The sequence below is a fragment of the Pseudomonas silensiensis genome, from assembly GCF_050434865.1.
GTDB lineage: Bacteria > Pseudomonadota > Gammaproteobacteria > Pseudomonadales > Pseudomonadaceae > Aquipseudomonas > Aquipseudomonas fluorescens_W.
In genome coordinates this window covers 1-54,375 of the sequence record NZ_JBNDJH010000025.1, presented here as the reverse complement: position 1 = coordinate 54,375, position 54,375 = coordinate 1, and the positions used below count along the sequence as shown (strand labels likewise).

Sequence of the window (54,375 nt, the reverse complement as noted above, 5' to 3'; positions counted from 1 at the left end):
GAACGACGACCCGGCGATTGATGGTGTTCTGCTTCAGCTTCCTTTACCTGAACACCTGGACGCCTCCAAATTGCTGGAGCGCATTCGTCCAGACAAGGACGTCGACGGTTTCCACCCTTATAACGTCGGTCGCCTCGCCCAGCGTATTCCGCTGCTGCGTCCGTGCACGCCTAAAGGCATCATGACGTTGCTGGAAAGCACCGGCGTCGATCTCTACGGGATGGACGCAGTGGTTGTCGGGGCCTCCAACATTGTTGGCCGCCCGATGGCCATGGAATTGCTGCTGGCCGGCTGCACCGTGACCGTCACCCACCGCTTCACCAAGGATCTGGCAGGCCACGTCGGCCGTGCCGATCTGGTGGTGGTCGCCGCCGGCAAGCCGGGGCTGGTAAAGGGTGAGTGGATCAAGGAAGGCGCGATCGTGATCGACGTCGGCATCAACCGCCAGGAAGACGGCAAACTGGTCGGTGACGTGACCTACGACACCGCCCTGCCCCGCGCCGGCTGGATCACTCCAGTCCCGGGCGGCGTTGGCCCGATGACCCGCGCTTGCCTGCTGGAAAACACGCTGTACGCAGCCGAAACACTGCACGGCTGAGTTCGCATTTTCATGGCTGCGACGTTCAAAGGAACCCCGCCATTGGCGGGGTTCTTTTTGCCCGAGTCAAAAACGTTACCGCTCGCCGGAAACCTACTGTTTGTAGGGGTTTTCAAGGACTTTGACCTGTTCATTGATCAACCATCGACAGTTCTTCAGCCATACTCCTAAAATGCGTCGTTTTTTAAGAAACAACCCGTTACAGAACGGCTTATCCACACCTATCGAGTCTGCCAGCGTGAAAATCCGTCTTTCCATCCTGAGCCTATTTTTTGCATTTACAGGGACTTTCACCACGCCAATGGTCAACGCTGCCGACACCACTTCGGCGCCGCGAGATACGTCATCACTGAAGATCGCCTCCGGCAGCGCATTGCTGATGGATCTGCAGACCAACAAAGTCATCTATGCCAGCAATCCCGACGTGGTTGTGCCGATCGCTTCCGTCAGCAAACTGATGACCGGCCTGGTCGTGGTTGAAGCCAGGCAGAACATGGACGAATACATCAACATCAACATCAGCGACACCCCGGAAATGAAAGGCGTGTTTTCCCGGGTCAAACTCAACAGCGAAATGCCGCGCAAGGAAATGCTGCTGATTGCCCTGATGTCCTCGGAAAACCGCGCTGCCGCGAGCCTGGCCCATCATTATCCGGGTGGCTACGTCGCGTTCATTGCCGCAATGAATGCCAAAGCGAAAGCATTGGGCATGACCAACACGCACTTCGTCGAACCCACCGGCCTCTCCCCTCGCAACGTGTCCACGGCCCGCGACCTGAGCAAACTGCTGATCGCTGCGCACAAGTACCCGCTGCTGACTGAGCTGAGTACCACCAAGGAAAAAACCGTCTCGTTCCGTAAACCCAACTACAGCCTGGGTTTCCGTAATACCGACCATTTGGTCAACAAGCCGAACTGGGACATCAAGCTGACCAAAACCGGCTTCACCAACGAGGCTGGTCACTGCCTGGTGCTGGTCACCAGCATGGGCAATCGCCCGGTTGCGCTGGTCATCCTCGACGCCTTTGGCAAGTACACGCACTTTGCCGATGCCACTCGCATTCGCAGTTGGGTGGAAACCGGCAGGGGCACGAACGTGCCGACTGCAGCCTTGCAGTACAAATCCGACAAGAACCTCAAGCATCGTCAGAGCGGCGTGGTTGAAGCGTCGAAATAACTAAACGACAGGTAAAAGAAAGCCCCGACTATTCGGGGCTTTTTTTCGTCCGGCGTTAATCGTTGGGAAGCGGCATCTGGTCGTCATCCGGAATGCCGTCCCCGGCACTCGGGTCTCTCGTGCCGCGCGGATGTTCCGTTGGCACTACCATCGGGCGCGCCAAGGGATCCCTTAACGGATCGTTCGGATCCATCACGGGGTCAACACCCTCTTCCGGCGTGGTTGGAACGCTATCCGGACGTTTGTCGTCGAAACTCGAATCGGTAGACATATGTACCTCACTCAGGCTCAGGGCTTCAGATCGGCGAGTGGATCGTAAGGCTTCGCAGGCGCCTTGGGGTTGTCGCCCGGCTTCACATCCCTGGGCGCTTTGGCAGGTCCGATGGGGTCGACCTGAGGATCGGCGAGATCCGGCGAATCGGGATCGAAGCCCAACTCATTACCTGAAGAATGCTCAGATGAGTGCGGGCCGACAGGGGTAGTGGAAGTTGCCATGGGCGCCTCCTTGGAGTCTGACCCGGAGAAATCCGGGCCCTACTATTTTAGAGGTCGGCAACGTGCAGGGGTGCCCGACAGATGACGAACGGACTTATTGCGCGTTCAGCGCTTTCTTCGCCCTGGCGGCCGCCTGCTCCTGACCTGCCTGGGCAAGGTCGCTCGCTGCCTTGAGCCAACGCTGTTGATCGACATTGGCTGGCAGTTGATTCGGCTTCTGGATCAGCACGGCCCAGCCACCGGCATCCTTGAGCGCCGATTCAAACGAACCGAAGCCCATCAACTCCCGACGATTCATGCCCGAGCGCAGCAGCACTGTCTGCTTCTGACGGTTGTACCCGGCAAGAATGGCGTAACGCGGTTCAGCCCAGAACGCCGCCCCTTCCGTGAAACGCACCATGACCGGATAACCGGCCGCCACCTGGGTCAACAGTGCAGGAAGATTGCTGTCGAGGGGATAGACGACCATGCCGTACTCGCGAGCGAGGTTCTGCATGTTCTGCTGCAACTGGGCTTCGGCACCCGGCAAATGCAACGGTTTTTCGAGCAAACCTGGCGTAATCACAATGCCTTGCTGGGACAACATGCTGGCCAGCACTTGCGGCCCACTCTGATTCGCCACGCCACGGTAGAACGTGCCACTGAGCTCGACACGCTCCGGCAGGCGCTTGATTTCAGGCGCCACACCCGCGCAGCCAGCCAGTCCTGCAACGCAGCCAACGACCAGCACTAAAGATCGAATTCGAGAAAATACCCGCACCATCATCACTCTCTTGATTTAGACGCCAGGCATTCGCGCTCCCGGCTTGGCCGTCGATCATAGGACGCCGCGCGGCAGCGGTATAGCCTTAACCGGCAGATGATGGCATTCGATAGAGCGAACTGATTGGTCACCGCCGACCTTTGGTCAATAGCCTGAAACACAGCAGCGACTAGACTGTCATGTGCAAAGAGTGTGCGCCCGCAGCAGGGCGAAGAGGAGGCACTGATGAGCCTGACAATGACCATTGTGATGTTGATTTCTGGCTGGCTGGCCGTTGCCACCGCCATGTTATGGGGAGTCCTGCGCATTACCCGCCGGCACCATCATCCAGCTCAATCGACACCGGTGGCGAAACCCGATAAACCCGCTGAACAGCACGCTACCGCGCACTGATCGACACACTTGTGTATCCAGACAAAAACGGCCGCCCGGCTCTTTCGAGCACAGGCGGCCGTTTCGTTTAACGCAGGTTATGCTTCAGCGGCGATACGCTTCTGCTTTGCCCGTCGCGACATCATGTTCAAACCCTCGATCGTCGCCGAGAACGCCATGGCCGCATACACGTAACCTTTCGGTACATGGGCGCCAAAGCCTTCGGCGATCAGTGTCATGCCGATCATGATCAGGAAGCCCAGCGCCAGCATCACCACCGTCGGGTTGTCGTTGATGAACTTGGCCAGAGGATCAGCCGCCAGCAACATCACCAGCACCGACACCACCACCGCGATGATCATGATCGGCAAATGCTCGGTCATGCCGACAGCGGTAATGATGCTGTCGATGGAGAACACCATGTCCAGCAGCAGGATCTGACCGATCGCGGCGGCAAAGCCCAAGGTCACGGTCGAGGTGGCCGACGTCGGATCATCCGGCGCAGGGTCCATGCTGTGATGGATCTCGGTGGTCGCCTTCCACAACAGGAACAGGCCGCCGGCGATCAAAATCATGTCCTTCCAGGAGAACGTCTGGCCGAAGATATCGATCACAGGCTCAGTCAACTGGACGATGAACGCGATGGTGCTCAACAGCGCCAGTCGCAGGATCAGCGCCATGCCGATACCAATGCGCCGCGCCTTCTGCCGGTGCTGCGCGGGCAGTTTGTTGGTCAGGATCGAAATGAAGATCAGGTTATCGATGCCGAGCACGATTTCCATGACGATCAACGTAGCCAGGGCGACCCAGGCGGTGGGGCTTGCAGCAAGTTCTAAAAGGTATTCCATGGGTCAGTCCTGACTCTTTTAAGACGGTTTAGATTTCCTGGGACGACGATTCGGTTTTAGCTTTCTCTTCGCCCGAATGTTCTTTCTTGCTGATCAGCCCGCCAGTGGCTTCACTGATCGCCTGCTCTGCGGCTTTGTGGGTGTCGTCGATCGCTTGTTTGGCGGTTTCGGCAGCCTTGCCCATCAGTTGCTGAGCGCTTTTTTCGGCCTGTTCACAACCGGCCAGGACCAGTAAAGACGTGATCAGCAGTGCCGTGGTTTTAAGCTTCATGATGCTTTCCTCGATAGAACAGACAGGGCCGAAAAGGCCACCCGTCGATAGCGGAGCATTCTAAGGAGGCAAACACTTCAGGAAAATTCGTATTTTTAGCGGCTATACTTCGGTTTTAACGAACTGTAGGTCGTCATGCTCAACTATCGGCAATTGCATTATTTCTGGGTGGTGGCCAAGACCGGCAGCATCGTGCGCGCCTGCGAGCAGCTGAATCTGACGCCGCAGACCATCAGCGGGCAGATTTCCCTGCTCGAACAAACCTATGGCATCGAGCTGTTTCGCCGGGTCGGCCGGCAGCTTGAGCTTACGGAGGCCGGCCGTCAGACCCTGCCCTACGCCGAGCAAATGTTTCAGCTGGGCGGCGAACTGGAGCTGATGCTGCGAGCGCAGCCCAACGAACAGCAGATTCTGTTTCGGGTTGGCGTGGCCGATGTGGTGCCCAAATCCATCGTCTATCGACTGATCGCGCCGACCATGGAATTGAGCGAGCCGCTGCGCATCACCTGTCGCGAAGACAAACTGGAACGCCTGCTTGCCGACCTGGCGATCCAGCGTCTCGACCTGGTGATTTCCGACAGCCCGATGCCCTCGCACCTGGACATCAAGGGCTACAGCCAGAAACTCGGGGAATGCGGGATCAGCTTCTTCGCCACCGCTGAACTGGCGGCGCAATACGGTCAGGATTTCCCCCGCAGCCTGCACGGCGCACCGTTGCTGATCCCAGGACCGGAGACCGTGGTGCGCAGTCGCTTGCAGCGATGGTTTGCCGAGCAGCAGATTCAGCCGCGCATCGTCGGCGAGTTCGACGACAGCGCCTTGATGCAGGCTTTCGGCCAATCCGGCAGCGGGATCTTCATCGGCCCGAGCGTGATTGCCGATGAAGTGAAACGCCAATACGGCGTGGAGTTGATTGGCCAGACCGACGCGGTGACCGAATCGTTCTACGCCATTTCGGTGGAACGCAAGGTCAAGCACCCCGGCATTGTCGCCATTACCGAAGGTGCCCGACGCGAGCTGTTCACCGAGATGTGAGGTGTCAGGCGCAGACTTCGCGGGGTTTGAAGGTCATCAGCGCGATGGCCAAGAGGATCGAGGCGAGGATAAAAGCGGCCGCCGCGAAACCAAGACCTTGCAGGCCGACACCGTCGATGACCCGACCGCCGATCATGGCGCCCAGGCCGATCCCGAGGTTAGCCCCGGCAATGTTCAGCGATGCCGCGAACGCCGGCGCTTCGGGTGCAGCCATCATCAATCGCACATGGCTGACCAGGAACAACGCCGCCTGAGTCACGCCCCAAATCCCCATCGCCGCCGCCAGACCCAGCGGCGAATGAATGTTCGGCACCAGCGCCACCAGGCCGGCGATCATGAACGCGCAGAACATCATCGAGGCGATCAGCGGATGACGATCCACCGCGCGACCGCCTAGTGAGTTGCCGATCAAGCCGACCGCGCCGAAGCCCATCAGGCACCAGCCGACCACCGTGCCGTTGAAACCGGCCAGGCGCTCAAGAATGTCCGCCAAGTAGGTATAAGCGGTGAACATGCCGCTGAACACCAGGATCGACAGCAGCACATGCCCCACCATCAGAGGGCTGCGCAGGATCCTGAATTGCGAGCGAAAGCTCACCTGATGCTGATGCAGATTGGTTTTCGGCAGGTAGATAAACAGCAGCAACGCCTTGGCAAACGCGATCACCGCCAGAATGCCGAAGGCACTGCGCCAGCCGAATGCATCGGAGATCAGTGTGCCCACCGGAATGCCGAACACCGTGGCGCAGACAATCCCGAAACCAATCTTGGCGATGGCGCGACCGGCGTAGTCCGGGCCGACAATGTCCACCGCGGTTTCACTGGCCAGCGCCCAGAACACTGGCAGCCCCAACGCGGGGATCAACCGAGCGGCGGCCATCACCCAGATATTCGGCGCAAACGCCGCGAGGGTGTTGGCCAGGCCGAACATGATCAGCACCGAGATGAACAATTTGCGGCGCTCGAACCTCGCGAAATAGGCCGTCAGGAACGGCCCGAATGCGGCGACCGTGAAGGCGAACAAGGTCACCAGCAAACCCGCCTGGGGGATGCTGACTTCAAGGTCTCGAGCGATCGCCGGCAACAGGCCGACGATGACGAATTCCGTGGTCAGCACCGTGAAACCGGCGGCAGACAACAGAAGGATGGGCAACAGCATGCAGAACTCCAGAAAACGACAACACCAGCGATAACCCGAAGGCCCACTGGCATGACTTGAAAATGAGGATGGCGAATCTTAACAGAGTGTTTCCGATCAGGGTTGCACGAACCTGCCGATCTCATTGGCCCCGCGGGCGGCAGATCGTCACAGGTCTGAAGGATGAAGACCACGCTGTGATAAAGTCCGCGCCCTGCGATACGTACACCTTGTTCATCGGCCATTGATTGGCATTGATGTCGCGATACCCCCGCACCTAAAAAAAATCAGAGATGCCGTTTTATGACCGCTCCAACCCCTTCGCTATGGTTACGCCTGCAACGCTTAAGCCTGGTCACACAAATCATCATCGGCCTGATCGCCGGGATTGCCCTGGCCCTGTTCGCGCCGGAGGTGGCGAAGTCCACCGCATTTATCGGCAAAGTCTTCGTATCGGCACTGAAAGCCGTCGCGCCGATTCTGGTGTTCGTGCTGGTCATGGCTTCGATTGCCAACCATAAGCACGGCCAGGAAACCCACATCCGACCGATTCTGTTCCTGTATCTGCTGGGAACGTTTGCGGCGGCGGTGGTGGCCGTTGTCGCCAGTACGTTGTTCCCTTCGAGCCTGGTACTGGCCACTCACGACGTTGCGGTGACCGCGCCGGGCGGAATCAGTGAAGTGCTGCAAAGTCTGCTGCTGAGCGTGGTCGACAACCCGGTCAGTGCGCTGATGAATGCCAACTTCATCGGCATTCTGGCGTGGGCGATTGGCATGGGCATTGCCATTCGCCATGCCGGTGACACCACTCGCGAAGTGCTCGGCGACTTGTCCAATGGCGTGACCCTGATCGTGCGTTTGGTGATTCGTTTTGCGCCGCTGGGCATTTTCGGCCTGGTGGCTTCGACCCTCGCCACCTCCGGTTTCGGAGCCTTGATCGGCTATGTGCATCTGTTGGCGGTGTTGCTGGGTTGCATGCTGTTTGTGGCGCTGGTGATGAACCCGGCCATCGTGTTCTGGAAGCTGCGTCGCAACCCGTATCCGCTGGTAATCACGTGCTTGCGTGAAAGCGGCATCACCGCATTTTTCACCCGCAGCTCGGCGGCGAACATTCCGGTCAATCTGGAATTGAGCAAGCGCCTGGGCCTGCACGAAGACACCTACTCGGTCTCTATTCCGCTCGGTGCGACCATCAACATGGCGGGTGCGGCGATCACCATTACCGTGCTGACCCTGGCCGCCGTGCATACGCTGGGCATCGCCGTGGACATTCCGACCGCCATCCTGCTGAGCATCGTCGCCGCGATCTGTGCCTGTGGCGCTTCGGGCGTGGCGGGCGGTTCGTTGCTGTTGATTCCACTGGCGTGCAGCCTGTTTGGCATCCCCAGTGAAATCGCCATGCAGGTGGTGGCCGTCGGGTTCATCATCGGTGTGCTGCAGGACTCGGCGGAAACCGCGCTGAACTCCTCCACCGACGTACTGTTCACCGCCGCGGCGTGCCTGGGTGAAGACGAGAAAGCACAACGCCTGGCTTAAATCCGGCGCATTAAAAAGCCCGCCAAGGTTCACACCTTGGCGGGCTTTTTTACGTCAGGAGGTTTAGAACGCGCCCATGTAATCGCGCTTGCCCACTTCCACACCGTTGTGACGCAGCAGTGCGTAGGTGGTGGTGACGTGGAAGAAGAATTGCGGCAGACCGTAGGTCAGCAGGTAAGCCTGGCCAGTGAAGCGCTTCTCTTTCGGCGTGCCCTGACGGGTGATGATTTCGATACCTTCCTTGCCATCGATCTGTTCCGGTTTGATCTCGCCGATGAAGGCCAGCACTTTGGCGATCAGCGCTTGCAGCTCGGCGAAGGTGGTTTCGGTGTCGTCGTATTTCGGCAGTTCAACTTCAGCCAGACGCGCGGAAACGCCCTTGGCGAAATCAACGGCGATCTGCACCTGACGGACCAGCGGGAACATGTCCGGGTACAGACGGGCTTGCAGGAAAGCATTTGGGTCGATGTTCTTGGCAGTGGCGTGGGCTTCGGCCTTGTTCAAAACATCGCTCAGGGCGTTGAGCATTTGTTTGAAAACCGGAACGGAAGCGGCGTACAGAGAAATAGTCATGGCAGTCTCGTGTTGTGACAGGAGGGAAACGTGGGAGCGATTATAGCCATGAGCGGTCCCAGGTGAAGCGATAGATATTGGCTGGCTGTCCGGGATGACAACGTCCGTTATCAGCATCGGCACCAACAATCGACCACTGCGCACGCGAAGTTTCGCCCAGTTCACGGGCGGCCTGAGGATTGAAACACTGGCTCAGCAGCTCATCCGGCACCAAGGCGTACGCCTGAGGGTGTTCGCGCAGCCATTGAGCGGCCTGCTCGACCGTGGAGCCGATCATCCCGAAATGCACGATCGGCTGTCGGGCGAACAACCAATGGCCTTCGCGCCAGTTGACCAGCACCAGATCTGCGCCTTGAGTCATTGTCGCTGCTTGCGCCATCAGCGCCTCGTGGGGATTGGGTCCGTCCTTGACCGGGTCGATGAAACCGCGAGCGAACCACAGCGTGAACCACGTGACGGCCAACACCTGGAATACCCGCCGACCGCGCGGGCGCGTGCCGAACCAGCGCTTGAGCAGCCACGGAATCAGCGGCGCGGCAACCAGCACCAGCCCTGGCAACGCCGGATAAATGTACAACTTGCGTTTGCCGCTGCTCAGGCAAAAGAACAGTACGACCAGTACAACCCAACCCAGCAGCACCAGCACTCGACCGTCGCGCTTGCGCAACTGCCTGCGCCAGGCGGGCACGAGCCACGGCAAGGCCAGTACCAACGGCAACCAGTATTGCGGGATGACATTGACGAAGAAGTACCAGAACGGTTCTCGGTGATCCCACGCGGCGGCATAGCGCCCCGCTGTCTGGCGCAGAAGAATTTCCCGTGCGTAGGCGATTTCGTCAGCGGCGCCATTGAATGCGATGGACACCGCCAAAGGCAGCAGCCAGATCGCGACGGCGCCAAGAACCACCAAAAGCCCCAGGCACCACTTGCGCGCCTCGCCCGGCATGGCCACCACCCCAGGCCAGCCTTTGCGCACCGCGTAGGCATACGGAATCAGCATCAACGCCGGGAGAAAGCCAACCCCTTTGGTGATCACGCCAATGCCCATGGCCGCGCAACCCGCGTAGAACCAACGCCAGGCGGGCCCGAGCAGCAGGTGACGGGCCAGGCCGTACATACCCAGAGAAGTGAACAGAATCAGAAAACTGTCGATCTGACCGGTCCGCAGAATGCTGTAGGTCTGATACGTGGCCAAGTACAACAGCGCGGCTGTTCGTCCGGCCTGCTGATTCCACAACCGGCGACCCAGGTCGTAAAGCATGGCCGTGACCGAAGTGGCAGACAAAAGCCCCGGAATATAAAGGGCAAGCGCGGGCATCCCGGTGATCCAGGTGAAAAACGCCACCGTCCACATGAAAATCGGTGGTTTATCGCCGTAGATCTCGGCGGCTCGGTGCGGAATCAGCCAAGAACCGTTGTGCAGCATCTCCAGCGCAACGCCGAGAAAACGCTCCTCGTCGACATTCTGCGGCTGACGCAGCCCGAATCCGGCGCCGACCAATAAAAGAGCAAGCAACATCAGCCCCAGGCATTCGACGCTGGGTGACAGGGTTCGGCGCACGGTTCAATCCTTCACGGTTGTGCTGCGGGCAATCAATTGCAGGTTGCGCAAATACACGATGGAGCCGAACGCCTGACCGGCGATGAAAACCGGGTCCTGTCGGTAAATGGCATAGGCGAACAGCAGCGTACTGCCGACGATGCTCAGGTGCCAGAAGCTCACCGGAATCACGCTGCGTTTCTTGTATTCGCTGTACAGCCACTGCAGGACAAAGCGACCGGTGAAGGCGATCTGGCCAGTGAAACCGACCACCAACCACAGGGTTTCGCGGGACAGGTTCATCCTTCGATCTCCTGCGCATGGGCATGCAGGCGCGTGCGCCTGATCAGCCACCAGACGCCGATCAGATCGAGAATGCCCACCAGGGCGCGGTCGATGTTTCCGTATTTGGAGACCCCGGCCGTGCGAGGGCGATGGTTGACCGGATGGGTGATCATGCGGCCGTTATGACGCTGGATCAGCGCAGGAATGAACCGGTGCATGTGGTCGAAGTACGGCAAGCGCAGAAACGCCGCGCGCTGTATCAGTTTCAGCCCGCAGCCGGTGTCCGGCGTCTGGTCCTTGAGCATGCGGCTGCGCAGTCCGTTGGCAAAACGCGAGGCCCAGCGCTTGCTCGCGGTATCGCGACGATTGACCCGGTGCCCGGCCACCAACTGAAGGTCGACGCGGCCCTGCTCACTGCGCACTAATGCCAGCATGCCGGGGATGTCCGCCGGGTCATTCTGACCATCGCCATCGAGCGTGGCCAGCCATTGGCCCCGGGCGGCGAGCGCCGCATGATAGAGCGAAGTGCTCTGCCCCAGCGAACGCTCATGGCGCAGGATACGCAACGTGTCCAGGCCGCTGTGCCGGGTCTGCCGCAGTTCCTGCAAGGACGCGTCAGTACTGCCATCGTCCACAACGATGATTTCATACGCCTCATCGGCCAGTGCGATACGGATTTCTTCGAGCAGCGATTTGAGATTGCTCGCCTCGTTCTTTGCCGGAATCAGCACGGATACAAATATGTCTTGGCTCATAGAGGCCCCTATTACCCTGGATTTTTTATTATCAAGGGCCAACGTTTTATCTCTGGTAAAAGTGGCGATACCACTTCACAAATTCCGCGACGCCAGCCTCAACCGTCACTTGTGGACGGAAATCGACCCACTGCGCCAATGCCGACACATCCGCCCAGGTCTTGACCACGTCGCCAGCCTGCAGCGGCAGGAAGTTGCGCCGGGCCTCCCTGTCCAATGCCGACTCCAGACATTCGACGAAATCCAGCAACGCCACCGGTGTGCCGCGCCCGATGTTGAAGATCCGGTTGGCGCCATCGCCAGGTCCGTCCGATAACGGCGGTCTTGGGCGCAGCCGCGCAATGCTTTCGACGATGTCGTCGATGTAGGTGAAGTCGCGCGACATCTGGCCTTGGTTGTAGAGGTCAATTGGTCTGTCGTTAAGGATCGCTTCGGTAAATTTGAACAGCGCCATGTCGGGGCGCCCCCAAGGTCCGTAAACGGTAAAAAAACGCAGGCCGCTGGCCTTCAGTCCATACAGATGGCAATAGCTGTGGGCCATCAGTTCGTTGGCACGCTTACTGGCGGCATACAACGAAATCGGATGATCGACGGGGTCTTCGACGCTGAACGGCATTTTGCTGTTGGTGCCGTACACCGAACTGCTCGATGCATAAATCAGATGCTCGGGGCGATGGTGCCGGCAGGCTTCCAGCACATTCAGAAAACCCGTCAGGTTCGATTGCGCATACACGTCCGGGTTGTCCAGCGAATAGCGAACGCCCGCCTGGGCAGCCAGATGGATAACCTCGGTGAAGCCGTGATCCTTGAACAATGCCATCAAGGCCGGTTTGTCGACGATATCCAGCGCCTGGAAACGAAAGCCCGCCAAGGGCTTCAGCTCCTTGAGCCGTGCGTGTTTGAGTTCCACGCTGTAGTAGTCGTTGAGATTATCGATACCGACCACCTCAAGACCTTCCTGACACAGGCGCTTGACCGTGTGATACCCGATGAAACCGGCGGCGCCGGTGACCAGTACGGTCATAGCGGGCGCGCGCCGATCAGCGCATTATTGCGGGTCGATGCCCACGTCAACTTCATGCCTTGCTCCACTGCACAATTAATAAGGCCGGTGACGTCGTCGATAGGAATTTTCGCCGTACCCGTGATGAGCCGCAGTCCGCTGCAGCCCTGCATACGGTGCACGTCTGATTGTTAAGATTACGTAACAGATTGATTTAGCTTTTGTGACCATTGCCAATCGTACGGCGACGAATTCAGTTGCCATTGGCACACGTCAATCTAAAGTGCATGCCAGCAGGAGAAAATCATGAACCCGGGAAGGAATGCAGAATCATGAGCACCGAGCAAGAAACGACCTTCGACGAGCCGCGACTCAACAGCACGGAAATCCGCATTCTGGGGTCGTTGATCGAAAAACAGGCCACCAGCCCGGAAACCTATCCGCTGACCCTCAATGCGCTGGTGATTGCCTGCAATCAGAAAACCAGCCGCGAGCCGGTGATGAACCTGACCCAGGGTCAGGTCGGCCAAAGCCTGCGCGCCCTCGAAGGACGCGGCTTTACCAAACTGGTGATGGGCAGTCGTGCGGATCGCTGGGAACACAAAGTCGACAAGGCACTGGAACTGGTGCCGGCTCAGGTCATTCTTGCGGGGCTGCTGTTCCTGCGCGGTCCGCAAACGGTCAATGAACTGCTGACCCGCAGCGGCCGCATGCATGACTTTGAAGATGCCGAGCAGGTGGTGCATCAACTGGAACGCTTGATCGCTCGCGGTCTGGCACTGTTGATCCCGCGCCAGGCCGGTCAGCGTGAAGACCGCTACATGCACGCCTTGGGCGACCCGGCGGACATCGAAGTGATCCTGGCGGCACGGCAGAACCCGACCGAGCGTGGCGCGAATGGCGGCGTATCGGTTGAGCGGATCGAAGAGCTTGAGGCGCGAATTGCGGCGCTGGAAGAGCGTCTGGCCCGCCTCGAATAACCCTGCGCTACTCGCCGTCCCAATAATCCACGCCGTCCGCCGGCCTGGCGACGGCGACGAAGCCTGAGGTATTGCCCTCGGCGTCGACCTTGAAGTCGTCCATCACCGCGTACTTGCCGGAATCCGGGTACTCGCAAATCTCGGGTGACTGCTGGGTGCTGACCGCCAGGTAGCGCAGCTCAGCGTTGCTGGTGTTGATGATCTGGTGCGCGGCTTCAGGGCCGCCCGGCGGGCAGGCAATGACATCACCGGCGCGGACGGGAAAGCGCTCAGCGCCCAAGCGAATCTCCCCCTCCCCGGCCACGATGTAAAACATCTCCTCGTTGACCCGATGACTGTGAAACGGGCTGCCACGCATCCCCGGTTCCAGCGCATACAGGCGATAACCCAGCTTCTGCGCGCCCAGTTGCTGGCCGATGCGCGCCTGCCGTTGCTGATAGCGGTCGGCGGTGTCTCCCGTCGGGGCAAACGCTTCGGGCAGCGGCTCTAGTTCGGCCTGATCCAGATTAAGAATGGCAGGATGCATGAGTCACCTCAGTCACGGTTTCGCTGGCGGGGCAGCAGGATAGCCAAGGCCACTTCGGGCAAATTCCACGGCGTTGTGAAACTGCTCATCGGTCGGTCGCACCCCGGTGTACAGCACGAACTGCTCCAGCGCCTGGATCGCGATCACTTCCAGCCCGGTGATCACTCGCTTGCCTTCAGCACGAGCGCGCACAATCAACGGTGTTTCCGAGGGAACTGCCACTACATCGAAGACAATCTCGGCAGCGGCGATGGTTTCAACATCGAACGCCAGTTGATCGGCCTCAGGGCCGGACATACCAATCGGTGTGACGTTGATCAGCATCTGCGGCCGCTCCGAACCCAGCTCCGCTTGCCATCGATAGCCCAGCGAGTCGGCCAACGCCCGTCCGGAACGCTCGTTGCGGGCAACGATCAGGCCATTTTTGTAGCCACCATCGCGCAAGGCGCTGGCCACCGCCTTGGCCATGCCGCCGCTGCCGCGCAGGGCAAAGGTCAATGCCTTCGGCACCTGGTGGGTGTCAAGTAACTGGGCGATCGCGATGTAGTCGGTGTTGTAAGCCTTGAGATGGCCGTCAGTGTTGACGATGGTGTTGATCGATTGAATGGCCGCAGCGGAAGGATCCAGTTCATCGACCAGCGCAATGCAAGCCTCCTTGAACGGCATCGACACGCCGCAACCACGAATCCCCAGAGCGCGAATGCCGCCAACGGCGCCTGGCAGATCCTGACTGCTGAAGGCCTTGTAGTAAAAATTCAGGTCCAGTTGCTCATACAGATGATTGTGAAACCGCAGGCCGAAGTTCCCGGGACGTGCGGAAAGCGACATGCACAGCTGGGTGTCTCTGTTGGGGTTCATCTGCATGAAAAATCTCCTTGAATAGCACTTTCAGATGGACGGGATTAGCCAATCCATCGGGTCTGATCGATCATAACGGTGTGTCTGTACACGGCCTCACAGAACCGTAAAGAAGCGAGTACAGACCTTACACAAAATTTACCCAACGGCTGTGCTGATTTTGAAAAAAACGCTGTCTTAGAAGTATCCCCGCGACAATCCTTGGGTCTATTGCAGACACAAGCGCAGGGGCGAAGAACCGAGGAACTATCATGATCCGTAAAATCCCCACAGTAGCCTTGCTGATCGGTGCTCTTGCTATCGCAGGGCAGGCAGAAGCTGGCGGCGGTCACGGCGGTCACGGTTGGGAAGGGCCGGCGGTATTTGGCGCGATCGTTGGCTCGGCCATCGTCGGTTCGGCCATCATCAACAGCAATCGGCCGGTCTATGTACAGCAACCGGTTTACGCTCAACCACAACCGGTTTACTACGCCCCGCCACCGGTTTATTACCAGCCGGCACCGGTCTATGTGCAACAACCGGTCTATTACGGCCCGCCGCCGGTTTACTACGGACCGCCACGTGGTTATTACGGTCCACCGCGCGGTTACTACGGCCCTCCCCACGGCTATGGCCGTTGGTAACGGAATCATCAGGCCCCGCCTCAACAGCGGGGCCTTTTTTGTGACCGTCCGTCGGCAGAAGTCTGGATAAATCTCGCCAAGGTCGCTGTCGGGACAGTCTTTGCGGTTCAAATTGGCAAGATTGACTCGCCGCCCTTCCCCCGCTTTGGGGAAAACGGTCATATTTATGTCATGTCGGGTCCGCACTCTTGGATCTGTCCGTTAACAACAGGTTGATAAAAACAAGGACGACCTCATGCCCACGCAAAACCCGCACCGCATTGTCGGCTTGTGCACTTCCAGCAAGGTGTACAACGCACTGACCGAACTCAAGCACCTGGAAGGCCATCGCAGCGCCAAGTTTCTTTCGCTGCTGGCAGAAAACCTGGTGCGAAAAGGCCTGCTCAACGAGCAGGAAGTGGTTCATATGCTGGATCTGGTGGTCGACTGAAGCGAAGCCTCATTGGCATCAATGACGACTATCGAAAGCGTTGATTGTCCGTTCAAGCGTCCGGCCCGTAAGGTAGCTCCATAGATTGATGGAGGTACTTATGTCCCAGGTTCAGATCATGTCCGTTATCGGCAGCGCCGTTCCCGCATCACTTAGAGAGCTCGGATTGCTCGCCTGTTGGTACCTGGTGCAGGACGGCGAACCGATCAGCGGCCCGCTCACCTCACTGCCGGCCGCCCAGGCACTGTCGCAACGCATCGGCCAAGGCCATATCAGCGCTTAAGGCAGCTGTACCCGCGGCTTGGTTTCAATAAAGATCGCCCAGCTCGACATGAACAGCGCAGCGATCAGCGGCCCGATCACAAAGCCATTGAGGCCGAAGATCGCCAGACCGCCAAGGGTCGAGATCAGGATCAGATAGTCCGGCATCTTGGTATCCTTGCCCACCAGGATCGGTCGCAGCACGTTATCCACCAGGCCGATCACAAAAACCCCGAACAGCCCCAGCACCACGCCCTGCCAGATCGCTCCGGCGAACAGGAAAAACGCCGCCACCGGCGCCCAGACGATCCCCGCCCCCACCGCTGGCAACAGCGACAGAAACGCCATCAGCACCGCCCAGAGCAACGCGCTCGGAATATCCAGAAACCAGAAAATCAAACCGCCCAAGGCGCCCTGCGTGATCGCCACCAGCAGGTTGCCCTTCACTGTCGCCCGCACTACACGATTGAACTTGAGTTGCAAACGGCGTTTCTGGTGCTCTTGCAGCGGCACGGCAGCGCGTACTTTGCGGGCCAGTTCGGCGCCGTCCCGCAGAAAGAAGAACAGCAGGTAGAGCATGATGAAAAAGCTCACCACAAAATCGAACGTGCCTTGGCCGAAACTGAACGCCTGCGTGGCGATAAACTCATTGCCTGTCACCGCACTCTTGATGATTTTCTCCCGCAGCCCGTCCAGCTCACCTACCCCGGCCCGATCGAGCAAGTGCTGGAAGTACGGCGGCAGGCTGTGTTTGAAATGCGTCACGTACCCGGCGATGTCCAGTTCGCCGCTTTCGATGCTCTTGTACACCGAGGTCCCTTCCTGGACCAGCAAGATACTGAGGACAATCACCGGCAGAATCGCGATCACCAGACAGATGCTCAGGGTGAGCAGCGACGTCAGGTTGCGCTCCCAGCCGTATTTCAGTTGCAGTCGTCGCTGCAGGGGCGCGAAGAGGATGCCGAGGATCACCGCCCAGAACACCGCGCCGTAAAACGGCAGCAATATCCAGATGAAGGCGACGGTGACCAGCCCCAGCAAGATCACCAGTGATTTGTTTTGTACTGTCTCTTCGTTCATGTCCGATCCATGTCAGTCCGCAAGGACACAATGTCGCGCCTTGATACTTAGTCCTCCACGGTTCGCGCGAGTGCCATCCGTTTGTTCATCAAGCATAGATCCAGATCAATGAACCCCGCGGGCAAGCCGCTTACTCTCGGCGGCTTTTGTGACCGACTCTGCCATGACTCTCCTGCCTCCAGAACTGCTCGCCCCCGCCGGCACCCTGAAAAACATGCGATATGCCTTCGCCTACGGCGCCGATGCGGTGTACGCCGGTCAGCCGCGCTACAGCCTGCGGGTGCGCAACAACGAATTCGATCACCCCAATCTGGCCCTCGGCATCCACGAGGCCCAGGCTCAAGGCAAGCGCTTCTATGTGGTGGTGAACATCGCCCCGCACAACGCCAAACTGAAAACCTTCCTCAAGGATCTGGAACCGGTGATTGCCATGGCGCCGGATGCGCTGATCATGTCCGATCCAGGCCTGATCATGCTGGTCCGCCGGCATTATCCGCAGATGCCGATTCACCTTTCGGTACAGGCCAATACGGTGAACTGGGCCAGTGTCGAGTTCTGGCAGCAACAAGGCTTGAGCCGGATCATCCTGTCGCGGGAACTGTCCCTGGAAGAAATCGCCGAAATCCGCCAGCAAGTCCCGGCGATGGAGCTGGAGGTGTTCGTCCACGGGGCCTTGTGCATGGCCTATTCCGGTCGCTGCCTGCTGTCGGGCTACATGAACAAGCGCGACGCCAATCAGGGCAGTTGCACCAATGCCTGTCGCTGGAAATATTCGGCGCAAGAGGCCACGGAAAATCAGCTCGGCGAGATCGTACAGACCTTCCAGCCCGAACCGACCCTGGGCATCGGCGCCCCGACCGATCAGGTGTTCCTGTTGCAGGAAGCCAATCGGCCCGATGAATTGATGCCGGCCTTCGAAGACGAACACGGCACTTACATCATGAACGCCAAGGACCTGCGAGCCGTGCAGCACGTCGAGCGCCTGACACAGATGGGCGTGCATTCATTGAAAATCGAGGGCCGGACCAAATCCCACTTTTACTGCGCACGAACCACTCAGGTTTACCGCCGGGCAATCGACGACGCGGTGGCCGGTCGCGAGTTCGACCGCAGTCTGATGACGGACCTGGAATCCCTCGCCCAGCGCGGCTACACCGAAGGTTTTCTGCGGCGGCATGTGCATGACGAATACCAGAACTACCAGCACGGCAGTTCGGTGTCGGAGCGGCAGCAATTTGTCGGCGAGCTGACCGGCGAGCGGCGTGACCGGATGGCGGAGGTCAAGGTGAAGAATCGATTTGGTCTGGGCGACCACATGGAACTGATGACGCCCAAGGGCAATTTCCACTTTGATCTGCATCAGCTGCAGAACGTCAAAGGCCAGCCCATCGACGTGGCGCCGGGGGACGGGCACACGGTGTACCTGCCGATTCCGGATGCGGTGGATTTGCGGTTTGGGTTGTTGATGCGGGATGTGGGCACAGTTTAGATCCTCACCCTCACCCTAACCCCCTCCCAGAGGTAGAGGGGACTGACCGATGTGTTCTTAGGGCGACATCGACCTGAAATTCCGAGTCGAACTCAGGTTTGAAAGGCTTGAAGATCGGCTCCCTTTCCCCCTCTCCCCTCTGGGGAGAGGGATGGGCGGGGTAAAAACCGGGTACATCCTTTACGTTTGAGACCGGGGACATGGTTTACAGGTATCAATCATGGTCAGGAGGTACTGACCATGCCCTGGAATCGAGAGTCCCCGATGGATCAGCGAGTGAAATTAATCCATGACTGGCTTAGCGGCAGTTACAGCAAGAGCCAACTGAGTCGACGATATGGCGTTAGCCATCGAGCCGGTGATTGAGTGTGTCGTCGAGCAATTGGCCTCACCAGCGCCTGATCCAGACTGGTGCCCACAAAATGCAGGGTCAGCGATCGGCCGAAAACCGGTCGCGACTGTTGGTCAGGTGCAGCCACATGGCCGCCCGCGCCGCGTCTGGATCCTGGCGTTTGATCGCATTGAGAATCGCCTCGTGCTCAAGGTTGGCCAGCTGCCCGAGCTTGCTCAAGTCCACCGCGCCGCGCTCGGCGGCATTGACGCGGGTGCGCGGGATCATGGCGCTGCCCAGGTGCTGCATGATTTCGGTGAAGCACACGTTGCCGGTGGCTTCGGCGATCAGCAGGTGAAAGCGCTTGTCGGCTTCGACGCAGCTGTCGTTGTTGGCCAGCAGGCTTTGATAGTCGTCCAGCGCTTCGCGCATCTGCGTCAGTTGATGCTCGGTGCGACGGGTTGCCGCCAGTGCGGCGGCCTGGGTTTCCAGACCCATGCGCAACTCCAGAATGCTGCGCACCCCCAGCGCGGTATCGACGTTCAACCGCAGCCCCTGCTCCGGTGCTCGTTCAATCACAAAGGTGCCGATGCCGTGGCGGGTTTCCACGAGACCGGACGCCTGCAACTTCGAGATTGCCTCGCGCACCACCGTGCGACTGACCCCGTGCTCCTGAACAATCGTGTTCTCGGACGGCAGCTTGTCCCCGGGCAGCATCTGGCCGAGCAAGATGCTCTGGGTCAGTTTGGCGACCAGGTCATGAGCCAGGTTGTGGGTGCGCTTGCGGGCAGGCGCGTCGAGGTCTTCTTGCATGGCGATCATCCGGAAGCAGGGCTACCGGAATCGTAGCACTGCGCTCGATGGGAATCTCAAGAAAACACCCACCAACTTGTATGACAACACTCAACAAATCGGCTATTCGAGCCCACAAGAAAGGTCGTACATCACGGAAAAAGAATAACAAACGCTCTATAAAGCGCCATTTTGTTGGGCGATCACTCTTGCGTGATGAAAAAACGTAGTTGTATGATGTCTATCAACAACGCAACACCCAGTCACACCCCGCATAAAAATAATCAGTGGGAGATAACGCAGTGAATACATCCATATCCGGGATGAACGATGGCGCCGATTCGGTCCTGAAATCCGCCATCTCGAAAGTGAAACGCCATGTTCTGCCGCTGTTCGTGATCATGTTCATCGTCAACTACATCGACCGTGTGAACATCGGCTTCGTCCGCGCCCACATGGAACATGACCTGGGCATCGGCGCTGCCGCCTACGGCCTCGGCGCCGGTCTGTTCTTCATCGGTTACGCGCTGTTTGAAGTCCCCTCCAACATTCTCCTGCAAAAAGTCGGCGCTCGAATCTGGCTGACCCGCATCATGCTGACCTGGGGCCTGGTCGCCGCTTGCATGGCGTTCATCCAGAACGAAACCCACTTCTACATCCTGCGATTCCTGCTCGGCGTGGCCGAAGCCGGTTTCTTCCCCGGAGTGATTTATTACTTCACCCGTTGGTTGCCTGGCGTTGAACGCGGCAAGGCGATTGCCATCTTCCTCAGCGGTTCGGCGATTGCTTCGCTGATCTCCGGCCCGCTGTCCGGGTTACTGCTGCAAATCAGCGGTTTCGGGATGCACGGCTGGCAGTGGATGTACTTCATTGAAGGGATGTTCTCGGTCGGGCTGTGCGTGTTCGTCTGGTTCTGGCTGGACTCCAAACCCCACGACGCCAAATGGCTGAGCCGCGCCGAACAAGACGCGCTGGTCAAAGCCATCGACGACGAACAACTGGCCCGCGAAGCCGCGACGCCGATCAAGCCGTCGTTGGGCACACTGCTCAAGGATCGCCAGATCATCCTGTTCTGCCTGATCTATTTCTTCATCCAATTGACCATCTACGCCGCGACCTTCTGGCTGCCGAGCATCATCAAGAAGATGGGTGACCTGAGCGATATTCAGGTCGGGTTGTTCAACTCGATTCCATGGTTGCTGTCGATCGTCGGCATGTACGCCTTCGCTTCGCTGTCGGCCAAATGGAAGCATCAACAAGCGTGGGTCGCCGCGGCCCTGCTGATTGCAGCAGCCGGGATGTTCATGTCCACCACCGGCGGACCGATCTTCGCCTTCGTTGCAATCTGCTTTGCTGCGCTGGGTTTCAAATCGGCGTCGTCGCTGTTCTGGCCGATTCCACAGGCCTATCTGGATGCGCGGATCGCTGCCGGCGTGATCGCGCTGATCAACTCGGTGGGCAACCTCGGCGGCTTCGTCGCGCCGACCACGTTCGGCCTGCTGGAAGAACGCACCGGTTCGATTCAGGGCGGGCTGTACGGCCTGGCCGCGACCTCGATCATTGCCGCAATCATCGTCTTCGCCGCACGCAACAAACCGAAATCCGCACCTGCCGCTGCACTGGCCAAACCAGCGCCCAATCACGCCTGAACACTCATGTAAGAGCACTGTTTTGAAGGACATGACAATGAACACACAAGAAACCGCCAAAGCCCCGATCATCACCAGCATGCAGGTTGTTCCGGTGGCCGGCCACGACGGCATGTTGCTCAATCTGAGCGGTGCTCACGGGCCATTTTTCACCCGTAACATCGTGATCCTCAAGGACAACGCCGGTCACACCGGCGTCGGTGAAGTACCGGGCGGTGAGCGCATTCGCCAGACCCTCGAAGATGCTCGCTCCTTGGTGGTCGGCAGCCCGATCGGCACTTACCAGAAGATCCTCAATCAAGTGCGCCAGACCTTCGCCGATCGCGATGCCGGCGGTCGCGGGTTACAGACGTTCGATTTGCGCATCACCATCCACGCCGTCACCGGCCTGGAAGCCGCCCTGCTCGATCTGCTCGGTCAGCACCTGGACGTACCGGTTGCCGCCCTGCTCGGCGAAGGTCAGCAGCGTGATGAAGTGAAGATGCTCGGTTATCTGTTTTATGTCGGTGATCGCGACGAAACCGACCTGGCCTACCGCAGCGAGCCGGACGCCGACAACGACTGGTTCCGCGTGCGTCACGAAAAAGCCATGACCGCCGACGCCGTGGTGCGTCTGGCCGAAGCCGCCCACGCTCGCTACGGTTTCAAGGACTTCAAACTCAAGGGCGGCGTGCTCAGTGGCGATCAAGAAATCGAAGCCGTCACCGCCCTGGCCGAACGCTTCCCCGATGCGCGCATTACCCTCGATCCGAATGGCGCGTGGTCACTCAAGGAAGCCATTCGCCTGTGCCGGGATCAGCATCACGTACTGGCTTACGCCGAAGACCCATGCGGCGCGGAAAACGGTTATTCAGGCCGGGAAGTCATGGCTGAATTCCGTCGTGCCACAGGCCTGAAAACCGCGACCAACATGATCGCCACCGACTGGCGGGAAATGGGCCACGCGATCCAGTTGCAATCAGTGGACATTCCGCTGGCCGACCCGCACTTCTGGACCATGCAGGGCTCGGTCCGCGTGGCGCAGATGTGCAATGAATGGGGCCTGACCTGGGGTTCGCATTCCAACAACCACTTCGATATTTCCCTGGCCATGTTCACCCACGTCGCGGCCGCCGCGCCGGGTGAAATCACCGCCATCGATACGCATTGGATCTGGCAGGACGGCCAGCGCCTGACCAAAGCGCCGCTGCAAATCGTCGGCGGCTGCGTACAGGTGCCGAAGAAACCAGGGCTGGGCGTCGAACTGGACATGGATCAACTGGCCAAGGCTCATGAGTTGTACAAAGGCATGGGATTGGGTGCGCGGGATGACAGCGTGGCCATGCAGTTTCTGATTCCCGGATGGAAATTCGATAACAAGCGGCCGTGTCTGGTGCGCTGATTCAGCGGTCGCGCCTGGCCTGTTAACAATCAGCCCGGCTCGCCTAAAGGCGGTCGGGTTTAAAAACCGTTCGGAAGGTTGCGTTTAACACCCTAAAATAGCGCGCAATTGAATCACTGACGGACCAAACCAACATGGATAGGCTGAAAACTCTCGCCGTTTGCGTGGCGCTGCTCGCCACTGGCCAATGTGTCGCACAGGATCAAATCGAAACGGTGGTGAATGCCGCCGTACGACCGGTCATGCAAGCCCAGGCCGTTCCCGGAATCGCCGTGGCCGTGACCGTCAACGGAAAGCCGTATTACTTCAACTACGGCGTGGCTTCGAAAGAGAGCGCACAACCCGTCACTGAAAACACCCTGTTCGAGATCGGTTCGGTAAGCAAAACCTTCACCGCCACCCTCGCCGCCTACGCTCAGGCCTCCGGCAAACTGTCCCTGTCGGACAAGGCCAGCAGCGTGCTGCCGGAACTGCGTGGCAGCGCGTTCGATAACATCAGCGTGCTGCAACTGGGCACCTACAGCGCCGGTGGCCTGCCGCTGCAATTCCCCGACGAGGCCGATGCACCGGACAAGATGCTCGGCTATTTCCAGCAGTGGAAACCGACCTATGCCGCCGGCACGCATCGGCAATATTCGAACCCGAGCCTGGGGTTGTTCGGTTATCTGGCAGCCCAAAGCATGGGCGCGCCGTTTGATGACGTGATGGAAAAAACCCTGCTGCCGAAACTCGGGCTGAAACACACCTACCTCACAGTGCCGCAAGCTCAGATGGGGCTTTACGCTCAGGGTTACAACAAGGAAGACAAACCGGTGCGAGTCGGGCCGGGAGCGCTGGATTCGGAGGCTTATGGGGTCAAAACCAGCGCGGCGGACATGATTCGCTATGTTGAGGCGAACATGAAACCGGCCAGCCTCGAAGACCCGATGCAACGAGCAATCGCCACGACGCACACCGGTTACTACAAGGTCGGCGACATGACTCAAGGCCTCGGATGGGAGTTCTACCACTACCCGGTCACCCTCGATACATTGCTGGCGGGTAACTCGACGCAGATGGCGATGGAGGCTCACGAAGTCCAGTGGTTGACCCCGCCGCAACCTCAACCGGAAAGCGTGCTGATCAACAAAACCGGCTCAACAAGCGGCTTCGGTGCCTACGTGGCGTATGTGCCGTCGAAAGACATCGGCATTGTGATCCTGGCCAACAAAAACTACCCGAACCCTGAGCGGATCAAGATTGCTCATACGATATTGAGTGCACTGGCGAAGTAACCAAGAGCAACTAGATCTCTAATAGGCAAACAAAATGGGCGACCCCTTTGAGGTCGCCCATTGTCGTTACTGCGTCAGCTCAATGCCGAGTCGGCGGCTGAGCGTCAGGTGCATCGCTTCTCGGATCAAGATTTTCCCGTGCCTGATTCACCAACAACTCAGTGACCGCCGCCAAATGCTGAATCGACAGCAGCACCTTGCGGTTCGAGCCTTCCAGTATCCCGGCAAAACTCGCAATCAGAACATTCAGGGAGGCAAGGTTTTCGCAGGCCTGATTCAGCAGGGTCAGTGTGTCGACACCGGGGGCAACAGTGAAAACCTGCTGGGTCGTGGCGGGACGCCCGGGGCTTCGGGTGACTGCGCCTTTTGCGGTTTCACACGGCTTCGCGGGGCCGGAATGATCGGCGTCAGTTGGGGTTTGCGGTTGATGCTTGCTGAACTTTTTCACAGACGAGGCTCCTTGTTGTGCCATTGGTGTTTTCGTCCCTGGATCCCTCAGTGTCGCGGATTCCCACGTCCGACCGCGATTTTGCGGTGGCTGACGAAGGCTAGCGGTGCTCTCTGACAGAAACCAGTTCATCAAGACCGACAGAACTTGCAGGAAACTTCCGAGACCAATAGAAGCCAATACATCTCACCCCGGAACACCCGGTTTTTTTAGCAACTGCCGAGCAAACAAAATGGGCGACCTCTTGAGGTCGCCCATTTTTCATTGTTGTAGCAGTTGGCGCAGCCTGCGTTCGGCTGCTCCAAAAGTCTGCGTTTAATCATCCGGCATTTCAGGGGGTTTGGCAGGCTTCGCCGGTTTGCCCGGTTTTGCACCTTTGGCACCCTTGGTGGCCGGTTCCGCTACAACGGGCATCGCGACCGCCGGCGCTGCGGCTTCTTTTTCAGTCGCTGGCAAGGCGTCGATGGTATCGAAGATTTTCTTCAAATTGACCGATTTTGATTCATCCCCCGAACTCTCGAACTTCTTCTCGCCGTCCTTGCCCACCAGGATGACTTTGGGTAACGCCCCCGCGCCGAGTTTCAGCGAGCGAATCAGTGCCATGGTGTCCTGTTGGCCGAGATCCTTGCCGTCGAGTTGACCGAACATGTTCAGCACGGTGTACACCCTGATATTGCGTTGGGCGACACCCTCCTTGTTGGCTGGATCGTCCAGCGACTTTTTCAGGCCCACCCAGACCGGGTCAACCGTGCTGGGAGCAATCACAATCAGTGGCCGGGCCCTGCCCTTGTCAATATCCAGAGGTGAGCCATCATCGGCGGCAAACAAGGGGCCGGCGAAAGCCAGCAGAGTAGTCAGGATCAATGACCTGATGAGCATGCGCATCTCCTTTTGATATCCACGCTCTAATGATTGCGCATCGCGGCGTTCGTTCCGGGTGACGCACGCAATTATGTCTCGCCTTGCCCCAAGCTTAGGTCAGGGCGGTCATTGCGCAACAGGCTGAGCTAATCTCATAGCTCAATAACGACGCCCTGAACCGCCGTGAGGACCCGTGCATGAGCGCTCAGTTGAACCACACCATCGTCTGGTGTCGCGACAAGCAGACATCAGCCAACTATCTGGCAGACATCCTCGGTCTGCCCCGCCCCGAACCCTTCGGCCCGATGCTGATCGTCAAGTTCGACAACGGTGTGTCGCTGGACTTCTACGACAATGAGCCGCCGATTGCCTCCCAGCACTACGCGTTTTTGATCGGTGACGACGATTTCGATGCGGCCTTCGCCCGCCTGCAAGCCCGAAAGCAACCCTGGTGGGCCGACCCCGGCAAACAACGACCGAACGAGATCAACGATTACGGCGGTGGCCGGCGAGTTTACTTCGATGACCCGGACGGGCATCTGCTGGAAATTCTGACCCGGGCCTAAGCCGCGCCCGTCACCAACGCCGGAATGGAAAAGGTGAAGACGCTGCCAACCCCCGGTTCGCTCTCGGCCCAAAGCTCTCCGCCATGGGCCTGCACGATGCTGCGGCAGATGTACAAACCCAGGCCACTGCCGTTGGGATTTCCGTCACGAACCGACCAGTAGCGCTCGAAGATGTGCGGCAAATGCACGGCGTGGATACCGCCGCCATTGTCGCGTACCGAGATCAGCACCTTGCCGTCTACCTGGCGGGCGCTAAGGTCGATACGTCCGCCTGAGGGGGTAAATTTAATCGCGTTGCCCAACAGGTTCGACAGCACCTGGAACAACCGCTGGGGATCAGCGTCGATGCTCAACCCTTCAGAACTGCTGCAGTTGAGCTCGATGTTTTTGTGGGACGTGAGGGTCACCAGCAACGAACAGGCTTCCTGAAGCAAATCGACCACATCCAGCGGCCTGCACGCGAGTGGGTATTTGCCTGCATCGAGTTTCGACTTGTCCAGCAAATCGACAATCAGGGTGTTCATCCTTGCGGTGGCTTCTTCCATGGTGCCGAGGGCCGCGCTCATCCGCACGGTATGCTTGCCTTCGTCCTTGGCGACCAGGCGCTGCATCATTCCGCATTGCATGATGATGATGGTCATGGGATTGCGCAGGTCATGGGACACCACCGCCACCAACTCATCACGCTCGCGGACCGCTTGATGCTCGCGGAGCACCTGACGGGCGAGGTCGTTTTCGATGGCATTGCGGCGCAGTTCTCTGACCGCATAAGCATCCGCCGTGCTCCATTCGCGCGCCCTGCCCTCGACTTGCTGTTCCCACAGCGCAAAGGAGGTACGCGGCTGCAGACGGTTGTCGGTCCCGGCACTGAAATGCTCGTCAGGATTGCCGCTCCACTTCATGCTGGAGCGCAGTTGCGGGCGGAACCACAGGACGCCGTTGTCCACAGGCTTGGGCAGTACGAAAGCCAGCAGACCGCTGGCCACATCGCTGTAGCGCGCGCTGGCACCGTGCAAGCCTTGCAGGTGGTCAGTCAACAGCGGCTCGCCGCTTGCCAGGCATTGCTCGCGCACCCACAGGTAAAGGGCGCGCACCTGCTCGACCGTCGGGCACTCACCGAACAACTGCAAGCGATCTTCGATCAATACGGCAACGCCACTGGCCTCGGTCAGGTCCAGCAATTGCGCCGGGTGGTTGAGCAGCCCCTCCAGCACACCCCTATCAGCCAGGCGCATCGCTGTGGTCAGTTCAGTGATCAGCCGGGATTTCTGTTCACGCTGACGCTGTTCGTCCCGGGTTTGCAGGGCCGTGATCTGCACGCTGAGCAATTGGGCGATCGCGGCGCACATCGTGCGCACCGAGTGACTGACCAGCAACGGTTCAGGATGGGCACACGTGATCAGCCCCCAAAGCTGATCGCTCTCCAGCAGCGACAGGCTCATGGAGGCCCGCACGCCCATGTTTTCCAGGTACTGGCAGTGCACTGGCGACACGCTGCGCAGGACCGAAAACCCCAGATCCAGAGGCTGCCCGGTATCAGGGCGCAACACTGGAAGAATCGGCACCGGCACATAACGCGCATCCGGGATCACCCGAATCCAGTTCAGGCGATACAGCTCACGCGCCTGCGCCGGAATGTCCGAGGCGGGGAAGCATTGACCCAGGTAACCGGACAGAACACCGCCCAGCGCCTCGCTGATGACCTGCCCGTGCCCCGCCGGCTGGAAACGATAAATCATCACCCGGTCGAAGCCGGTCAGGCGGCGGATTTCATCGACACTGACGGTGTACAAGTCCTCCAGCGTGCTGGCTGCCTGCATCCGTCGCAGAGCCCGAAGCAGGATGGCGGTGTTGTCCGGTGTGGCGTCGTGCAACGGCTCCAGCTCAAGAATAATCACACCGTCACGTCGGTTGAGCGATCCGTTGAACCGCTGCCCCCCTATCTCCAGCGACAACGGATTGGCGTCCTCCAGGTCATTCAACAACAGCGCCTGACGAACCTGCTCTGTCGCCGTAGCGCCCGACAGCAGCGCCAACGGTTGCTGCAATAAAGCCGCCGCCGTCTGACCGAGCAACGCAGCACAATTGCGGCTGATCTGCTGGATGATCAACTCAGGCTCACTCAGGGTCAGCAGAACGCCATGGGGCTGGATCGACCCCGGAATCCGGATCGCTTCACTGGCGCATTCGGCGAGCGCGGCGTCGAGTTGCTCATCGGTGAGGCGGTTCATACCAATACCTCGCAGCGCTCGAGCCAACCTTCGAAGGCCTCGAAAGTCGCTTGGGCCGCAACCACCGACTTCGCTCGTTCAACGGGATCACACACCTCATACAGGCACGCCAGGAAACCGCGCCACATCAGCAAGGTCGACGGGCCGTACACCGAAAAAAACCGGCCGCCCGTGTGTTCATCGATGCCGAGGCGCGAGTACAGGCCGTTGCGCAGCGATTGCCCACCCAGCGTCGCACCTTCCAGGACGTACAACACGCCCAGCACATCGGCAATGGAGCGGGGCTGAAGGGAAAACGGGCAGAGGGGGATGGCATCGATGGCGGCAGCGTCCAGACCCAAGGCATACAGATCGGCCTCAAGCGACGGGGTTTTGCTACGCATCAGCCAGTCCAGACCGGGAATGTTCGTCGCCACCGGGAACAGCAGGTTTTCCAGCGGCCGATAAAAACCGTAGTAGGCCTCGATCAGGCGGGTGTAGAGCAATAAATCGGCAGTGAAAAACGGAATGCGCTTTTCCAGCACCAGATGCTGCCGGGTCGTGGCGGTGCGCAGCTCACTGAGGATCAGCGGCAGGCTTTTGGACGGGGCGGTCACGACAGTGTGTCGAAGCAATACCCGGCTTCGTGGCTTTGATACTCGGCGATTGGCGTGGACACGTGCCACCTCTAGTCGATCACGGGAAAATGCCGACAGGTCATTCAAGGTGAATGCAGGCTGGCTTTCCACCGTAGCACCTATGCGGTGCAGGAGGTGGTTTGTTTCTGGAACGGGCGAAATCAGAACGCCAGTTTGTACCCGATCAGCACCAGCATCGTGGCCAGGCAAGGTCGCAGCACTTCATCGGAGATGCGGCCAGTCAGGTGGCTGCCCAGGTAAATCCCCGGCAGCGAACCGATCAGCAAATAACCCAGCACGTGCCAATCCATGTTGCCCATGCTCGCATGGCCGAGGCCGGCCACCAGGGTCAGCGGTACGGCGTGCGCGATTTCCGTGCCCACCAGGCGGCGGGTCGGCAACAGCGGATAGAGAATGAACAACGCGACGGTGCCCAAGGCGCCAGCGCCGATGGAGGTCAGGGCAACCATGGTGCCGAGGACCAGACCGGTGATCACGGTCAGTGCATTCAAGCGCTTGCCGCTGGGGTTGTAATGACCGCCCGCGCGTTTGTGAGCGAAATCGAGCAGGCGTTTCTTGAAGAAAATCGCCAGCGCCGTGGCAAACAGCACAAAGCCCAACGCCTGTTTGATGACCGCGTTCATCGCCTCGGGCGACGTTTGCAAGGTGCTCAGGAACCACAACGTCAGCGCCACCGCCGGCACACTGCCGAGGGTCAGCCAACCGGTAATGGCCCAGTCGATGTTCTTGTTCTTGCGATGAACCAGCACGCCACTGGACTTGGTAATTGCCGCGTACAGCAAATCCGTCCCCACTGCGGTGGCCGGATTGACGCCGAACCACAACAGAATGGGAGTCATCAAAGAACCGCCACCCACCCCGGTCATCCCGACAATAAAGCCGACCACCAGACCTGCCACGACTAAACCGAAATTACCGAATTCCATTAACACGCCCACAAAAAACGCATGAAAAATCTGGTCCGCAGCATAGCGATTTTTCTTATAACCAGTTATATCGATGCGATCTATATTTATGCACTTTTTCGTTTACTGCACGGGCAAGAAATTCAAAAACAGCAAACTCTGCGCGTAATTCAAGCCGATCCGTCGGTAGCGCTCGTCAAGCATCTGCGTCAGCAAATCCAGCCGCGCGACGATCTTGCCGAACTCCACGGCGAAACTCAGGTTGCTGCCCTCCTCCGAAATTTCGTTGGAGAACAGCAAAGGCTCGCCGTTCTTGCTTTGTCGCTGGCTGAGTATCCAGGTGGCTTTCTCGATGTTGCGGGCAGCGTTGCTGACGAACGTCGGGTTGATCGCATCGGTCATGTAGAACTCGATCCGATTGCCGTGGGCAGTCACGAGCATGCTGCCAATGGCATAGATGAAGGCACCGACGCGGTCGCCGAGAAACTCCGGGCTCATGGCATAACTCAGCGCTGCCAGGTCTTTTTTGCCACCCAGGGTCGGCAGCGGCTGTTGCTGTTCGATGGCCATGCGCACTTGCTTGCCAGCGGTGCGGGCGTCGAGGAAACCGGATTTTTTCAGCTCCTCCGGGTTACGCAGGTAGAGCTTGCTCATCAGCAGGTAGAGGCTGTCGAGGTTGTCACGCATCGTCAGGGTCGCCATGCGGTCGACGCTGGTCTGGAGGAATTCCTGGGGTTTGCCTTCACGGAACTGGGTGACGATGTCGCTGCCCTGCTGCTGACTGCACCCAGAGGCTGCGAGCATCGACAAGCAGGCCAACAGCAGGCAATAGCGGCGGATTGACGGGGTGGTGCGGGGTAAAACTCGAGCCATGGGTTCTTGAACTTGGGCATGGGCCGGCGGTGGGGATTCGCCGCAGGCTGGCCAAGGATAGAGCCGTGAATCCTTGAAAAGTGCGGTGCCGGCGGTCCGTAAGCCCTGACAACTGTTAAGAGGATCACCAAATTAGTCATACTTTATAATTGCAACAGCTCCTACATCAGCTATAAATCCTTCCTTGATCGCATTGAAACGCGATTATTAGTATGACTACTTCGTTAAAAACAACAAAAAGGAAGGTCAACCATGCTTCAATCCCGATACCCACTCTGCGGCCTTGGACTGTCCCTGATGATCGCCACCCTCTGCGCCCAGGCCGCCGGCCTGTCCAGCGAACACAAGGCCTTCGGCAAAACCAATGACGGCACGCCCGTCGAGCAATACATCTTGCGCAACAGCCATGGCCTGACCGCCACGGTCATTACCTACGGCGGCATTTTGCAGTCGCTGAAAGTGCCGGACAAAAACGGCAAGCTCGACGATGTAGTGCTCGGTTTCGATAACGTGCAGGGCTATCAGAGCGGCACGGCGTACTTCGGTGCGACCATCGGACGCTTCGGCAATCGCCTGGCCAACGGTGCTTTCGAACTGGACGGCAAGCGCTATCAGGTACCGCTCAACGACGGTTCCAATTCGCTGCACGGCGGCCCTCGGGGTTTTGACAAAGACGTCTGGAAAGCCCAACCGAGCAACGGCAAGGATTCGGTCGGCGTGACCCTGACATACCTGTCGGCGGACGGTGAAATGGGCTTTCCCGGCAACCTGAAAACCGAGGTCACCTACAGCCTCACTGAGCAAAACGAGTTGCGCATCGACTACAAGGCTTCCACCGATAAAGCCACAGTGTTGAACCTGACCAATCACAGCTATTTCAACCTGGCCGGCGCCGGTAACGGTGATGTGCTGAAACAGCTCGCCACCCTGCACGCCAGCCATTACACGCCGGTCACCGGAAAATTAATCCCGACCGGCGAACTGGCCCCGGTGGCCGGCACACCGATGGACTTCACCCAACCGACCGCCATTGGCAAGAACATCAAGGCCGATCACCCACAGTTGAAATTTGCCGAACCGAAACAGGGCGGCTTCGATTTCAACTGGGTGCTGAACGCCATGGGTGATGTGGGCCAACTCGCCGCCGAGGTCAGCGATCCGCAATCCGGTCGTCGCTTGCAGCTCTACACCACCGAACCCGGTGTGCAGTTCTACACCAGCAACTTCCTCGACGGTTCGGTCAAGGGCAAGGCTGGCAAGGTCTATCCGCACTGGGGCGCGTTCACGCTGGAGACTCAGCACTATCCGGACTCGCCGAATCAGCCGACCTTTCCGTCCACGCGCCTGGACCCGGGCAAGACCTATGCCCAGAGCACTGTGATGAAGTTTTCTGCCCAATAACCCAGGACACTTCCTTTCTGGTGCTCGATGGAACCACCGGGCTATTCTGCTGCCCACTGATGTATCGATCGAAATTCAGAAAGGAGGTTTGAATGCGGACCCTCGAACTGGCCGGCGTCAACGTACCGGTCATCGGCCAAGGCACCTGGCGCATGGGCGAAGATCGTTCCCGGCACACCCAGGAAGTGGCTGCATTGCGTCAGGGCATCGAACTCGGCATGACCCTCATCGACACCGCTGAAATGTACGGCGAGGGCGGCGCTGAGGAAGTGGTCGGTGAAGCCATCGCCGGCAGGCGTGACGACGTCTTTCTCGTCAGCAAGGTGTACCCACACAACGCCGGCCGCAAAGGCATCCCCCAGGCGTGCGAACGCAGTCTGCGGCGGCTGGATACCGATTACATCGATCTCTACCTGCTGCACTGGCGCGGCCAGTACCCCCTTGAAGAAACGGTCGAAGCCTTCGAACGCTTGCGCGAAGAAGGCAAGATCGGTCGCTGGGGCGTCTCCAATTTTGATGTCGACGACCTGGAGGAACTGGCCTCACCGGCCTGTGCCACCAATCAGGTGCTCTACAACCTGGAAGAACGCGGCATCGAGTTTGATCTGTTGCCCTGGAGCCGCCAGCATCACATGCCGGTCATGGCCTACTGTCCGATCGGTCAGGGTGGGCCTATGCTGAACCATACAACCCTCAAACAAATAGCCGCCCGTCACCGTGTGACGCCGGCCCAGGTAGCACTGGCATGGATGCTGCGTAAGGAAGGCGTGATCGCCATCCCCAAGGCGGTCCGACCCGAGCACGTACAACTCAACGCGCAAGCGGCGCAATTGCAATTGGAGACTGGGGATCTGGAGGCGCTGGACCAGGCGTTTCGCGCGCCACAACGCAAACAGCGGTTGGCCATGGTCTGAGCCATCGCTGTCTGTCAGAGGGCTTCGGCATGAGAAGCACTGATCAGGACGATTCCTTTAATCTGCAACGCTTTATCCAGGCGCAGGACCCGGTGTTCAAACGGGTCCAGGCCGAGCTGAACGCCGGTCACAAGCGCAGTCACTGGATGTGGTTCATCTTTCCGCAATTCTCAGGATTGGGCGGCAGCGAGATGTCCCGCCACTTTGCCATTCGTTCCAAAGAGGAAGCCGCGGCGTACCTCAATCATCCGCTGCTGGGTTCACGGTTGCGCACCTGCACGCAATTGGTGCTGAACATCGAAAACAGCTCGATTGCGGCCATCTTCGGTCACCCGGACAATCTCAAGTTTCACTCTTCCATGACGCTGTTCGCCCAGGTTGCCGGCGCCAACAGCGACTTTCATCGAGCACTTGACCAGTATTTCCACGGCATCCTGGATGACTGGACGTTGTTGCTGCTGGATTCAAAACAGGCCCAACTGCCCACCCACCAAGGTTGAAAAGTCGTCGTCCACGAAGGGCAGAATGGCGTCCGCCACCGGTTGCAGCTGGCGGGAGACGTAGTGGTCGTAGTCGATGGGCGCGCTGCGGATTTCCAGCGGCTCGGGCCCGGCGACGGTGATCACGTAACTGATCCAGCCACCGTTCTGGTATTGCCGCGGACGGCCCTGCTGGTCGTTGTACTCATCGGCAATCCGCGCGGCCCGCACGTGGGGCGGCACGTTGCGCTGATAGTCATCGAGGGTGCGGCGCAGGCGCTTGCGGTAGATCAGGCGATCGTCGAACTCCCCCGCCAACGTCTTGCGCACGTAGTCGCGCACATAATCCTGATAGGGTTTGCGATTGAAAATGCGCAGGTACAGCTCCTGCTGGAACTGCCGGGCCAACGGCGACCAGTCGGTGCGCACGGTTTCCAGGCCTTTGTAGACCATTTCGTCGGTCCCATCGGCGCGGGTCACAAGCCCTGCATAGCGCTTCTTGCTGCCCTCCTCGGCGCCGCGAATGGTCGGCATCAGAAAGCGCTTGTAGTGGGTTTCGAACTGCAACTCCAACGCACTTTCCAGACCGTATTCCTGCTGCACGTGCTCGCGCCACCACTGGTTGACGTGATCCACCAGCGCGCGACCGATCTGCGCGGCTTCTTGTTGACCATGGGCACGGCGCAGCCAGACGAAGGTCGAGTCGGTGTCGCCGTAAATCACCGTGTGGCCCTGGGCTTCGATCAACTGTCGCGTACGCAGCATGATTTCGTGGCCGCGCAGCGTGATGGACGACGCCAGGCGTGTATCGAAGAAGCGGCAGCCGCTGGAGCCGAGCACGCCGTAAAAGGCGTTCATGATGATCTTCAGGGCTTGGGACAACGGCGCGTTGTGTTCGCGCTTGGCGGTTTCGCGACCTTCGGCGACTCGGGCGACAATCGAAGGCAGGCAATGCCGGGTTCTGGAAAAACGCGCACCGCGAAAGCCTGGCACCGACTCGCTGTCATCGGGATGTTTAAGCCCCTCGATCAAGCCCACCGGGTCGATGAGGAAGGTACGGATGATCGATGGATAGAGGCTTTTATAGTCGAGCACCAACACCGACTCGTACAGGCCCGGTTGCGAGTCCATGACAAAACCGCCGGGGCTGGCCTGCGCAGGCTTGTTCCCAAGGTTCGGCGCGACGAAACCCTGGCGGTGCATCAGCGGCATGTAAAGGTGCGTGAACGCCGCCACAGAGCCGCCACTACGATCCGCCGGCAATCCGGTGACGCTGGCCCGTTCCAGCAGGAAGGTCAGCAGCTCGGTCTTGGCGAAAATCCGCGTCACCAGCTCGCAGTCCTTGAGGTTGTACTTGGCCAGGGCCGGTTTGTCCTCGGCGAACATGCGGTTGATTTCGTCCATGCGCTGGTACGGATTGTCGATCGACTTGCCCTCGCCGAGCAGGGTTTGCGCGACGTTTTCCAGGCTGAACGAGGGGAAACTCCAGGTCGCCGAGCGCAGGGATTCGATGCCGTCGATGATCAGCCGGCCAGCAGCCGAAGCGAAGTAATGGTTGCGGCTACCGTGTTCGCGCCACTGCATTTCCTCGCCGCCACGCCCCAGTTTCAGCGGCACCGCCAGGCGCCGGGCGTGTTCGTGGAGCACGCGCAGGTCGAATTGCACGACGTTCCAGCCGATGATCGCGTCGGGGTCATGGCGAGCGAACCACTCGTTGAGTCTTTTCAGCAGCAGGGTTCGGGAATCGCAATATTCGAGCTGGAAATCCACTTCGCTGTCGTCGCCATTGGGCGGGCCCAGCATGTAGACCTGGCGCTCGCCGCAGCCTTCCAGCGCGATGGAATACAACTCGCCCTGAGCGGTGGTTTCGATGTCCAGGGAGACCAGCCTGAGGCTCGGGCGATAGTCGGGGTCGGGTTTCATTTGCGCATCGAGCAGCAGGCCTTCGGCGTTCGGCGTGCCACTGAACCGGACCGGCGCGGTGATGAAACGCTCCATCATGTAGCGCTCCGGCGGGCGCACATCGGCTTCGAACATGTCGACGCCGGCCTTGCGCAGCGCGGTTTCCAGGCGTATCAACTGGCCGTGCTGCTGGCAATACAGACCGAGTACCGGGCGGTGCTCGAAATCCAGCAATGCCAACGGCCGCAGCTCGACGTTCTTTTCGCCGCGCAGCAGCGCTTCGGCCTGCTCGCGCTGGGCGGCGGGGATGAACGCCACCGACGGTTGATGAGGCAGGCGGATCCGCTGGGGACCGGTGTCGGTCGCCAGCCAGAACTCGACTTCCGTACCGGCCGGGGTATCGCGCCAATGCCGGGTCAGGACGAAGCCCCGCTGTAAATCCACCACTGCAACCTCACATTTGATTCAGGTCGCAATTCTACGCGCCATTGCGGGTGGAAAGCGTGGAGGCTTATGGATTTGGCAGCCTTTAGAACCACCCCTCACCCTAACCCTCTCCCCACGGGGTAGAGGGGACTGACCGAGGTGTTTTCAAGAGATATTGCGACCGAGAAAATTGAGTCGAACTCAAGTTCGAAAACCATGAAGATCGGCTCCCTTTCCCCCCCTCCCCCGTGGGGAGAGGGGTGGTTCTTGAAGTCGCTGCCAGATTGCAGGTGTTTATCGACCTGGTACGGAGATATTCGAAAGAAAAACCGCTGAATGGCGTTTTTTGCGTGTTATCTGCCGCTTTCTCCCTTGCCCTCAGCGCCCGTGTCTACGATTCTTCAAGGACAACGACAACACCTGAGAAACTGCCATGAAAACCGTCGCCCAACTGCTGAAGTTAAAGGCCGAACAGAATCATGAGGTCCACACCATTGCACCGCATCAAATGGTGCTGGAAGCGCTGATGGTCATGGCCGCGAAAAACGTCGGTGCCTTGCCGGTCGTAAAGAATGGCGAGGTCGTCGGCATCATCAGCGAGCGTGACTATGCGCGCAAACTCGTGCTCAAGGGCCGCTCCTCCGTCGGTACGCCGGTCGAAGACATCATGGTGTCGCCGGTGATCACCGTGGACACTCATCAAACCGTCGAAACCTGCATGGGCATCATGTCCGACAAACGCCTGCGCCACTTGCCGGTGGTGGAAAACGGCACATTGATCGGCTTGCTGTCGATCGGCGACCTGGTCAAGGAGGCCATCGCCGAACAGGCCGAGTTGATTCGCCAGTTGGAGCAGTACATCCGCGGCGAATAGATCAATCCGGCCAATGCCGCGCGAAGACCGGTGCCAATGTCGGGTGCCGGTCGATGCGCGTAAGCCACGCGAAAAACCCGGGCCTTGCACTGCGTAAATGTTCCCGACTGCCCGCCCATCTGGACACCACCGCCGCCAGCACATCCAGCGCCCCCGGCGTCTCGTCGCCCAAGTACAAATCGCCCGAAAACTGATCGGCAAACACCTCCCAATTCCTGTGCAGTCGCGCGCGGGCACCGATCATAAGGTTTTGCCTGGACGATTCATCCGCCTCGGCCAACCAGCGCTCGGGGTAGTCGATGACGCCAATGGCCGAATAGCAATTGCTGACGATGTACACCAGGCCTCGAATGGCCTGATCCCGCGCGACGGTGTTTTTCGGCAACAGGTTTGATTTGGGGAACGTGAGCCCCAGGTGAATCAGAATCGCCGCGCTCTCGGTGAGAACGCTGCCATCGGGCAATTGCAGCGTTGGAATCTGCTTGAGCGGATTGAGTTTTTCCAGCGCGTGGGTCGCCTCGGGAGAGGCTTCAACGTCGATGAAGCGGTAAGGGATTTCGCAAAGCTCCAGTGCCGCTTCTATCGCGGCAGCGCCGGAGTTCTGGTGTCCGTATAGCTGGTACATATCGCGCGCTCCTGGCGAAACGAAAATAGAGTCAGCAGACGAGTAGGCACGAGGCACGTTCCCTGCCATTGGGCCGGGCGATACAGGTAAGATACGCCTCCCGGGCCGCGCTCATGAGTACCCGTCGCGGTTCACGCCCTACTGCACACTTCAAGGAAAGAACATGCGCCAACAGGATGGCGGTCTCGCCCAAATTCTTCGCCTCTATGGGTTTCTTCTGGCAGGCCTGGCCTTGAGTGGCTGCTCGCCGAACGAACACTCGTCATCGGCCAGTCTAGCCGGTGAACAAGGGCGCGGTGGCGCCATGCTCGCCTATGAGCACGAACTGCAACTGTTGCTGCCCCAGGCGCAAATCGGGCCGCGCTTGCAGGCCACACGTGAGGCCTGCGAAAGCGCCCGCTTCGGGGCCTGTAACGTTCTGCGTATCGAGCAAGGCGCCGGCCGCGCCGAGATCACGTTGCGCATTGCCCCCGCTGGCGTCGAACCGCTGGTCACGATGGCGGCTGAGGGTGGGGAACTGGGTCAACGGATCACCAGTGCCGAAGACCTGGCCGATGTTGTGGACGACACGCGTCGGCGTCAAGAACGGCTCAAGGCTCAGCAGCAACGTCTGGATGAGTTGGCGACCCGCAAAGACATCAGCGTCACGGATCTGATTACCTTGAGCAAAGAGCAGGCCGGGATCGAAAACGACCTGCAAGCCCTGGCCCAGATCGCCGCCGGACACCAGCGCCGTCTGGACACCAATCGGGTCACGCTGTCGTTCCTGCCGACCGGCGCCAGCAGTCGCTCGTCGCACCTGAGTCAAGCGTTCAGCAATTTGCTGGACAACCTGGCCGATGGCGCAGCCGATGCGCTGGAGAAAGTCAGCTATGCCCTGCCCTTCCTGATTCTGGCCTTCCCGCTGTTCATGCTGTGGGTCTGGTTGTGGCGCAAGTTTGTTCGCCGGCGCACGTGAGTCGTTGAACTGAAACATCACGCACACGAGGGGTGCGTTGTCCTTCCTATCATTGCCGTCGATGTTCACCATCACGGCAATGAAGTTCTCATAAAAAATCCGCGGCGTAACATCAGCTCCATACCCAACAACTACACCCCGGAGCACACCATCATGAAACGCCAAACTATCCTCAGCATCGCTTTCTCGGTTTTTGCAGTTAACGCTTTCGCCGCTACCTCTGTTCACCCGGTTGTCGCCGAAGGCGGCTCGGACCGTCTGATTGAAAGTCGTGTGGCTGAAGGTGGTTCGGATCGTCTGATCGAAAACCGCGTTGCCGAAGGTGGTTCGGATCGTCTGATCGAAAGCCGCGTTGCCGAAGGTGGTTCGGATCGTCTGATCGAAAACCGCGTTGCCGAAGGTGGTTCGGATCGTCTGATCGAAAACCGCGTTGCCGAAGGTGGTTCGGATCGTCTGATCGAAAACCGCGTTGCCGAAGGTGGTTCGGATCGTCTGATCGAAAGCCGCGCTGTATAAATGAATGGTTTTACCGCGGTACTCAATGAAAAACCTGGCCTTATCAGCCGGGTTTTTTTACGCCTGTTTTTTGCGCTCGGTCACTTGCCGGCCCGTGCCATGCAACGCTGATAACGCTCATCGACCCGCTTGGCAAACCATGCCGTGGTGAGTTTGCGGGTGATTTTCGGGCTTTGCAGCGCAATCCCCGGCAACACCGCACGCGGGAATGGCCGATCTTCCGCCTTTTCGGCCAGGGCGAAAACCCGTGCATAGAGCTGGGTGTCCTCGAATTCAAAGTTTTTGCCCTCCTCCAATTGATCCCGAATAGTCGGATTGCGCATGCCCAGTTGCTTGCCGAGGGTACGCACCGCCAATTCCGTGGTGCCTGGCATGATCGAATCGTAACGAACCAGGTCACCATCCAGCTCAAGCGGTATGCCCGACGCGCGACTCACCGCGTTCTGAAAAGCGGCATTGCGACTGGCGTACCAACCGGCATTGAAATCGGCAAAGCGGTACAGCGGTTGTTTGTAGCTCACCGGATAACCGAGCAAGTGGGCGATACCGAAGTACAAGCCGCCGCGACGACTGAACACTTCATGACGGATCGAACCGCTCACCGGGTACGGATACGCCTTCGCCTGTTCCTCGGCGAAATCGATGCTGACCTGCATCGGCCCACCGGTATGCACCGGGTTGAACCCACCGAACAGCGTCTTGCCCATGGGCACCATGCCGATGAAGTCATCGAAGATCGCGCTGAGCTCTTTTTCGCTGCGCGCCGCATTGAGGCGGTCGCTGTAGCTTTTGCCGTTGGATGAACTCACCTGCAGCGCACCGCTCACCAGCAGGCCCGGAATGTGGGCTTTGTCGGCACGGCGGTCGATCTCCTCGCGGGCGATTTTGCCCAGGCCCGGTACCGGCGGGTCTACCTGAAAGGTCGACTCCTGCTCGGTGACCGCCAGTACCGAGCACAGGTTTTGGGTAGATGGATAAATGTTCTGGGCAGCAAATGCTGCGTAAATATCGGTAGCCCAGCCCTGGCGATCGGTGGTTTTGGCCGGCAGCAGACGCACGATCTCGGCCTTGACCTCGGCAGGCTTGCGCGCAGGGAGCTCTTGCGTGCGCTGAGTACCGCAACCGGCCAACACCAGCAGCGCGGCGACGCTCATCATCAATCGATTGGCTTGCATGTTGCTCCATCAAATCCGTTGAGCCGGGTTAACCATACGATCAATGGCATGGCGCAGGCTATGACTCTCGCCGCCCCCTGCTGTTCCCCATCGCAGCGCGGGACCTTTTTCCGTTTGGCAGACAACCTGCCCGTCCGTCCCGGCTGAACCATACTTGTGCCACACACCGAGGAGGACAGTCTGATGAACCGTAGCGACGTTCTGATCATCGGCGCCGGCCCGACCGGGCTGGTGTTGGCGCTGTGGCTGAGCAAACTTGGCGTGCAAGTGCGCATCATCGACAAGACGTCGACACCCGGAACCACGTCGCGGGCGCTGGCCGTCCAGGCGCGGACGCTGGAGCTGTATCGCCAGCTCGACCTCAGCAATGCGGTGGTGCAGAACGGTCATCGAGTGGCCGCGGCGAACTTCTGGGTCAAGGGCGAACCTGTGGCGCGCTTGCCGCTGAGCCGCATCGGCGAAGGCCTGACGCCCTATGCGTTCCTCGAAATCTATCCTCAGGACGAACACGAACGGCTGCTGATAGACCGCCTCGAAGCCTTTGGCATCAAGGTGGAGCGCAACACGGTGCTGGAGAGTTTCTTGGAAAACGGTGACGGCATCACCGCCTATCTGCGCTTGCCCGATGGTCAGGAGGAAACCTGCCAGGCTTGCTATCTGGCAGGTTGTGACGGTGCCCGGTCGATCGTGCGCAAGACTCTGGACACCGGATTTCCCGGCGGCACCTACCAACAGATTTTCTACGTCGCCGACGTGCAGGCCAGCGGGCCGACGTTCAACGGCGAACTGCATGTGGATCTCGATGAAGCGGATTTTCTCGCGGTATTTCCCTTGGCCGGTACAGACCGCGCCCGTCTGATCGGGACCGTACGCGACGAGCGGGCCGAGCAAGCCGACACCCTGCAATTTGAAGACGTCAGCAGCCGGGCCATCGAGCATATGAAAGTAAAGATCGAGCAACTGAACTGGTTCTCGACCTACCGCGTGCATCATCGGGTGGCAGATCATTTTCGTACCGGGCGCGCGTTTCTATTGGGTGACGCCGCCCACGTCCACAGCCCCGCCGGTGGCCAGGGCATGAACACCGGCATTGGCGATGCCATCAACCTCGCCTGGAAATTCGCGGCGGTGTTGAGCGGCGGCGCTGAAGCCAAACTCCTCGACACTTACGAAACCGAACGCATCGCGTTTGCCCGCAGACTGGTCGCCACCACTGATCGGGTGTTCACTTTTGTCACGGCCGAAGGGCGCATGGCCGATTTGCTGCGCACGCGCCTGGCGCCGTTCGTGATTCCGAAAATGGCATCGTTTGAGGCGTCCCGCGAATTCCTGTTTCGCACGGTGTCGCAGATCACCCTGAATTATCGCGGGATGCCGTTGAGCACGGGTGTTGCCGGTCATGTTCACGGTGGCGACCGCCTGCCTTGGGCTCACGACGGTGAGGGCGACAATTTTGAATCGCTGAAATGTACGACCTGGCAGGTGCATGTGTATGGCGACACCAGCGACGAAATGATCGCCTGGTGCCACGAACATCATTTGCCGTTGCATGTGTTTGACTGGCGGCCGGCGTTTGAAGCGGCTGGCCTGGGACGCAACGGGTTTTACCTGTTGCGGCCGGATACGTATGTGGCGATTGCCGACAACTCTGCCGATCCCAAGGTGATCGAGCGGTACTTCCGGGATCACGGAATCAAACCGTTTTTCGGCGCCCACTGACTCAACACCGTAGAAATGTGGGAGCGGGCTTGCTCGCTCCCACATTTAATCTGCAGTGATACTTAGATCCCGGCCAGCGCCAGGTCCATTGCGAAGTAAGTGAAGATCAGATCCGCCCCTGCCCGCTTGATCGCCCCAAGGCTCTCACGCACCACGCGATCCTCATCGATCGCCCCGGCCTGGGCGGCGAATTTGATCATCGCGTACTCGCCGCTCACCTGATACGCCGACAGCGGCAAACGCGAGGCTTCACGGATGTCGCGGATGATGTCCAGGTACGCGCCGGCCGGTTTGACCATCAGCGCGTCGGCGCCTTCCTGCTCGTCCATCAGTGATTCGCGCACGGCTTCGCGGCGGTTCATCGGGTTCATCTGATAACTTTTGCGGTCGCCCTTGAGCGCGCTGCCGCCGGCTTCACGGAACGGACCGTAGAGCGCCGAGGCAAACTTGGTCGAATAGGCCATGATCGCGGTCTGGTTGAAACCTGCTTCATCGAGCGCCCGGCGAATGGCCTGAACCTGCCCGTCCATTGCGGCCGACGGGGCGATCACATCGGCGCCGGCACGGGCCGCGGCCACCGCTTGCCTGCCGAGGTTGATCAGGGTCTGGTCGTTGTCGACTTCATGGTTGTGCAGCACGCCGCAATGGCCGTGGTCGGTGTACTCACAGAAGCAGGTGTCGGACATCACAATCATGTCCGGCACGGCGTCCTTGGCAATGCGCGACATGCGCGACACCAGACCGTTGTCGCTCCAGGTATCGCTGCCGTTGCCGTCCAAATGGTGCGACACGCCGAACGTCATCACCGACTTGATCCCGGCCCGGGCATAACGCTCGATCTCACCCGCCAGTTTCGACTCCGGAATACGCATCACGCCGGGCATGCTTTTGATCGGTACGAAGTCGTCGATCTCTTCCTCGACGAAAATCGGCAGCACCAGATCGTTCAAGCTGAACTCGGTTTCCTGGAACAGGCTGCGCAGGCTCGCATTGCGGCGCAGACGGCGTGGACGTGCTTCGGGGAACTGACTGGACATGAGGGGTTCCTGAAAAACGGAGGACGAGACGAAAGTCGTAGGGGGCCAAAGCTTATTCCCTCAACGGTCAGGGGCACAAACATCGATTGTGGAAGACTTTGTTACGGGCCCGGCAATAATCCGACCTCATTGCGCCAGCTAAAGACAACGTTCAGGATTGAGCAAAACCAACACAAGGAGTGACGCAGCATGTTTGATATCCAAAACTACGGCAGCTTCCTTGCCGCGATTCTGATCTTCCAGTTAGTGCCAGGGCCAGGCACCTTCGCCATTCTCAACGCCACCGCCCGCAATGGCCTGGGCGCCGGGTTCGGCGCCGTGGGTGGCACGCTGCTGGGGGATGCGACGTACATGATTGCGGCGGCCATCGGCCTGGCGGCCGTGATGCAGGCCAATCCCCTGCTGTTCCAGATGCTGCAGTGGTTCGGCGCCGCGTACTTGTGCTGGATCGGCGTGCAATTGCTGCGCGCGCCAGCGACTCGGGACTCGGCGGGGCTGGAGCCGAAACGGTCGGCCCGGGACTACTTTCGCACGGCCCTGGCGGTGAGCCTGACCAACCCCAAGGTCATCCTGTTTTTTGTGGCGTTTTTTCCGCTGTTCATTCGCCCCGATGCCTCCAGCCTGACCCTGGTCGCGATGATGCTGCATGTTTCGTTCATCAGCGCGCTGTATCAGGGTCTGCTGGTTCTGCTGGGCAATGCCGCGGCCCGTCGTTTGAAAGCCATCCCCATAGCGCGAAAAATCGCGTCCCGCGTCGCCGGCATGGCGCTGGTCGGGTTCGGGATCAAACTGGCGGCGAGTAACCGTTAGGCCGCGACGCTCGGCGCTACAGATTCAAGGTTCCGCTGATGCAGGTCACCACCGCGCCGCCGATCCAGATCTCGTCGCCCACTTGCTCGACCTGAATGCGTCCGGCGCGCCCCATGGACAGGCCCTGGCTGACCACATAGGACGCCGGCGCCAGTCCATCTCTGAGCAACCATTGGGCAATTCCGGCGTTCAGGCTGCCGGTGGCGGGGTCTTCCGGCATGCCGTCGCCGGAGATAAACGCCCGCACCTCGAATTGTGCGTCATCGCCATCGCGCTCGGGATGCCATGGCGCGATGACACCGACGGCCAGGCCGAGCATTTGCGAATGATCCGGTTGCAGGTCCAGCACCTGCTGGCGATCCTCAACCATCACGGCCAGCCACCCGGCACCGTTGTCGACCCACTGAGTGCGCACAATCGCCCCCGTTTCCAGCCCGAGCCCCCGCCGCACCCGTTCCACCACATCCGCCTCCACTGGCCCGGTTTTGAGCAATGGCGGTGCGAGAAAGGCCAGCGCTGTCCCTTGTCGACGAACCCGCACCAGCCCCACGCCGCACTCCTGAATGATTTCTTCGCCCTTGGGCACGCCACCGGCCTCCAGCCACGCATGGCAGGTGCCCAGTGTCGGATGACCGGCAAACGGTAATTCGTTCAGGGTGGTGAAGATCCGCACGCGATAATCGGCGCGAGGATCGCGCGGTTCGAGTATGAATGTGGTTTCGCTGAGGTTGGTCCAGCTGGCGAACGACGCCATGTGCTCATCGCTGAGCTCATCGGCGTCGAACACCACCGCCAACGGATTGCCCTTGAGCGCAACACGGCTGAAGACATCTACTTGCTTGAAATCGAATGAGTGCATGGCCGTCCTTGGTCTTGATCAAATCGAAGCGTTTGGCTTGGGAATTTCCAGCCCGCGCTTCACCGCCGGCCGCGCCAGAAAGCGCTCCAGCACCCGCGTAACGTTCTTGAAGTCGTCGATGCCCACCAGCTCGCCGGCCTCATAGAAGCCGATCAGGTTGCGCACCCAAGGGAAAGTCGCGATGTCCGCGATGGTGTAGCGCTCGCCCATGATCCAGTCGCGCCCTTCCAGGCGATTATTGAGCACATTAAGCAGGCGTTTACTTTCATCGACGTAGCGGTCGCGGGGACGTTTGTCCTCGTAGTCCTTGCCGGCGAATTTGTTGAAAAAACCGAGCTGGCCGAACATCGGCCCGATGCCGCCCATCTGAAACATCAGCCACTGAATGGTCTCGTATCGCGCCGCCGATTCCTGGGCCAGCAGTTGCCCGCTCTTGTCGGCCAGGTAGATCAGAATCGCCCCGGACTCGAACAACGCCAGGGGTTGGTCCCCCGGACCGTGGGGGTCGAGGATTGCCGGGATCTTGTTGTTGGGGTTCAGCGAAAGAAATTCGGGGGACATCTGATCATGGGTGTCGAAGCCCACACGATGCGGTTCGTAGGGCAGTCCGATCTCTTCGAGCATGATCGACACCTTGACGCCGTTGGGGGTCGGCAAGGAGTAAAGCTGGATCCACTCGGGGTACTGAGCCGGCCATTTTTGGGTAATCGGGAACGCGGACAGATCGGTCATGGGAAGAATCCACGAGAAAATTGAGAGTGCCGATCTTAATGCAGGAGGATCTTTTGCCGGAATCAATCTCACTGATGTTAAAGATCAAGAGATTGCAGCCTTCGTAAGCACTACTACGTGTACTGTGTCCATAATTCCGCAACATCCTGTCGATAACCTTTGCTCTACCCCATCTCAGGTTGCCGCTACAGTGCTGCGCACTCGCCCGGATCGAACCAAAGGGGCTTCAGAGGACTCTGAGCATTGCCCTTTCGGAAACGGACCGGCCCAACGACATGGAAAACACCCGGCGCAGGGAGCTCGCGGTGTAAAGGTTTGTCAGCCTTAACCGAATGCGCTGAAGATCACCTATTCAAATGATGAGCCTTTTTAAATTCGCCAAACGCTTCAAGCATCGCGCGTATGTCGTCCTGCCCTGCCTGTTGGCGGTCGGCGCGCTGTTCCTGTTCCTTGAGCCCGGCGAAAGCCGCGCCCAACCGGCGGACGGCACCCAGACGCTGGTATTTCTGCGCCACGCGGAAAAACCCGAAGCCGGCCTCGGCCAGCTCAACTGCCAGGGCCTGAACCGAGCCATCGACCTGGCCACCTTGCTGCCGGAAAAATTCGGCAAGGCCAACTACGTGTTTGCCGCCAACCCGACGCGCAATGTCGAGGAAGGCGAACTGGACAATTCCTACAGTTACATCCGCCCCCTGATGACCATCAGCCCCAGCGCGATCAAGCTTGGTTTGCCGGTGAACATCAACTTCTCGGCCAACGACACCAGTGACCTAGCCGATGAATTGCTCCACGACAAGTATCACAACTCGGTCATCTACACCGCCTGGTCCCACGGCTATCTGCCGGAGCTGATCAACAAGGTCGCTGGAGAAGCCGTCGGCAAGAAACAGAACATCGCCGACGACTGGGAATCCAGCGACTACGACTCGCTGTACGTGCTCACCCTGACCTGGCACAACGGCAAGGCCAGTCTGCAGAGCCACGTCTACAAGCAAGGCCTGGATAATGGGCGGGAGACCTGTCCGACGTAAGTGTCGGCGGTGCCTTAAGTTTTATAGCGGCTGCAAGGGCCCCTTCGCGAGCAGGCTCGCGAAGGGGCCGGCAAAACCAACACATTACTTACGATTGATGCGCCGCGCTCGTAGATACTCCAGAACTGCAACCCTCTCCCCCGCGAATTCAATGCGAGCCCCTTTCTTCTCCCTCTGATACGCATACATCGGGTCGTAATACTCGCGAAGCAACCCTTCGATCCAGCCCCGGTGCAGGTCCACTGCCCCGCTGCTCGCCTGCTCCGCCAGCGCGTCTTCCATCAAAATCAATATCCGCCGATGGCGTTCACCGCCCAGGCGTTTCTGCACATTGTTCAGGCTCTCCAGCAAACGCTCGGAAAACAGCGCGAAGCCTTCCTCGCCATGCACGCCGATGAACTCGGCACACAAGTCCACCACGTAATCGCGCAGGATCCGTTCGACCCGCCCTTCCAGGCTGTCTTCCAGCCAGACCATCGGAAACTGTTGCATGCCCTGATACAGCGGCAACGGCAGCGCGCAACTGCCGATCGCACGGCTCTCGTCTTCCAGCACAAACTGCTCGATGCCGTGGGCGCGCTTCTTCAGCACGTCCACCGCCAGGCGGTTTTCAAAATCGATGTTGGAGGGTTGGCCGGTCGCGCGTTTACCGAAACTGGAGCCGCGATGATGGGCGTGGCCTTCAAGGTCCAGCCCGTTGCGCAACTGCGTGAGCACCTCGGTTTTACCGGTGCCGGTCATGCCGCCCAGCAAAACGAAATCACACTGGGCAACGGCCTGATCGAGCGTGTCCAGCAAGAAGGTGCGCATCGCCTTGTAACCGCCACCCACTCGCGGATAGTCGATGCCCGCCTCGTCCTTGAGCCATTGCTGGACGATCTGCGAGCGCAAACCGCCGCGAAAACAATACAAATACCCATCGGGATGAGCCCGGGCAAAATCGGCCCAGGCCTGGATACGCTCGGCTTTTATCTCGCCGGACACCAACTGGTGCCCCAGCGTAATAGCCGCTTGCTGGCCGTGTTGCTTGTAACAAGTGCCGACCCGTTGCCGCTCATGGTCATTCATCAGCGGCAGGTTGATCACGCCGGGGAATGATCCTTTGAGAAACTCGACTGGCGCACGGGCATCCATCATCGGTCGGTCGTTGAGGAAAATGTCGCGGTAATCGGTGAATTCGATGGACATCAAAACACCTCGACCGCGTTCGTCTGTCGCTCGATCAGTTCACCGATCGGCTCGAGGGTCAGGCCCAGCTCGGCGGCTACTTTGAGGAAGTGTTCGTTGCCTTCGGGGGTGACCGCAACCAACAGGCCACCGCTGGTCTGCGGGTCGCAGAGCACGCGTTTGTGCATTTCCTGAAGACGCCCAAGCTTGCTGGCGTAGCTGTCGAAGTTGCGCAGCGTCCCGCCCGGCACGCAGCCTTGGTCGAGGTAATACTCGACACCCGGCAGACGCGGCACACGGTCGTACTCGATGCGAGCGGTCACGTTGCTGCCGTCGGCCATTTCCACCAAATGCCCCAGCAGGCCGAAACCGGTGACGTCGGTCATCGCGGTGACGCACTCGAGTTTGCCGAAACGGCTGCCGGGTTTGTTCAGGGTGCACATCCAGTCGCGGGCCAGGCCGATGTCGGCGTGGCGCAACTTGCCCTTCTTCTCGGCGGTGGTGAGGATGCCGATGCCCAGCGGTTTGGTGAGGTAGAGCAGGCAACCGGCGGTGGCGGTGTCGTTGCGCTTCATGTGGCGCTTTTCCACCAGACCGGTCACGGCGAGGCCGAAAATCGGCTCCGGCGCGTCGATGGAATGCCCACCGGCCAACGGTATCCCCGCCTCATCACAGACCGAACGCCCGCCGCGAATCACTTCCCGGGCAATTTCCGGGGCCAGTACATTGACCGGCCAGCCAAGGATCGCAATCGCCATCAACGGATCGCCGCCCATGGCGTAGATGTCGCTGATGGCATTGGTGGCGGCGATGCGGCCGAAGTCGAACGGGTCGTCGACGATCGGCATAAAGAAGTCGGTGGTCGACACCACGCCGCGTTCTTCATCGATGGCGTACACCGCCGCGTCATCGCGCGAGGCATTGCCGACCCAGAGTTTCGGGTCAAGGTTCTGCGCCCCGCTGCCGGCCAGAATCACCTCCAGCACCTGGGGAGAAATCTTGCAGCCACATCCTGCACCGTGGCTGTACTGGGTCAGGCGAATCGGTTCGCTCATGGGGGGGCACACCTTGTGAAGTCAGTGCCAAGGAGTCTACATCAACGTCGTCTCCCCCGAGGCCCCACGAATCGTTGACCGAAAGGACAGCTAAACCACTCATTCCCTCACCTTTTCCGTACCTTGAGCAAAACTGGTATGCCTTGTGCAAACGTTTGCTAGTCGCTGATACAAGCGTTTTCGCTACAAAACAGCGCAAGCCCGCAGAACCGGGCCTTCAATCCGCACGAAAAGGGACTTTTAATGCACCGCACGTCCAGCCGCGTGACTTGCTCGCGCACCTTTGCTGTTTCCTTGCTGCTGGCCAGCGTTACAGGACTACTCAGCAACACCGTTTTGGCGCAACCCGCTCTCGCCGAAGAATCCGCCCAGGGTGAAACCCTCAGCCCCGAAGCGAGCCCACCGAAAAAAGGCGTGTACCTCTCGGACTGGTTCAATCAGGACCTGACCGTCATCGGCAGCAAAGACATCAGTTTCGGCCCGCAACCGGCCGACGATATCTACCTGGAATACGAGTACTTCGGGCGCAAGGGGCCGTTCGAGTTGTACGGCTACATCGACATTCCGAAGATCTTCGACATCGGCAACAGCCATGACAAAGGCGTGTGGGACCACGGCTCGCCGGTGTTCATGGAGCATGAACCGCGGATCTCCATCGATTACCTCGCCGGCCGCAGCCTGGCCATCGGGCCGTTCAAGGAATGGTACGTGGCCTTCGACTGGATCTACGACCACGGCAGTAACAGCGCCAACCGCGCCAATACGCTCTACAGCGGTTTGGGCACCGACATCGACACCCATTCGCGGGTCAACCTGTCGGCCAACGTCTATGGGCGCTATCAGTGGGAAAACTACGGTGCCAGCAACGAGTATTCATGGGACGGCTATCGCGCCCAGCTCAAATACATCGTGCCGATCAGCAGCTTCAACAACGGCGCGTCACTGACCTACATCGGGTTCACCAACTTCGACTTCGGCTCGGATTTGCACAAGGACAACCCGGCCCGTACCGCCAACGCCACGGTGGCCACCAACGTATTGCTGTACTCGTTCACCCACTTGCGTTTCACCCTGGTCGGCCGCTATTTCCACAACGGCGGCAACTGGGACGATGGCAGCGAATTGAATTTTGGCGACGGTAGCTTCCGCGCCCGTTCCGACGGCTGGGGTTACTACGCTGGTGTCGGTTATCAGTTTTGAGTCTGGTTTGAATCAGGAGCCGCCAAATCTTGTGGGAGCTCGCTCCCACATTGATTGTGTTATGGCAACAAAATCACCTTGTCACCACTGCCTTGACTCACCTCGGCATACCGCTCCAGACCTTCTGCCAACGGCGATTCAAACAACCCCTCGGGCAACGGCAACAGGCCCTGATCGAAGAACGTGCCGAATTGCTCAAGCATCGCCGCACACGCCTGGACGCCGTACAACAACGAGTTGATCCCCACCACCGAACCGCCCTTGCGATACAGCGCCAGGGCCGGCAATTGCACCAGGCCGTCCACCGGCGCGGCGATGATCGCGATGCGACCGAACGCGGCCAGCGCCGGGACCGAGGCCGGCAGCCAGAAACCGGTGGTGTCGAAAATCACATCGGCGCCGCCGGCATACACCGCATTCACCTGTGCGCCGAGGTCCTCGGGTTTATCCAGTTGCAGCGTCTGATACCCCTGGGCCTGCAAATCCTTGACCTGTTCCGGCCGGCGCGCTGCTGCCAGCACTTGAGCGCCACGCACCTTGGCCAGCGCCAGTGCTGCGGTGCCAACCGCCCCGCCACCGATCACCAGCAACCGGGTTTCGGCCGTCACCCCACTGCGCTCCAACGCATCCCACGCCGTGGTGTACGGCACGCCGAGGCTTGCCGCCTGGGCAAAACTCAGATGGGTCGGCTTTTGCGCCACGCCATTGGCCGGCAGTTTGACGAATTGTGCATGGGAGCCATCGGCGAAAAATCCCAATTCACGGCCGGTGCCCCAGACTTCCTGACCGATCAGCGCCTGCGGGCCTTCAACGACAACACCGGCAAAATCACGACCGGGAATCCGCGGCAGTGTGGTGTAGGGAAAACGACCCAGCACGTTTTTCACATCGCTGGGGTTGAGGCCCGCGGCCTTGATCTGGACCAGCACTTCATCGGCGCCGGGGACGGGGGTTGGAACCTCAACATAGCGCAGGGCCGAGAGGTCACCGGTCTTGTCGAATTGCAGTGCTTTCATGAGCGTTTCCCTCGAATGAATAAACGGTTCAGGAGATCCAGCCAGTGACCAGCTGCCGGCCCATTGGCCACACCTTCTCACCGACCAACATGCCGAGCAGCCCTACCAGCGCGATGGCCGGTGGTGCGGGGGAACGAAAATCCAGAGCGCCGTAGAGCAGACCGACACCCAGACCGATGACCAATGAGATGAGGTAACTCATGGCGGACTCCGTGGCTGATTAAGGTATGCCCGAAGTCTAAAGATCGGTAGCGAAGAGCATCGGCCAAGTGCTTCGGAATATCGGCCAAACCGTGTTCAATCCTGACGCTGGCTCGCCGAAAATTGCGAAGGCGCGACACCCAGTTCCCGTCGGAACATGTCGCTGAAGCTGCTCGGCGAATAGCCCAGCTCCCGGGCAATCGCACTGACCGGCACGCCCTGGATCAACTCCGCCACCGCGGTCGCCAGTTGCACCTGGCGCCGCCACTCGGCGAAGCCCATGCCCAAACCGTCTTTGAACAACCGCGCCAGGGTGCGCACACTGGCACCAGCGTTTTCGGCGTGTTGTTCGAAGGCAATGTCCAGCGATGGCGCGGCCATGACCGCCTGGCACAGGTTCATCAGGCGCCGGTCGGAATCATCCGGCAACGGAATCTTCAGCAGCGAGCGCCGGGCTCGCCTAAGCTCCAGCAGCGCCAGGCCGACCAGCGCTTCGTAATACTCGGGCGCGCCATCGTCGCCCTGCTCCACCAGCCCGACGATCAACTCGCGCAGCAGTCCGCCGACTTCGATCACCTGAACCGTGTCATCCAGCGTCGCCGCCAATGAGGGCCGCAAGTAAATGTTGCGCATCTGTAAATCCGAGACCACGCGAATCCCATGAGGCACACCCGGCGGCAGCCACACGGCTCGTTGCGGCGGCACCACCAGCGCTTCATGGGGCGTCTCGACCCACATCACTCCGCTCATCGCATACAGCAGCTGCCCCCAGACATGCTCATGCGGCTCGATGTACAAGCCGCGCGGATAGGTGCGCGCCAGCGGTTGCACGGGCACATCGGTATCACTAAGGTCTGGAGGGGCGGCAAGGGCCATGGTCAGCAATCATTGGGGGTTTTCAGAGATTGCATGGTAACCAGCCACCCGCGTTGTCGCCACTGGCGAAACCCCGTCCGCCAATCCGACTGAATTTTCCGTAACCCCGACGATCCTTGTATTACCACAGGGAGGAATATGGGCTATATGAACAACGCAAAACTTTTCGTCATTGAATACACCCTTCATGGCGCGCCCAAGTCTTTCATCATCCGCCTGGACAAGATGGATAACGCAGAGGCTTGGCATTGGGCGAGTTGCGACGCGGGGGTCGGACGAATCCCTCGCTTTGGCCGAGAGAAGGTGCAAAAAACCAGTAAGCCGATGGCAGAGAAGTTCGGCGTGGAAAACGTCAAATGGCGGCCGGCGAATTGAAATGAAAGTGGAGCCCGATCAGGCTCCACCTTTTTTTGGATAAGTGGTCAGCGTTGGGCGCACTTGCAGCCCTTGCTGGCACATTCTTCGCCATGTTCGTGGTGCTTGGCGCAGGCTTCACAGCAATAGTGCTTGCCGTGGCGCGCGATCGGATGTTCGCCCAGTTTGCAGGAGCATTTGGGGCAGTCGCAGATACTTTCACTGTCGATCATGAGTCTGACTCCATTGGTTGTGGTCGTCCGGGCCTGGCAAATGCGACCCGTATCACCAGTGTAGGAGCTTGCGTCAGCCCTGCCGGGTACTGCTGCGATACATGAACAGCAACGCCAACGCCAGACACACCATCGCCAACATCCGGCTACTCGACAACTCGATCGCCGGGTTGCCCAGCCAGCCGAAGTTATCGATCAACATCCCCATCCCCAGTTGCCCGACGATCACCGCCACCGTCGCCACTGCCGTACCGACCCGCGGCACCGCACCCACCATCACCATCATGTACACCACCCCGAACAGTGCGCCGCTGAGCTGCCATTTCGGCACGTCCAGCAAACTCACGGCATGGGCCGGTTCGAAAAACAGGATCAGCAGCCCGGTGGTCACGGCACCGACCACGAAGGTCAACAAACTGCTGCGCAACACGCCCACCGTTTCGCCCAGCCGCCCATTGATCGCCGCCTGGACGCTCAACACCGCACCGGCCGCCACGACCACTGCCAACAAAATAATCAGATTCATCATCAACCCCGAGCAATCAGAACAAGTGCCACGACAATCAGCAGCAAGGCCAGCCAGCGTTCACCGTTGACCTTTTTACGGGTGGCGCCAAACCAACCGAAGTGGTCGATCAACACGCTTTTGCCGACCTGCCCGGAGAGGATCGCGATCATGGTCATGGCAATGCCGATGTGCGGCGTGGCCAAGGTCAGCACGATCACGTACATCGGCCCCAAAAACCCGCCGATCAACTGCCAGCGCGGCAGCTCATTCAAGGCCGGTCCCTGTTGCGGACCGCTGAACAGCAACAGCAAAAACAGAATCGCGGAGCCGACACCGAAGATGCTCAAGGTCGCCCACAAGTGCCCGACCTGAACCCCGAGCGGTCCGAGCAAACCGGCCTCCACGGACAGGCCCATGCCGGCCAGAATCACCAGTGGCAGCAGCAACAGCCGCAGCCCCGGTTTAGTGGTCGGCGCGGCGACAACGCCAACGTCGTCGATTGAAGAAGTGTGCATAGAAACAACCTGCCTGAAGTGAACAATGGCGCGCATTATCGGCTGGCGGTCCTTTGCGATAAATGGGAGCATCCTGACAACACTTTTGCGCAACTCGCACAGCAGGATTCGTCATGCATGGCCTCAACGATCTGGGATTCAAGGCACTTCGGCTGTTTGTAGCGGTGCTGGATCACGGCAGTTTTTCCGAAGTCGCCCGCCGCGAGGGCCTGGCACCGTCTTCGATTTCCCGGCAGATCCAATTGATGGAGCAAGCCCTGAGCCAGCAATTGCTGTATCGCCACACCCGCGCCGTCTCGCCCACCGAAGCCGGGCGCATGCTCGGTCATCACGCGCGACTGGTGCTGGTGCAACTCGAAGAGGCCGAACAGGCCTTGCAGGAACAGCAAAGCGAACCGAGCGGACTGGTGCGGATCAATGCGCCCGTGGTGTTCGGTCAGCGGCACCTGACGCCGTGGCTGGGACAGCTCTGCGAGCGCTACCCGAAACTGCAACTGGATATCCAGCAGACCGACAGCTATGTCGACCCGCTGCAGGAAGGCGCCGACCTGCTGTTTCGCATAGGCCCGCTGCACGATTCGAGCATGCAGGCGCGGATTCTGGCGCCCCATCGTTTTCAGGTCGCCGCAAGCCCGGCCTATCTGGAACGTCACGGCACGCCGCAACACCCCGAAGAACTGGCCGCGCATCAGTGCCTGGCCTACAAGGGCGTGACCGGCCAGCAACGCTGGTTTTTCCGCAAGGATCAGCAGGACTGGACGCCCTGGTCGGTGAAGGGACCGATCACCGGCAACCACGCCGACACCCTGACGCAAGCCGCCGAACAAGGCTTGGGACTGGTGATGTTTCCGTCGTGGCTGATTGGTGAAGCGGTGCGCAACGGCACGCTGGTGCCGGTGCTCGGGGCGTATCAGGTGTCCAACAGCCTGGAGCCGCAGCAGATTGCGGTGCTGTGGCCTGGGAGCCGACGGTTGTCGGTTAAGGTGCGGACGGTGATCGATTTCTTCGTGGAATGCTTCGGCACAGTGCCCTACTGGGACAGACCGTAGCTGCCTGCCTTAATGACGATGCGAAACGCTTTCTGTAGGAGCCAGGGGGGGGGGGGGGGGGGGGGGGGTGGGGGGGGGGGGGGGGGGGGCCCCCGGCGCGGCACTGTTGAGTTTGGTTGGGTTATGTATTGACACAACAACTCGGACGGCGCGGAGCG

Annotated in this window: 59 protein-coding genes and 4 pseudogenes (1 of these 63 only partly in view); 27 read left to right on the top strand and 36 right to left on the bottom strand. The window is 59.6% G+C overall.

Annotated features, from left to right (window positions below):
- Positions 1-598: the 3' portion of a bifunctional methylenetetrahydrofolate dehydrogenase/methenyltetrahydrofolate cyclohydrolase FolD gene (gene folD / locus QF010_RS27555; protein WP_429510627.1), read on the top strand. Its footprint begins 257 nt before the window's first position; the window shows 598 of its 855 coding nt (coding positions 258-855); its start codon lies beyond the left edge, outside the window; the stop codon is at positions 596-598.
- A gap of 238 nt (positions 599-836) precedes the next feature.
- Positions 837-1,775, top strand: a complete 939-nt coding sequence (gene pbpG, locus QF010_RS27550; protein ID WP_033057298.1) for a D-alanyl-D-alanine endopeptidase — start codon at positions 837-839, stop codon at positions 1,773-1,775.
- 55 nt (positions 1,776-1,830) lie between these two features.
- Here the strand turns inward: pbpG and QF010_RS27545 are convergent, their stop codons facing one another.
- From QF010_RS27545 to QF010_RS27535, 3 genes and pseudogenes are all read right to left on the bottom strand, one after another.
- Entirely contained in the window at positions 1,831-2,046 is a 216-nt protein-coding gene (locus QF010_RS27545; RefSeq protein ID WP_082459106.1) for a hypothetical protein, read from the bottom strand.
- Between the two features lie 17 nt (positions 2,047-2,063).
- On the bottom strand, positions 2,064-2,270 hold the full coding sequence (locus tag QF010_RS27540; RefSeq protein WP_033057300.1) for a DUF6021 family protein: 207 nt from the start codon (positions 2,268-2,270) through the stop codon (positions 2,064-2,066).
- A 94-nt stretch (positions 2,271-2,364) separates the two neighbouring features.
- Positions 2,365-3,091 (bottom strand): annotated as a pseudogene (locus tag QF010_RS27535) (peptidase C39 family protein).
- 167 nt (positions 3,092-3,258) lie between these two features.
- Here QF010_RS27535 and QF010_RS27530 point away from each other — a divergent pair.
- On the top strand, positions 3,259-3,426 hold the full coding sequence (locus QF010_RS27530) for a hypothetical protein (protein ID WP_197281739.1): 168 nt from the start codon (positions 3,259-3,261) through the stop codon (positions 3,424-3,426).
- Positions 3,427-3,503: 77 nt separating this feature from the next.
- Here QF010_RS27530 and QF010_RS27525 read toward each other — a convergent pair whose 3' ends face one another.
- Positions 3,504-4,253: a TerC family protein gene (locus tag QF010_RS27525; protein ID WP_429510631.1), complete on the bottom strand. Its 750-nt coding sequence runs from the start codon at positions 4,251-4,253 to the stop codon at positions 3,504-3,506.
- Between the two features lie 28 nt (positions 4,254-4,281).
- Positions 4,282-4,524 carry a hypothetical protein gene (locus tag QF010_RS27520; protein WP_033057308.1) on the bottom strand — a complete coding sequence of 81 codons (243 nt, stop codon included), beginning with the start codon at positions 4,522-4,524 and terminating at the stop codon, positions 4,282-4,284.
- 135 nt (positions 4,525-4,659) lie between these two features.
- Between QF010_RS27520 and nhaR the strand changes: the two genes are divergently transcribed.
- Positions 4,660-5,559 (top strand): transcriptional activator NhaR, encoded by a 900-nt coding sequence (nhaR, locus tag QF010_RS27515; protein ID WP_033057311.1) that lies wholly within the window; start codon positions 4,660-4,662, stop codon positions 5,557-5,559.
- A gap of 4 nt (positions 5,560-5,563) precedes the next feature.
- Here the strand turns inward: nhaR and QF010_RS27510 are convergent, their stop codons facing one another.
- Complete coding sequence (locus tag QF010_RS27510; RefSeq protein ID WP_429534312.1) at positions 5,564-6,718, bottom strand: MFS transporter; 1,155 nt, start codon at positions 6,716-6,718, stop codon at positions 5,564-5,566.
- A 282-nt stretch (positions 6,719-7,000) separates the two neighbouring features.
- Here QF010_RS27510 and sstT point away from each other — a divergent pair, with 282 nt between their 5' ends.
- Positions 7,001-8,233, top strand: coding sequence for a serine/threonine transporter SstT (gene sstT, locus QF010_RS27505; protein ID WP_429534311.1), 1,233 nt, complete (start codon positions 7,001-7,003; stop codon positions 8,231-8,233).
- Between the two features lie 63 nt (positions 8,234-8,296).
- On the opposite strand, the gene QF010_RS27500 is transcribed toward sstT, so the two are convergent.
- The 5 genes from QF010_RS27500 to QF010_RS27480 are packed head-to-tail and all read right to left on the bottom strand — an operon-like array spanning position 8,297 to position 12,410.
- Entirely contained in the window at positions 8,297-8,806 is a 510-nt protein-coding gene (locus QF010_RS27500) for a DUF1993 domain-containing protein (RefSeq protein WP_033057319.1), read from the bottom strand.
- Between the two features lie 40 nt (positions 8,807-8,846).
- Positions 8,847-10,367, bottom strand: coding sequence for an ArnT family glycosyltransferase (locus QF010_RS27495; RefSeq protein WP_429510634.1), 1,521 nt, complete (start codon positions 10,365-10,367; stop codon positions 8,847-8,849).
- Between the two features lie 3 nt (positions 10,368-10,370).
- Positions 10,371-10,649 carry a lipid-A-disaccharide synthase N-terminal domain-containing protein gene (locus tag QF010_RS27490; RefSeq protein ID WP_429534310.1) on the bottom strand — a complete coding sequence of 93 codons (279 nt, stop codon included), beginning with the start codon at positions 10,647-10,649 and terminating at the stop codon, positions 10,371-10,373.
- Entirely contained in the window at positions 10,646-11,386 is a 741-nt protein-coding gene (locus QF010_RS27485; protein WP_033057326.1) for a glycosyltransferase family 2 protein, read from the bottom strand. The genes QF010_RS27490 and QF010_RS27485 overlap by 4 nt, the downstream gene beginning before the upstream one ends.
- Positions 11,387-11,432: 46 nt before the next feature.
- A complete protein-coding gene (locus QF010_RS27480; protein WP_429534309.1) occupies positions 11,433-12,410 on the bottom strand; it encodes an NAD-dependent epimerase in 978 nt (325 codons plus the stop codon).
- A gap of 311 nt (positions 12,411-12,721) precedes the next feature.
- Between QF010_RS27480 and QF010_RS27475 the strand changes: the two genes are divergently transcribed.
- The gene (locus QF010_RS27475) at positions 12,722-13,369 is read left to right on the top strand and encodes a YceH family protein (RefSeq protein ID WP_429534308.1); all 648 of its coding nucleotides are present in this window, start codon (positions 12,722-12,724) and stop codon (positions 13,367-13,369) included.
- Between the two features lie 7 nt (positions 13,370-13,376).
- On the opposite strand, the gene QF010_RS27470 is transcribed toward QF010_RS27475, so the two are convergent.
- Together QF010_RS27470 and QF010_RS27465 are read right to left on the bottom strand one after the other, a co-directional pair.
- Entirely contained in the window at positions 13,377-13,895 is a 519-nt protein-coding gene (locus QF010_RS27470; protein ID WP_429534307.1) for a cupin domain-containing protein, read from the bottom strand.
- Positions 13,896-13,907: 12 nt separating this feature from the next.
- Entirely contained in the window at positions 13,908-14,759 is an 852-nt protein-coding gene (locus QF010_RS27465; RefSeq protein WP_429534306.1) for a shikimate 5-dehydrogenase, read from the bottom strand.
- A 245-nt stretch (positions 14,760-15,004) separates the two neighbouring features.
- Between QF010_RS27465 and QF010_RS27460 the strand changes: the two genes are divergently transcribed.
- From QF010_RS27460 to QF010_RS27450, 3 genes are all read left to right on the top strand, one after another.
- Positions 15,005-15,376 carry a hypothetical protein gene (locus QF010_RS27460; protein ID WP_033057339.1) on the top strand — a complete coding sequence of 124 codons (372 nt, stop codon included), beginning with the start codon at positions 15,005-15,007 and terminating at the stop codon, positions 15,374-15,376.
- A gap of 235 nt (positions 15,377-15,611) precedes the next feature.
- Positions 15,612-15,806 (top strand): hypothetical protein, encoded by a 195-nt coding sequence (locus QF010_RS27455; protein WP_003179723.1) that lies wholly within the window; start codon positions 15,612-15,614, stop codon positions 15,804-15,806.
- Positions 15,807-15,906: 100 nt separating this feature from the next.
- On the top strand, positions 15,907-16,089 hold the full coding sequence (locus QF010_RS27450) for a hypothetical protein (RefSeq protein WP_033057342.1): 183 nt from the start codon (positions 15,907-15,909) through the stop codon (positions 16,087-16,089).
- Here QF010_RS27450 and QF010_RS27445 read toward each other — a convergent pair.
- Positions 16,086-17,147, bottom strand: a complete 1,062-nt coding sequence (locus tag QF010_RS27445; protein ID WP_429510636.1) for an AI-2E family transporter — start codon at positions 17,145-17,147, stop codon at positions 16,086-16,088. The two genes, QF010_RS27450 and QF010_RS27445, sit on opposite strands and share 4 nt — an antisense overlap.
- A 163-nt stretch (positions 17,148-17,310) precedes the next feature.
- Between QF010_RS27445 and trhP the strand changes: the two genes are divergently transcribed.
- Both trhP and QF010_RS27435 read left to right on the top strand, forming a co-directional pair.
- A complete protein-coding gene (trhP, locus tag QF010_RS27440) occupies positions 17,311-18,636 on the top strand; it encodes a prephenate-dependent tRNA uridine(34) hydroxylase TrhP (protein ID WP_429534305.1) in 1,326 nt (441 codons plus the stop codon).
- Positions 18,637-18,876: 240 nt separating this feature from the next.
- Positions 18,877-18,999 (top strand): annotated as a pseudogene (locus QF010_RS27435) (IS481 family transposase); the annotation flags it as partial.
- Positions 19,000-19,066: 67 nt separating this feature from the next.
- On the opposite strand, the gene QF010_RS27430 reads toward QF010_RS27435, so the two are convergent.
- Positions 19,067-19,780: a FadR/GntR family transcriptional regulator gene (locus tag QF010_RS27430; protein WP_429510637.1), complete on the bottom strand. Its 714-nt coding sequence runs from the start codon at positions 19,778-19,780 to the stop codon at positions 19,067-19,069.
- A 281-nt stretch (positions 19,781-20,061) separates the two neighbouring features.
- Here QF010_RS27430 and QF010_RS27425 point away from each other — a divergent pair, with 281 nt between their 5' ends.
- The 3 genes from QF010_RS27425 (at position 20,062) to ampC (ending at position 24,063) form a co-directional block, all read left to right on the top strand.
- Complete coding sequence (locus QF010_RS27425) at positions 20,062-21,408, top strand: MFS transporter (protein ID WP_429534304.1); 1,347 nt, start codon at positions 20,062-20,064, stop codon at positions 21,406-21,408.
- A 37-nt stretch (positions 21,409-21,445) separates the two neighbouring features.
- On the top strand, positions 21,446-22,789 hold the full coding sequence (gene gudD / locus QF010_RS27420; RefSeq protein ID WP_429510639.1) for a glucarate dehydratase: 1,344 nt from the start codon (positions 21,446-21,448) through the stop codon (positions 22,787-22,789).
- A gap of 134 nt (positions 22,790-22,923) precedes the next feature.
- Positions 22,924-24,063, top strand: a complete 1,140-nt coding sequence (gene ampC / locus QF010_RS27415) for a class C beta-lactamase (protein ID WP_429534303.1) — start codon at positions 22,924-22,926, stop codon at positions 24,061-24,063.
- A gap of 79 nt (positions 24,064-24,142) precedes the next feature.
- Here ampC and QF010_RS27410 read toward each other — a convergent pair whose 3' ends face one another.
- Together QF010_RS27410 and QF010_RS27405 are read right to left on the bottom strand one after the other, a co-directional pair.
- Complete coding sequence (locus tag QF010_RS27410) at positions 24,143-24,511, bottom strand: DUF6124 family protein (RefSeq protein WP_033057353.1); 369 nt, start codon at positions 24,509-24,511, stop codon at positions 24,143-24,145.
- A 315-nt stretch (positions 24,512-24,826) separates the two neighbouring features.
- Positions 24,827-25,390: a DUF4174 domain-containing protein gene (locus QF010_RS27405; protein WP_429534302.1), complete on the bottom strand. Its 564-nt coding sequence runs from the start codon at positions 25,388-25,390 to the stop codon at positions 24,827-24,829.
- Between the two features lie 179 nt (positions 25,391-25,569).
- Between QF010_RS27405 and QF010_RS27400 the strand changes: the two genes are divergently transcribed.
- Complete coding sequence (locus QF010_RS27400) at positions 25,570-25,938, top strand: VOC family protein (protein WP_033057355.1); 369 nt, start codon at positions 25,570-25,572, stop codon at positions 25,936-25,938.
- A 20-nt stretch (positions 25,939-25,958) separates the two neighbouring features.
- Here the strand turns inward: QF010_RS27400 and QF010_RS27395 are convergent.
- From QF010_RS27395 to QF010_RS27375, 5 genes and pseudogenes are all read right to left on the bottom strand, one after another.
- A pseudogene (locus tag QF010_RS27395) lies at positions 25,959-27,173 on the bottom strand (ATP-binding protein); the annotation flags it as partial.
- An 87-nt stretch (positions 27,174-27,260) separates the two neighbouring features.
- Positions 27,261-28,169: pseudogene (locus QF010_RS27390) on the bottom strand (GAF domain-containing protein); the annotation flags it as partial.
- Positions 28,166-28,765 carry a biliverdin-producing heme oxygenase gene (locus QF010_RS27385; RefSeq protein ID WP_429534301.1) on the bottom strand — a complete coding sequence of 200 codons (600 nt, stop codon included), beginning with the start codon at positions 28,763-28,765 and terminating at the stop codon, positions 28,166-28,168. The pseudogene QF010_RS27390 and the gene QF010_RS27385, both read right to left, overlap by 4 nt.
- Before the next feature lie 182 nt (positions 28,766-28,947).
- Positions 28,948-29,733: a sulfite exporter TauE/SafE family protein gene (locus QF010_RS27380; RefSeq protein WP_033057357.1), complete on the bottom strand. Its 786-nt coding sequence runs from the start codon at positions 29,731-29,733 to the stop codon at positions 28,948-28,950.
- Positions 29,734-29,835: 102 nt separating this feature from the next.
- Positions 29,836-30,585, bottom strand: a complete 750-nt coding sequence (locus QF010_RS27375) for a hypothetical protein (RefSeq protein WP_429534300.1) — start codon at positions 30,583-30,585, stop codon at positions 29,836-29,838.
- Positions 30,586-30,837: 252 nt separating this feature from the next.
- Between QF010_RS27375 and QF010_RS27370 the strand changes: the two genes are divergently transcribed.
- The 3 genes from QF010_RS27370 to QF010_RS27360 all read left to right on the top strand — a co-directional run bounded on the left by QF010_RS27370 (position 30,838) and on the right by QF010_RS27360 (position 33,400).
- Positions 30,838-31,986, top strand: coding sequence for an aldose epimerase family protein (locus tag QF010_RS27370; protein WP_033057359.1), 1,149 nt, complete (start codon positions 30,838-30,840; stop codon positions 31,984-31,986).
- A gap of 92 nt (positions 31,987-32,078) precedes the next feature.
- Positions 32,079-32,900 (top strand): aldo/keto reductase, encoded by an 822-nt coding sequence (locus QF010_RS27365; protein ID WP_033057360.1) that lies wholly within the window; start codon positions 32,079-32,081, stop codon positions 32,898-32,900.
- 29 nt (positions 32,901-32,929) lie between these two features.
- Positions 32,930-33,400, top strand: a complete 471-nt coding sequence (locus tag QF010_RS27360) for a DUF1810 domain-containing protein (RefSeq protein ID WP_429534299.1) — start codon at positions 32,930-32,932, stop codon at positions 33,398-33,400.
- Here QF010_RS27360 and QF010_RS27355 read toward each other — a convergent pair.
- Complete coding sequence (locus QF010_RS27355; protein ID WP_429534298.1) at positions 33,365-35,725, bottom strand: DNA polymerase II; 2,361 nt, start codon at positions 35,723-35,725, stop codon at positions 33,365-33,367. The genes QF010_RS27360 and QF010_RS27355 overlap by 36 nt on opposite strands.
- A gap of 415 nt (positions 35,726-36,140) precedes the next feature.
- Between QF010_RS27355 and QF010_RS27350 the strand changes: the two genes are divergently transcribed.
- Positions 36,141-36,581: a CBS domain-containing protein gene (locus tag QF010_RS27350; RefSeq protein WP_033057363.1), complete on the top strand. Its 441-nt coding sequence runs from the start codon at positions 36,141-36,143 to the stop codon at positions 36,579-36,581.
- A gap of 1 nt (position 36,582) precedes the next feature.
- Here QF010_RS27350 and QF010_RS27345 read toward each other — a convergent pair whose 3' ends face one another.
- Complete coding sequence (locus QF010_RS27345) at positions 36,583-37,206, bottom strand: glutathione S-transferase family protein (protein ID WP_033057364.1); 624 nt, start codon at positions 37,204-37,206, stop codon at positions 36,583-36,585.
- A gap of 163 nt (positions 37,207-37,369) precedes the next feature.
- On the opposite strand from QF010_RS27345, the gene QF010_RS27340 reads away from it, so the two are divergent.
- Both QF010_RS27340 and QF010_RS27335 read left to right on the top strand, forming a co-directional pair.
- Positions 37,370-38,164, top strand: coding sequence for a DUF4349 domain-containing protein (locus QF010_RS27340; protein ID WP_429534297.1), 795 nt, complete (start codon positions 37,370-37,372; stop codon positions 38,162-38,164).
- 153 nt (positions 38,165-38,317) lie between these two features.
- Positions 38,318-38,680 (top strand): hypothetical protein, encoded by a 363-nt coding sequence (locus QF010_RS27335; protein WP_429534296.1) that lies wholly within the window; start codon positions 38,318-38,320, stop codon positions 38,678-38,680.
- A gap of 80 nt (positions 38,681-38,760) precedes the next feature.
- On the opposite strand, the gene QF010_RS27330 is transcribed toward QF010_RS27335, so the two are convergent.
- Positions 38,761-39,855 (bottom strand): DUF1615 domain-containing protein, encoded by a 1,095-nt coding sequence (locus QF010_RS27330; protein ID WP_033057367.1) that lies wholly within the window; start codon positions 39,853-39,855, stop codon positions 38,761-38,763.
- 183 nt (positions 39,856-40,038) lie between these two features.
- Between QF010_RS27330 and QF010_RS27325 the strand changes: the two genes are divergently transcribed.
- Complete coding sequence (locus QF010_RS27325; RefSeq protein ID WP_429534295.1) at positions 40,039-41,574, top strand: FAD-dependent oxidoreductase; 1,536 nt, start codon at positions 40,039-40,041, stop codon at positions 41,572-41,574.
- A gap of 62 nt (positions 41,575-41,636) precedes the next feature.
- Here QF010_RS27325 and hemB read toward each other — a convergent pair whose 3' ends face one another.
- A complete protein-coding gene (gene hemB / locus QF010_RS27320; protein WP_033057369.1) occupies positions 41,637-42,611 on the bottom strand; it encodes a porphobilinogen synthase in 975 nt (324 codons plus the stop codon).
- A 189-nt stretch (positions 42,612-42,800) separates the two neighbouring features.
- On the opposite strand from hemB, the gene QF010_RS27315 reads away from it, so the two are divergent.
- Positions 42,801-43,421, top strand: coding sequence for a LysE family translocator (locus tag QF010_RS27315; RefSeq protein ID WP_033057370.1), 621 nt, complete (start codon positions 42,801-42,803; stop codon positions 43,419-43,421).
- A 16-nt stretch (positions 43,422-43,437) separates the two neighbouring features.
- Here the strand turns inward: QF010_RS27315 and QF010_RS27310 are convergent, their stop codons facing one another.
- Positions 43,438-44,280, bottom strand: a complete 843-nt coding sequence (locus tag QF010_RS27310; protein WP_033057372.1) for a PhzF family phenazine biosynthesis protein — start codon at positions 44,278-44,280, stop codon at positions 43,438-43,440.
- An 18-nt stretch (positions 44,281-44,298) separates the two neighbouring features.
- On the bottom strand, positions 44,299-45,012 hold the full coding sequence (locus QF010_RS27305; protein WP_033057374.1) for a glutathione binding-like protein: 714 nt from the start codon (positions 45,010-45,012) through the stop codon (positions 44,299-44,301).
- Positions 45,013-45,371: 359 nt separating this feature from the next.
- Here QF010_RS27305 and QF010_RS27300 point away from each other — a divergent pair, with 359 nt between their 5' ends.
- On the top strand, positions 45,372-46,043 hold the full coding sequence (locus QF010_RS27300) for a histidine phosphatase family protein (protein WP_429534294.1): 672 nt from the start codon (positions 45,372-45,374) through the stop codon (positions 46,041-46,043).
- Positions 46,044-46,127: 84 nt separating this feature from the next.
- Here QF010_RS27300 and mnmH read toward each other — a convergent pair whose 3' ends face one another.
- Both mnmH and selD read right to left on the bottom strand, forming a co-directional pair.
- Positions 46,128-47,231 (bottom strand): tRNA 2-selenouridine(34) synthase MnmH, encoded by a 1,104-nt coding sequence (gene mnmH, locus QF010_RS27295; RefSeq protein ID WP_033057378.1) that lies wholly within the window; start codon positions 47,229-47,231, stop codon positions 46,128-46,130.
- Positions 47,231-48,265: a selenide, water dikinase SelD gene (gene selD / locus QF010_RS27290; RefSeq protein WP_033057379.1), complete on the bottom strand. Its 1,035-nt coding sequence runs from the start codon at positions 48,263-48,265 to the stop codon at positions 47,231-47,233. Before selD ends, mnmH begins: the two co-directional genes overlap by 1 nt.
- Positions 48,266-48,508: 243 nt before the next feature.
- On the opposite strand from selD, the gene QF010_RS27285 reads away from it, so the two are divergent.
- A complete protein-coding gene (locus QF010_RS27285; RefSeq protein WP_429534293.1) occupies positions 48,509-49,465 on the top strand; it encodes a nucleoside-specific channel-forming protein Tsx in 957 nt (318 codons plus the stop codon).
- Between the two features lie 59 nt (positions 49,466-49,524).
- Here the strand turns inward: QF010_RS27285 and QF010_RS27280 are convergent, their stop codons facing one another.
- From QF010_RS27280 to QF010_RS27270, 3 genes are all read right to left on the bottom strand, one after another.
- The gene (locus tag QF010_RS27280; RefSeq protein WP_033057382.1) at positions 49,525-50,481 is read right to left on the bottom strand and encodes a quinone oxidoreductase family protein; all 957 of its coding nucleotides are present in this window, start codon (positions 50,479-50,481) and stop codon (positions 49,525-49,527) included.
- A 28-nt stretch (positions 50,482-50,509) separates the two neighbouring features.
- On the bottom strand, positions 50,510-50,683 hold the full coding sequence (locus QF010_RS27275) for a DUF1427 family protein (protein WP_082459108.1): 174 nt from the start codon (positions 50,681-50,683) through the stop codon (positions 50,510-50,512).
- Between the two features lie 95 nt (positions 50,684-50,778).
- On the bottom strand, positions 50,779-51,558 hold the full coding sequence (locus QF010_RS27270) for an AraC family transcriptional regulator (RefSeq protein WP_134099418.1): 780 nt from the start codon (positions 51,556-51,558) through the stop codon (positions 50,779-50,781).
- A 147-nt stretch (positions 51,559-51,705) separates the two neighbouring features.
- Between QF010_RS27270 and QF010_RS27265 the strand changes: the two genes are divergently transcribed.
- Positions 51,706-51,933, top strand: a complete 228-nt coding sequence (locus QF010_RS27265; RefSeq protein WP_008152143.1) for a DUF6555 family protein — start codon at positions 51,706-51,708, stop codon at positions 51,931-51,933.
- A 47-nt stretch (positions 51,934-51,980) separates the two neighbouring features.
- Here QF010_RS27265 and QF010_RS27260 read toward each other — a convergent pair whose 3' ends face one another.
- The 3 genes from QF010_RS27260 to QF010_RS27250 all read right to left on the bottom strand — a co-directional run bounded on the left by QF010_RS27260 (position 51,981) and on the right by QF010_RS27250 (position 53,168).
- The gene (locus QF010_RS27260; RefSeq protein WP_046049906.1) at positions 51,981-52,145 is read right to left on the bottom strand and encodes a metallothionein; all 165 of its coding nucleotides are present in this window, start codon (positions 52,143-52,145) and stop codon (positions 51,981-51,983) included.
- A 73-nt stretch (positions 52,146-52,218) separates the two neighbouring features.
- Complete coding sequence (locus tag QF010_RS27255) at positions 52,219-52,674, bottom strand: DMT family transporter (RefSeq protein ID WP_429510662.1); 456 nt, start codon at positions 52,672-52,674, stop codon at positions 52,219-52,221.
- Entirely contained in the window at positions 52,674-53,168 is a 495-nt protein-coding gene (locus tag QF010_RS27250; protein ID WP_429534292.1) for a DMT family transporter, read from the bottom strand. The genes QF010_RS27255 and QF010_RS27250 overlap by 1 nt, the downstream gene beginning before the upstream one ends.
- A 113-nt stretch (positions 53,169-53,281) precedes the next feature.
- Here QF010_RS27250 and QF010_RS27245 point away from each other — a divergent pair, with 113 nt between their 5' ends.
- Positions 53,282-54,217 (top strand): LysR family transcriptional regulator, encoded by a 936-nt coding sequence (locus QF010_RS27245; RefSeq protein ID WP_033057388.1) that lies wholly within the window; start codon positions 53,282-53,284, stop codon positions 54,215-54,217.
- The last annotated feature ends 158 nt before the right edge of the window (positions 54,218-54,375 follow it).

What these genes read in the sequence shown, in the direction of transcription:
- QF010_RS27480 (WP_429534309.1), bottom strand. Translation starts at nt 12,410, where the DNA reads ATGACCGTACTGGTCACCGGCGCCGCCGGTTTCATCGGGTATCACACG.
- ampC (WP_429534303.1), top strand. Translation starts at nt 22,924, where the DNA reads ATGGATAGGCTGAAAACTCTCGCCGTTTGCGTGGCGCTGCTCGCCACT.
- QF010_RS27360 (WP_429534299.1), top strand. Translation starts at nt 32,930, where the DNA reads ATGAGAAGCACTGATCAGGACGATTCCTTTAATCTGCAACGCTTTATC.
- QF010_RS27265 (WP_008152143.1), top strand. Translation starts at nt 51,706, where the DNA reads ATGAACAACGCAAAACTTTTCGTCATTGAATACACCCTTCATGGCGCG.
- QF010_RS27430 (WP_429510637.1), bottom strand. Translation starts at nt 19,780, where the DNA reads ATGCAAGAAGACCTCGACGCGCCTGCCCGCAAGCGCACCCACAACCTG.
- QF010_RS27300 (WP_429534294.1), top strand. Translation starts at nt 45,372, where the DNA reads ATGAGCCTTTTTAAATTCGCCAAACGCTTCAAGCATCGCGCGTATGTC.
- QF010_RS27250 (WP_429534292.1), bottom strand. Translation starts at nt 53,168, where the DNA reads ATGCACACTTCTTCAATCGACGACGTTGGCGTTGTCGCCGCGCCGACC.
- QF010_RS27545 (WP_082459106.1), bottom strand. Translation starts at nt 2,046, where the DNA reads ATGTCTACCGATTCGAGTTTCGACGACAAACGTCCGGATAGCGTTCCA.
- QF010_RS27500 (WP_033057319.1), bottom strand. Translation starts at nt 8,806, where the DNA reads ATGACTATTTCTCTGTACGCCGCTTCCGTTCCGGTTTTCAAACAAATG.
- selD (WP_033057379.1), bottom strand. Translation starts at nt 48,265, where the DNA reads ATGAGCGAACCGATTCGCCTGACCCAGTACAGCCACGGTGCAGGATGT.
- QF010_RS27260 (WP_046049906.1), bottom strand. Translation starts at nt 52,145, where the DNA reads ATGATCGACAGTGAAAGTATCTGCGACTGCCCCAAATGCTCCTGCAAA.
- QF010_RS27475 (WP_429534308.1), top strand. Translation starts at nt 12,722, where the DNA reads ATGAGCACCGAGCAAGAAACGACCTTCGACGAGCCGCGACTCAACAGC.
- QF010_RS27490 (WP_429534310.1), bottom strand. Translation starts at nt 10,649, where the DNA reads ATGAACCTGTCCCGCGAAACCCTGTGGTTGGTGGTCGGTTTCACTGGC.
- QF010_RS27400 (WP_033057355.1), top strand. Translation starts at nt 25,570, where the DNA reads ATGAGCGCTCAGTTGAACCACACCATCGTCTGGTGTCGCGACAAGCAG.
- QF010_RS27280 (WP_033057382.1), bottom strand. Translation starts at nt 50,481, where the DNA reads ATGAAAGCACTGCAATTCGACAAGACCGGTGACCTCTCGGCCCTGCGC.
- QF010_RS27460 (WP_033057339.1), top strand. Translation starts at nt 15,005, where the DNA reads ATGATCCGTAAAATCCCCACAGTAGCCTTGCTGATCGGTGCTCTTGCT.
- QF010_RS27465 (WP_429534306.1), bottom strand. Translation starts at nt 14,759, where the DNA reads ATGCAGATGAACCCCAACAGAGACACCCAGCTGTGCATGTCGCTTTCC.
- QF010_RS27330 (WP_033057367.1), bottom strand. Translation starts at nt 39,855, where the DNA reads ATGCAAGCCAATCGATTGATGATGAGCGTCGCCGCGCTGCTGGTGTTG.
- QF010_RS27325 (WP_429534295.1), top strand. Translation starts at nt 40,039, where the DNA reads ATGAACCGTAGCGACGTTCTGATCATCGGCGCCGGCCCGACCGGGCTG.
- QF010_RS27540 (WP_033057300.1), bottom strand. Translation starts at nt 2,270, where the DNA reads ATGGCAACTTCCACTACCCCTGTCGGCCCGCACTCATCTGAGCATTCT.
- gudD (WP_429510639.1), top strand. Translation starts at nt 21,446, where the DNA reads ATGAACACACAAGAAACCGCCAAAGCCCCGATCATCACCAGCATGCAG.
- QF010_RS27520 (WP_033057308.1), bottom strand. Translation starts at nt 4,524, where the DNA reads ATGAAGCTTAAAACCACGGCACTGCTGATCACGTCTTTACTGGTCCTG.
- QF010_RS27380 (WP_033057357.1), bottom strand. Translation starts at nt 29,733, where the DNA reads ATGGAATTCGGTAATTTCGGTTTAGTCGTGGCAGGTCTGGTGGTCGGC.
- QF010_RS27315 (WP_033057370.1), top strand. Translation starts at nt 42,801, where the DNA reads ATGTTTGATATCCAAAACTACGGCAGCTTCCTTGCCGCGATTCTGATC.
- QF010_RS27510 (WP_429534312.1), bottom strand. Translation starts at nt 6,718, where the DNA reads ATGCTGTTGCCCATCCTTCTGTTGTCTGCCGCCGGTTTCACGGTGCTG.
- QF010_RS27335 (WP_429534296.1), top strand. Translation starts at nt 38,318, where the DNA reads ATGAAACGCCAAACTATCCTCAGCATCGCTTTCTCGGTTTTTGCAGTT.
- QF010_RS27245 (WP_033057388.1), top strand. Translation starts at nt 53,282, where the DNA reads ATGCATGGCCTCAACGATCTGGGATTCAAGGCACTTCGGCTGTTTGTA.
- QF010_RS27365 (WP_033057360.1), top strand. Translation starts at nt 32,079, where the DNA reads ATGCGGACCCTCGAACTGGCCGGCGTCAACGTACCGGTCATCGGCCAA.
- QF010_RS27255 (WP_429510662.1), bottom strand. Translation starts at nt 52,674, where the DNA reads ATGATGAATCTGATTATTTTGTTGGCAGTGGTCGTGGCGGCCGGTGCG.
- QF010_RS27350 (WP_033057363.1), top strand. Translation starts at nt 36,141, where the DNA reads ATGAAAACCGTCGCCCAACTGCTGAAGTTAAAGGCCGAACAGAATCAT.
- mnmH (WP_033057378.1), bottom strand. Translation starts at nt 47,231, where the DNA reads ATGTCCATCGAATTCACCGATTACCGCGACATTTTCCTCAACGACCGA.
- QF010_RS27310 (WP_033057372.1), bottom strand. Translation starts at nt 44,280, where the DNA reads ATGCACTCATTCGATTTCAAGCAAGTAGATGTCTTCAGCCGTGTTGCG.
- hemB (WP_033057369.1), bottom strand. Translation starts at nt 42,611, where the DNA reads ATGTCCAGTCAGTTCCCCGAAGCACGTCCACGCCGTCTGCGCCGCAAT.
- trhP (WP_429534305.1), top strand. Translation starts at nt 17,311, where the DNA reads ATGACTCTCCTGCCTCCAGAACTGCTCGCCCCCGCCGGCACCCTGAAA.
- QF010_RS27345 (WP_033057364.1), bottom strand. Translation starts at nt 37,206, where the DNA reads ATGTACCAGCTATACGGACACCAGAACTCCGGCGCTGCCGCGATAGAA.
- QF010_RS27375 (WP_429534300.1), bottom strand. Translation starts at nt 30,585, where the DNA reads ATGGCTCGAGTTTTACCCCGCACCACCCCGTCAATCCGCCGCTATTGC.
- nhaR (WP_033057311.1), top strand. Translation starts at nt 4,660, where the DNA reads ATGCTCAACTATCGGCAATTGCATTATTTCTGGGTGGTGGCCAAGACC.
- QF010_RS27445 (WP_429510636.1), bottom strand. Translation starts at nt 17,147, where the DNA reads ATGAACGAAGAGACAGTACAAAACAAATCACTGGTGATCTTGCTGGGG.
- QF010_RS27470 (WP_429534307.1), bottom strand. Translation starts at nt 13,895, where the DNA reads ATGCATCCTGCCATTCTTAATCTGGATCAGGCCGAACTAGAGCCGCTG.
- QF010_RS27530 (WP_197281739.1), top strand. Translation starts at nt 3,259, where the DNA reads ATGAGCCTGACAATGACCATTGTGATGTTGATTTCTGGCTGGCTGGCC.
- sstT (WP_429534311.1), top strand. Translation starts at nt 7,001, where the DNA reads ATGACCGCTCCAACCCCTTCGCTATGGTTACGCCTGCAACGCTTAAGC.
- QF010_RS27405 (WP_429534302.1), bottom strand. Translation starts at nt 25,390, where the DNA reads ATGCTCATCAGGTCATTGATCCTGACTACTCTGCTGGCTTTCGCCGGC.
- QF010_RS27485 (WP_033057326.1), bottom strand. Translation starts at nt 11,386, where the DNA reads ATGAGCCAAGACATATTTGTATCCGTGCTGATTCCGGCAAAGAACGAG.
- QF010_RS27455 (WP_003179723.1), top strand. Translation starts at nt 15,612, where the DNA reads ATGCCCACGCAAAACCCGCACCGCATTGTCGGCTTGTGCACTTCCAGC.
- QF010_RS27305 (WP_033057374.1), bottom strand. Translation starts at nt 45,012, where the DNA reads ATGACCGATCTGTCCGCGTTCCCGATTACCCAAAAATGGCCGGCTCAG.
- QF010_RS27285 (WP_429534293.1), top strand. Translation starts at nt 48,509, where the DNA reads ATGCACCGCACGTCCAGCCGCGTGACTTGCTCGCGCACCTTTGCTGTT.
- QF010_RS27525 (WP_429510631.1), bottom strand. Translation starts at nt 4,253, where the DNA reads ATGGAATACCTTTTAGAACTTGCTGCAAGCCCCACCGCCTGGGTCGCC.
- QF010_RS27340 (WP_429534297.1), top strand. Translation starts at nt 37,370, where the DNA reads ATGCGCCAACAGGATGGCGGTCTCGCCCAAATTCTTCGCCTCTATGGG.
- QF010_RS27370 (WP_033057359.1), top strand. Translation starts at nt 30,838, where the DNA reads ATGCTTCAATCCCGATACCCACTCTGCGGCCTTGGACTGTCCCTGATG.
- QF010_RS27450 (WP_033057342.1), top strand. Translation starts at nt 15,907, where the DNA reads ATGTCCCAGGTTCAGATCATGTCCGTTATCGGCAGCGCCGTTCCCGCA.
- QF010_RS27270 (WP_134099418.1), bottom strand. Translation starts at nt 51,558, where the DNA reads ATGGCCCTTGCCGCCCCTCCAGACCTTAGTGATACCGATGTGCCCGTG.
- QF010_RS27275 (WP_082459108.1), bottom strand. Translation starts at nt 50,683, where the DNA reads ATGAGTTACCTCATCTCATTGGTCATCGGTCTGGGTGTCGGTCTGCTC.